This window comes from Planctomycetaceae bacterium (assembly GCA_039680605.1).
In the GTDB taxonomy this organism is placed as follows: Bacteria; Planctomycetota; Phycisphaerae; order SM23-33; family SM23-33; genus JAJFUU01.
In genome coordinates this window covers 57672-115342 of the sequence record JBDKTA010000044.1, presented here as the reverse complement: position 1 = coordinate 115342, position 57671 = coordinate 57672, and the positions used below count along the sequence as shown (strand labels likewise).

Sequence of the window (57671 nt, the reverse complement as noted above, 5' to 3'; positions counted from 1 at the left end):
TCTTCCATTCTTTCTCCGCGGCCTCTGCGATCTCTGCGGTGAACCCTTGCCGGAATTCTATGGAGATCTTGCGATGAGTGTCTTGTGGATCCTGGTGCTGTCGGGGGCGGCGCTGCTGTTGGCGGGGCGCTTTTACTCGCGGTTCCTGGCGCGGATGGTGGGCGAGAACCCCGCCCGCCCCACGCCGGCCACCCTGCACGCCGACGGACTGGATTTCGTGCCGACGCCCACGCCGGTGGTGTTCGCTCATCACTTCGCCTCCATCGCCGGGGCCGGACCGATCATCGGACCGGTGCTGGCCATCGTCTACGGCTGGGTGCCGGCGCTGGCGTGGGTGCTGGTGGGCGGCATCTTTTTCGGGGCGGTGCATGACTACCTGGCGACGTATATGTCCACGCGCACGCACGGGGAGTCGATGGCCGGAATCGCGCGGCGGATGCTCGGCGCGGGGCCGTTCGTGGCCTTCGTGCTGTGCCTGATCGTCATGCTCTCGCTGGTGACGGCGATTTTCCTGAACCTGTCGGCGTCGGCCTTGACCAGCACGGTGGAGATGGCGCGGTTGGGGATCACCGAGACATCGCTGTTTCGCCAGGTCGTCGGCGCTCAGGGTCAGCCGGCGATCGTGATCGGCGGGATCGCCTCGACCAGCGTCATTCTGATCACGGCGTTTGGTCCGCTGGTGGGCTGGTTGTACATCAAGCGCAAGGTCCGGGTGTGGAAGTGCAGCCTGCTGGCCATCGGCGTTTGCGCCGTCTCGATCATGGCGGGGCTGTACTACCCCGTGAGTTTGTCGCCGCAGGTTTGGCAACTGATGCTGGCGGCATACGTGCTGATCGCCGCCGGCGTGCCGGTGTGGATCTTCCTGCAAAGCCGCGACTTCATCAACGTGCATATTCTCTACGTGGGCATGGTCGTCCTGGTGGCGGTGCTGGCGGTAGCGGCGGTGGGCGGGCTGCATCTGCCCGCCGGCGGCGAGGTCTTCTCCGCCGGCCACGCCCGCATGGCGGCGCCCGTCGAGATGACCCGCGAAGTGCCCCCACTTTCGATCAGCCAGGGCGAGGCCCTCTCGGGTCTGCCGATGTGGCCGATGCTCTTCATCACCATTGCCTGCGGCGCCGTCAGCGGGTTCCACAGTCTCTGCGCCGGCGGAACCACCTGCAAACAACTCACCAGCGAAACCGCCAGCCGCCAGATCGGCTACTACGCGATGCTGCTGGAGAGCTTCCTGGCCGTGTGCGTCATCGCCGTGTGCATCATCGGCATGGACATGAAGCCCTACATCGCCGACGTGTATCCCAAGGCCGGCGCGAGCAATCCCGTCGTCGTCTTCGCCATGGCCGTGGGCACCACCGCCCACATGGCCCTGGGCATTCCCATCGTCGCCGGGGCGCTGGCGGGCATGGTGCTGCTGGAGGGGTTCCTGGTCACCACGCTGGATACAGCCGTGCGCCTCATGCGGTATCTCATCGAGGAAATCTGGCGGGCGATGTTCGGCCACTACGACGTGTTCGCCCTTCCGGTAGGCGCCGGCGAGCGGCAGGACTGGCCGGAAGGCGAATCCGGACCCAGCGGCGCGGGCGGAATTCCCGCCACGCCCCAGGCGACCGGTTCGATGCCCGCGCGGGCGCCCAGGATTGCCGCCGGCGCCCTGCGGGGCTTCTTCCTGATCCTGCGGCATTACTGGGTCAACTCGGCGCTGGCGGTGGGTCTCATGCTGCTGTTCGCCATGACCGGCGGCGCCAACGCCCTCTGGAGCATCTTCGGCACGGCCAACCAACTGCTGGCGGCAATGGTCCTGTCGATGGCCGCCCTGTGGCTACTGCAGCGAAAACGCCGGACTTGGTACGCCATTGTTCCGGCGGTGCTCATGCTGATCACCTCCGCAGCGGCCTTGATCCTGCTCCTGATCCGATACTTCAAGTCCCCTTGGCAGACCTTCGCGATCGGCTCGTTCAAGCTGTCGGTGCCCGGCAATCTCACCCTGATCATCGCCAACATCGTACTGATGATCCTGGCGCTGTACTTGTTTGCCGCCGGCGCCGCCGCGGCGGTGCGGTTCATCAGCGCCAACGCCCCGCCCCAGCCCGCAAAGGAACCCGCCAGCGCGTGAAGACGGCATCGGCAAAGATCCTGACGTTTACGGCATCCAGCCTTCGAAGATGATGTTGTCGCAGTAGGCGGCCGCGGCGGACTTGTCGGCGTTGGCACGGACCGTCCAGGCCAGGACGGGCAGGCCGGCGGCCCTCTTCTGGTTCACCGCCCAGGCCGGAAGGGCGCGGGCGTCGTAGGCGATGAACGACGGGCGGCTCTGCCCGCTCAGCAGCAGGTGTCGCAAAGCGGTCTTCTGATACCAGGGCAGGTCCAGTTCAGCGGTGTCGGGGGAGTTGAAGTCCGTGGCCAGTTGCCCCCGGGCGATATTGGGACGGTGCTTGGCGAACCACTTCAGCGAATAGGGATTGAACGACTGCACCGCCACCGGCCCGGAATACTTGTCCAGCGCGGCAGCCAGGGCCTTCTCCAGCCGGCGGTCGGTGCGGCTGCGGGTTTTGATCTCGATCAGGATCGGCACGCGGCCGTTGACGAGGGCCAAGACCTCCTCCAGCAGCGGCACGTGCTGGTCGGTCCCGCCCAGACGCAGGGCGACGATTTCAGCCGACGTGCAAACAGCCACGTCGCGCGGGTCGCCGGTCATGCGTTTGAGGGTGAAGTCATGGAAGACCGCCAGCCGCCCGTCGGTCAGCAGATGCACGTCCGTTTCGATGGGGTATCCCGCATCGACGGCGCGCTGAAATGCGGCGAGCGAATTCTCCGGCGCCCCGGCGGCGGCGTTGTGCAGCCCGCGATGGGCGATCGGCCGCTGAGTGATCCACGCCGGCAGGTCCTTCATCGGCGACGCCTGGCGCATCCAGATCGTCAAACCGCCCCAGGCCGCCGCGGCAAGAACCACCAGAATGCAGAACGATCGGATCAGTCGCTTGAGGCGAGAACGCTTTGCTGGTGCGATATCGGGATCAGCTTTCATGGGGAGCAATAGTAGCGGCGGAGGCACTGAACGAGAAGAGAAAGACGCTAAGCCGCAAGGGCAAAGCAGAACTCAGTGCCAAGCATCGTTAGTCTTTGAGTTCGACGTTCCAGTACGCCGCGTCGAGGAACTGTTTCCAGGAGGCGTATTTCATGCTCGTCAGGCGCAGGGTCACGGCGGGGGAGCGTTTGGGGCGGATGGGCTCGGTAATGAGTTTCATTCCGGCCTCGTCGGGCAGGCGGCCGCCCTTGCGGCTGTTGCACGCGACGCAGCAGCAGACGATGTTGGTCCAGGAGGCCCCGCCGCCGCGGCTTCGCGGGACGATGTGGTCCAGGCTCAGTTCGGTGGTGGGGAACTTCTTGCCGCAGTACTGGCAGCGGTTGCGGTCGCGGGCGTAGATGTTGCGGCGCGTGAACTTGACGGGGATCTTGGGCAGGCGATCGTAGAACAGCAGCCGCACGATGCGCGGCACGGCGATCTCGAACTTCACGCAGCGCACCCAGTCGTAGTGCTCGCGCTGGTACTTGGCGCGGTGCTCGCTGACGGCGCGCCAGGAATCGAAGTCGTAGGAGAGGTACTGGCTGTCCTCGACGGAGACGATCTCGGCGATGTTCTTGAACAACATCGTGATCGCCCGCCGGGCCGAGACGACATGAACGGCTGCATAGTGCCTGTTCAGCACCAGCACATTACTGTCCAACGCACTGTATGTGCCAGCGTCCATGTAGAAGAATATACCCCTCTCGCGCGGGGAGTGCAATGAGAGTTGTGCCGGCGCAGGGGGGAGGGAAACAACCGACGACGAGGACGAGGACGAAGCGATGTGCCAGGAGGCGTTACGTTAGCGGGCGAGCTCTTGTCAGGCCGTAGCCTTGGCGAAGGCTGATGCTCGACGCGGTTGTTTCCTCGATGCCAACGCGCGGAGCAAGCTCCGCCGCTAACATCGAGGCGGGACGCGTCTGTCGTCCTCGTCGTCGTCCTCGTCCTCGTCGTCGGTTTCTTCCCCATGCGGAGAAGAACCCGGTCAGCCCAATTTCGCCTCAATGAGTTTGAGCCCGCCGCGGATTCGCCCGAACGTTACGGCCGCCTTGCCGGCATGGATAACGATCTTTCCGTCGTCGGTTTCGGCCATGCTGACCTTGCCGGCGATCTTGTGGCGCGAGAACACGCTGGCGATGTGGAGGCGCGAGACGCCGCCGGCCGAGGCGCACAGCGTCGTATGCCGCCCGCCGTGGAAGGCGCCCCGCGTGCTGATATCCATCTCGACGGGAACACTGGCGGCGATGGCGAAATGAACAGCCGCCTTGGCGCCGATGATAGCGCCGGACTGCTCGACCAGGTCCAGTTCGCCCAGCGTGTGCCAGAACAGCTCGACCGGCTCGGGCACGGCGTTGTCGACCTCGTCGAGCACGATGAGCTTCTGGCCGGCGCCCTTGGCGTCGAGCAGCATGACGATCTGACGCAGGAAGCGCACGTTGTCGCCGCAGGCGCCCTGGGCGTCGCAGGAGACCCAGCGGCTGGCGGCGTCGGACGACCAGGCGGCGATGCTGCCCTGGCTGTCCATCTGGTGGTCGCGGCGTCCGACCGTCAGGGTGTTGTGCGCGCGGGCCTGCACGTGGTAGAGGCTGGCTCGCTGCGTTCCGAAATGCTCTGCCGTGAAGGACGGACTGCCCGGATCGATCAGCAGCAACTCGCCGTCGACCTGCAATTGCAGGCTGTTGATATCGTGGTGGGCATGATTGGCCGACAGGTCGCCGCTGCGCATGGCGGCGTAGAACGACGGGCGCGGCCAATGGTCCGCCATCGCCGCCAGGCCCGCCTCGGTGAAGGCCTTGACCGGTTCCATCGGCACGGTTTCGGGCGTGGGCGCACCGGCCGGTCGCATCAGCATCGCGAAGGCGCCGGTGGAATACCCGCTGGCCGAGACGTCATGCGGAGAGCTGTAGGTGTCGAGCCACCACAGCAGCGGCTGGCACTGGTGGTGCTTGACCAGCAGGTACAGCGCGCCGTACAGGGGCATCGACCAGGCGTCGCCAAAACTGACGGGGTGGGCGTTGGGCGAGAAATAGACCGGAAACTCGCCGGTAGTGGTCATGCCCCGCGCATGGAGGATGCGCTGGTCGTCTTTGAGGCGCGCCGTCGCCTCGCCCAGCAGCAGCACGTACCGCATGGCGTAGCCCCAGAAGTCCGGGCCTTCGTCCCAGCCGCCCTGGCTGCCCAGGGCGTCGAAGAAATGCTTGAGCCCGCTCATGGCCAGCTCGCGCACGGGCGCGCCCAGCGGGTCGTCGTCTTCGACAGCCATCGCCGCCAAGGCCATCCCGCCGTTGATGACGGCGTTCCAGTTATGATAGCTCGTGTGCCACCAGGCATCCTGGGCCACAGCGCCGCGATAGGGTCCCAGGGCGTTGTTCGAGACGGCCTCGAGCACCCGGCGCCGGTCGGCGTCGCGCATGTCTTCCCAGAGCCAGTCCAGGCCGATCACGGCCGCCACCGCCGCTTCGGCGGTACACAGATCGGCGCCCGTCTCGTTATGACAGGGGTCGATCCAATTTCCCCACGAGGCGAGGTTCTTGAGCTCCTCGATAGCGCGGTTGCGGAACGCGGTGTTGGGGTCGATATGGTGCGCCACGGCCAGGTCGAGGATGCGCCCCTGGGTGGCCCGTGCGGCCAGGACGGCCGAGCACCACTGCCCGCCGCGCCAACTGGCTTGCCACTGCATCTGCGTAATGGGGGCGGTCTCGAGGATCAGCCCGCATCGCTTGTGCAGGCGCTGGTAGATCTGGTCGAAAGGCCGCTGCGAAATTTTTTCGCGCAGGGCGGTCAGTTCGTCACGCGTTGCCAGCAAACCTCGTCGCATAATATCCTCGTACTCGTCGTCGTCGTTCGTCCTCGTCGTCGGTCGTTTTCCCGGCACCAAAAACCGAGGACGACGACGAGGACGAGGACGATCTCGCAAGCCAACTCGTCTTCTTCGCTCAGGATAGCCCGCCGGGCGAAAAAGGCAAAGGCTTTTGCCCCGCGCGCCGCTGTGGTATCGTGGTGCGCCCCGCTATGGTCCGCAGCGGCGGTATAATGGGTAGCAGCGATACAGTGCAGCCGTCTGAAGCGGTGGACCCGACTTTTGCCCACAACCGAGAACATCCCGCAGGATATTCAGCTTCTCCAGCGCTATCTCGATGGCGACCAGGAGGCCTTCGCTGCACTGATCGACCTCTACCGCAACGAATTGTATAACTTCCTGGCCCGCTTCACCGGCGATCCGGCGCTGGCGGAAGATATCTTTCAGGAAACCTTCCTGCAACTGCACCTCTCGGCCGCCCTCTTCGACCAGTCCAAGCGGCTCAAACCGTGGCTGTTCACGATCGCCGCCAACAAGGCCCGTGACGCCCTTCGCAGCCGCTCGCGTCGGCGGGCGGTCTCGCTCGACGTGGCGGTCGATTCCAGCGCCGAAAGCATTTCGTACGGGCACCTGATTCCTTCAGACGTTCCCGCGCCGGAAGAAAGTCTTTCGAACCTGGAGGTGCAGGAGGCCGTACAGAATATCGTCGATGAGATGCCGGAGCATCTGCGCGTGGTGCTGTTGATGAGTTATTTCCACGGGATGCCCTACAAAGAAATCGCGGAAATACTGGATGCACCGCTTGGCACAATCAAATCGAGGATACATGCGGCAGTGTCGCTTTTTGCACAAAAATGGAGGGCCTCTGCAAAGAGGTGAGTGACATGGCGATAGGACAAGAAGACCAGGCGCTGTTGATCGACTTTCTCCTGGGCCAGTGCGATCCGCCATCGAGCGACGAAGTCAAACGCCGCCTCGACGCCGAAACCGATTTCAGAAACCTCCACGACAGCATCGCCAACGCCTTCTCGGCCGCCAAACATCTTCCCCCCGCCGATCCGCCGGCGGACCTGGTCGCCAAGACCCTTCACCGCATCCGCCAGTATCAGCACACCAACGAACTGCTCGCCCGCGAGCAGATCGGTCGCGTCATTCGCCGCCCGACGTTCTCCGTGAAGGAACTCTCCGCCGTCGCGGCTGTCCTGTTGGCGCTCGTCGGCGTCTATGCGATGTGGCGCCACGAGGCGCACCAGAACCAGCTCAAGGTGCTCTGCGCCGTTCAGATGGGACAGATCGGAACGGCGATGACCGCCTATGCCAACGAGAACGGCAATCGTCTTCCGACGGCCCGCGCCGCGGCGGGGCAATGGCTCGATGGGTCCTCTCCGCCGGCGGCGAGCAACTCCAGCGCGCTGTTCCGGCTGGTGTCGCTGGGGTACGCCACGCAGCGGGCGTTTCGCTGCCCCGCCGCCCAAAGCCCGGACGCGCCGGCGGGCGATTACGACCCACGAGGCTTGACCGATTTTCCCAGTCCGCGGGATGTAACGTATTCGTACCAGCACAGCCTGGCCCCGCAGGGGCTGTCGGTTCAGCAGAGCGACAAGGTGGTCAGGTCAATGGCAATCCTGGCCGACCGAACGCCGGTCTTCTCCGGCGGACGCTTCGTCCGCAGCACGGTGACGAATCAGCGGGCGGCCAGGCTCGTCAGCCCCAACCACAGCGAGGCCGGCCAGAACGTCCTTTATATGGACAAGCACGTGGCCTGGACCAAGGGCCCGCTGGTGGGCGTCAACGGCGACAACATCTTCCTCGCCGGCGACCTCACCGATTACCGCGGCGACGAAAAACCCGTCAACGAAACCGACAGCTTCCTCCTGCCGGATTTCTGCACCTCGGCGCAGCGCTAGATGCTTCCACAAGCGATGAGCGTTGTCCCTGTCGCTCGCCGGCAACGGAGTCGATAGCGGCGGGGCTTGCCCCGCGCGTTCTTTCCCCGCTTTTGGATTTGAACTCTTCCGTTACGCGCCGGCGCCGCTAGAATGCCCTCAATGGCCGCCAGGAAGAACAGTCTGCCCGGTTTTGACTTCAGCAAAGCCAAAGGTCCTCGCTCCACGCCGGTCGTCGGCGGCGACGAGGCGGCCGCCCAACCCCCGGCGCCGTGGCCGGTCTCGCTGCTGGTGCGCCACATCAAAGAATCGCTCAGCGAATGTTTTCCCGCGGCCGTCAGCGTCCTCGGCGAGATCAGCAACTTCAAGCGTCACAGCAGCGGGCACCTGTACTTCCGCCTCAAAGACGCCAACGCCGCCATCGACGCGGTGATGTTCCGCACGTCCGCGGCGCGGCTGAAGTTCGAGCCCGCCGACGGGCTCGAGGTCGTCGCCCAGGGGCGCATCGACGTCTACGATCAGCGCGGGCAGCTCCAGATCTGCATCGACCGCCTCAGCCCCAAGGGCGCGGGCGAACTGGAACTGGCCTTCCAGCAACTTCGCCAAAAACTCCAGGCTGAAGGTCTCTTCGACCCCGAAGCCAAAAAGCCCCTGCCGCTGTACCCGCGGGCGATCGGTCTGATCACCAGCCCCACCGGGGCGGCCGTACGCGACATCGCCCGCACGCTGGCGCGACGCTGGCCGGCGGCCACCGTGTACCTCCTGCCGGTCATGGTGCAAGGCGCCGAAGCGGCCGGCCAGATCGCCCAGGCGGTGGCGCTGCTGGACGCGGCGGCCGATCGCCTCGGCATCGACACGCTGATCGTCGCCCGCGGCGGGGGCAGCCTGGAGGATCTCTGGGCGTTCAACGAAGAGGGCGTCGCCCGCGCCATCTTCGCCGCGCGCACGCCGGTCGTCTGCGGCGTCGGGCATGAAGTCGACGTAACCATCGCCGACCTGGTAGCCGACGTTCGAGCCCCGACGCCGACAGCGGCGGCCGAACTGGCCGTCCCCGACGGCGCCGCGGTCCGGCGCGGGCTGGGCACGCTGTCGGCGCGGATAACGCGCCGGGCGGCGGAAACGCTGCGATCGGCGCGGGCGGAGCTGACGGGGCTGCTTCGCAGCAGCGTCTTTCGCGACCCGCAGGGGCCCGTGCGCACGCACATGCGGCGCGTGGACGAACTGTCGCATTGCCTGGCGTCAGGTCTGGCCGGGCGGCTGGCGCGGGCGCGGCGGGCGCTGGAGGCCCCGGCGGCGGGCCTGGGCGCCCTGCACCCGGTGCGGTTGGTCGAGCGCGCCCGAGCGGCGGTCAATTCGCTTCAGGCGTCGCTGCGATGGAATCTCGGCGCTCGTGCCAAGAGCGGCAGCGAAGCGCTGCTGCGGCTCGAGGGCCGGCTGACCGGGGCGATCCCCCGCCACCGTTTGGCGCTGGCGAGCCAACGCGTCGAGGCCGCCTCGCGACAGCTCGAAGCCATGAGCTACCGCAGCGTGCTGGCCCGCGGGTTCTCCGTCACGCGCGACTCGCAGGGACGCATCGTCCGCAGCGCCGTCGCCGTGACCGCCGGCGACATCTTGAACACGCAGGTCTGCGACGGCGCCATCGCCAGCCGCGTGGTCGGCCGCGGCGAAAGCCAACCGCCTCCGACGCCGGCGGCAACGCGCCGCGGCAGAAAACCTTCCCGCGACGCCGGTCCGGGATTGTTCGACGAACCGACGCAACCTCCCACAGAGGAACACTCATGAGCACGCAAAGCGACGCACCGCAGAACGAAACCGCCAGACTGTCCTTCGAACAGGCCCTGGCCCAGCTCGAAGGCATCGTCGAAAAAATCGAGTCCGGACAGGTACCCCTCGAACAGGCCATCGAAATGTACGCCCAGGGCACGCGGCTGGTGCAGCAGTGCCGCGTCATCCTCGATGCGGCCGAAAAGAAAATCCAACTGCTGTCCAAGAACGCCGACGGGTCGCTGACAGCCACCGGCGAGTTGGAGGATGAGACGCAGGTGTAGACCAGTGGCATAAGCCTTCGGGGACAGGGCCGGGGAGTTCGGGATTGAGGGATTAGAAACGGATTAAGAGGATTTAGAGATGGCGACACGCGCAGTGGTGCGCCATGGGGCGGAACGGGAGCGAGGACGGGACAGGGAGTGCGGCCACAGGATCACCACCGACCACGCCATAATTTTTTTGTGTTTTTGTTTGGCGTACCATAGAAAGTTCACTATGGTGAACTTTCTCGATCGAGGGACTGATTGAAAATATTCTGCTTCAACAAAAGGAAGGCCTATGAACGACAAGTATCGAACAGGAGGATTCACGCTGGTGGAGTTGCTGGTCGTGGTGGCGATCATCTCGGTGTTGGTTTCGATCCTGGTTCCGGTGGTAGGCAATTCACTTCAGGATGCCCGGCGTGTCGTTTGTGCCACCAATATCAAAGAGATCGGCCGAGCCATGAATGCCTACACTCGGGCGAACAATGACAGCTATCCCACGGTGCGGTCCAAGACCAACCCGCAGGTGCGATGGATCACTCTGCTGGGGCCCTATATCGGCGGGTCGGTGGTCGATCCGAACATCGAAAGCCTTCCTTCCAACGGAAACATGATTATCAGCAATGGGTTTCGCTGCCCGAATATTGCGGCTTCAAAGTATCAGCTCCCGCCAGGCAAGAACCGCGGCGACTACGCCCGCACCGGCTCGTACGGATACAACTGGATGACGTTTGGCCCCTTCGCCCCGCAGGCGACGGGACTGCGGCGATATGGTCCCGTGGTGCGCAGCCAGATCGCCAAGCCCGCCCAGACCATCCTCGTCGGCGACTCCTTCGGCGACAACGCCATGACCGGCCAGCCACACGCCTACACCCTCGACCCGCCGGTGGCGCTGCAAGGGCGCTGGGGCGACTCGGGCTCAGGGCTGCAGTGCCCGGCCGACCCGCGCCACGGGTCCAAATTCAACGTCGTCTTCGCCGACGGCAACGTGCGGTCGCTGACAATGACGGAGGCCGGATACGACAGCGAAGACCCTACGGCTGTGGGCGGGACGGGTGACCCCTCGTTGTGGAACGGTTTCTATGACTCGTCGATCACGCTGTTCACAGATTGAAGGCGGTATTTTAAGGAAAGGGATCCTTGTGTCGTTTGTTTCACAGAATCGTGGCCTGATTTTTGCGGCGGTATTGCTGGCGGTGGCGGTGACGATCGTGGTATGCACGATGGGCGGCCGCTCCGGCGGCGTGCTGACGGGCGCAGCGTTTCAGGAGGAACTGTCCGAGCACGTGGCGCGGGCCATGTCAGATTTTTGCTCGCCGCCGAAGCGCATTTCGATTGTGGCTTTCGTCGAGGACCCCCACGGCGTTTATGCCCGCCGCGAGCGGCGGCTGACCGCGCTGCTGAAAGAGGCCGGACACGAGGTGTCCGTCTTCAACCCCTTCATCCAAGGCGTAGCCATTGACGATCATTACACGCCGGCCCTGGAGCAGGCGATCGCGGCGCATTCGCCCCAGGTGGTGGTGGTCTCGTCGCCGGGGAGTTTTACGCACGTGCAGATGACCGCACCCTTGCGGCGTTTTTTTGACGCCGGCGGGCGCGCGGTCTTCGTCGGCAACGCCGATCACGCCGCCTCGCCCGCGCTGGAACTGATCCGCCGCGGCAGCGCCATTGCCCTCGCCCGCCGCGCCGCTCTCGCCGCCGCAGCGCCCAGCACAGGCCACAGCGTCAGCGACCACTACACGATTCTAACGGCCGACAATATCGCAGCCTTGATCCCCGCGCCGCTGCGTTGACCAACGCGAGTGGACGGGGAGCTGCTTTTTGGCCTTGTCATTGGGGCTCGCTCTGCCAATAATGGGGGCTGCGAGTATGAGGAGCATCCGATGAGTCTGCTGTCCCGGGCAGGAATCCTGAAAAAGCCGCAGTCGCTCTCCGAGTCGATCGGATACACGCTGTTGTCGATGGTGGAGGTGGCCGTCTTCTTCGGGGTGCTGTCGGTGGTGTACTTCGTAGCCATATCGAGCCTCTATGTCGTCATGCGCAATCGCGGCGCCCTCGATGAAGGCAACGAGCAGGCCCTCAAGTACGCCGGCGCCAAGGAGGAATACTCCGGGGTCGACGTCTTCGAGCAGGAACCGCGCTCGGCGAAGGAGATGGTCGCCGCCGCCAGGCGACTGCTGACGGCGGCGCAAACCCTCGCCGTTCCTGTCGAGGTTCACAAAGACTCCGCCACGCGCCCCGCGACGGCGCCGGCGGCAGCAATGCTGCAGGCGGAGAAACTCGACGCCGAGGCGCGCAAGGTCGCCGAACTGGCCGCGGTGCTGATGCGCAACATCGCCTCGAACTACAACACCGCCCCGACCGTCTCGCCACAGTTCAAGCAGGCCACCGAGGCCGCCGCCGCCGAAGCTCTCAAAGCCCAGGAACTGGCGCTGCAGATCCACAAACGCGTCGCGCCTACTTCGCCGTACGTGGTGAAGATCCAGCCGCTGGAACTGCAGGACGCTGCCCAGCGCAAGGAACTGGCCAATTTCTTCAGCACCGAGAAAGCGCCGCGGTTTTTCGAGTGGTCGCTGTTCACCGAAGTGCCGGTGTGGCTCTGGTTCGTCCAGGGCGCCGTCTACCTGCTGCTGGTGACGATCTATTGGGCCCCGGCCGGCGAAGGCATCAATGAGATCGAACTGCGAGCGCTGGTGCTGACGATGCTGGCGGCGCTGGTGGCCGCCGGAGTGGCCAACTTCGCCCTGGTCCGCGGATTGGCCAAGACATTTTGGAACATCATCACGGGCTGATGGACCTGCCATGCCCCTGCCGATGTATAATGTGCCCAGGAGGTACGGGTCAATGACGAGATACGCAACATTACTGCTTCTGGCGGCCGTCATAACGATGGCCGGCTGCAGACGAAACGACTCTGTTCCGCCTCGCGCCGAGAAACATGACGCGACCAAGGACACTCCTGTCAGCACCGTCAGCGACTTTGTCGATCCGGCGTTGGCGGCGGACCAGGCGGAACTGGCTGCCGAGATCAACCGGCGCAAGACCGTTCCGGCCATTGGGGAGGCATTGCCTCCCAGCACGACAACCGCCCCGGCGACGACGCAACCGGCCACTGCTCCCACCACTGACGCCGCGGCGGCGACGACACAGCCGACGCCGCTGCCCGACGCGACACCGCCGCCGGCACCGGCCCCGGCGACGCCGGAGCCCGCAGCGCCGGGCGGCGCGACCGGCGGGGCCGACCCCGCGGGCGCGGCGCCGGCCCCGAAGACCGGTAGCGGCGAGTTCGATCTTCCCGGCGAGGCGTCCCCGCCGGCGCAGCAGTAGGCACAAGACCGCCAATAGCGCCAGACGGGCGGGGCACTCGAGGGACCGGGGCGAAAAGTCCGGTCAGTGGTTGTAGCGGCACGTGACATTACAGATGGATTCCCTTCCACACGCACATAGTTTCAACGAGATTCGCCTCTGCCTGATGGTTCGCCTCTGCAGCGCCTGCGGCAAGGGGCCTTTTGAAATTCAAGGCGAGCCGGTGGCCCCCTCGCAGAGCGGACCTGTCCGTGTCGAGGCCCGGTGCAAAGCCTGCAACGCCTGCCATGACTTCGATTTCATCTGCGACCCGCTGCCCCACGACGAACAGGGCCAGTGTCTGACCATCAACCCCAAGCCCCAGCCCAGCCGCATCGTCGACCTGGGCCAATGGCTCAGCCTCAGCGATCTGATGATGATCGAGTCGCGCAAGGCCGCCTCGCCCGCCGAGGCGCGCCTGGCCGCCTGCCAGGCCGCCCTCTGTCTGCAGGAAGCCCTCAAGTTCTACGCCCCGCACGAGCAACTGCCCCCGCCCGGGGCGTTCTTCCACTCCGACGTCCCCTACCACGCCGCCCCCGAGCAGTTCGCCCAAGACCACCTGCGGGACCTGCTGGCCAGACTCCCCAGCCCCGGTCCGTCGATGCCCCCGCCCGCGTCCGCCTCGCCGCCGCGGCGGGCCTGGTGGCAATTTTGGAAACCCAAACCAACTGTCTGATGAGGTCCGATATGCTTGCCCCCGCCGTCGCCGAATACTTGATAACCCATCGCTCGCGGCACCTCGACGAGCTGATGGATCTGCTTCGCTTCCCCTCGATCGCCAACGTCAGCGGCGACGCCGACGCCTGCACGCCCTGCGCCCAATGGCTCGCGCAGCGGCTCATCGCCGCCGGATGCTCCGCACGCGTTGTGCCCACCACCGGCAAGCCCAACGTGCTGGCCCACGCACCGGCCGCCGCCGGGCCCGACGCGCCGCGCGTGCTCATCTACGGTCATTACGACGTCCAACCGGCCGACCCGCTCGACCAGTGGACCAGCCCCCCCTTCGAGCCCGCCGTCCGCGGCGGCGCCGTCTATGCCCGCGGCGCCAATGACAACAAGGGACAGCTCTTCACGCACGTGATGGCCATCGAGGCCTGGCAGCGGACGCTGGGCCTGCCCGTCAACGTCACGCTGCTGCTGGAGGGCGAAGAGGAAATCGGTTCGCCCGACCTGGAGCCGTTCATTCTCGAACATAAAGACGAGCTGTCCGCCGACGCCGCCGTCATCAGCGACTCGTCCTTCTTCGCCGATGGCATCCCGAGCATCACTTACGCCCTGCGAGGGCTGGTCTACGCCGAGTTGACCCTCACCGGACCCAATCGCGACATCCACAGCGGCGAGTACGGCGGCGCGGCTGCCAATCCCGTCAACGCCTTGACGGCCATGATCGCCTCGCTGCACGACGCGAGCGGCCGCGTGACGCTCAAGGGCTTCTACGACGACGTGCTGCCGCTGACCGATGCCGAGCGCCGGGCGTGGGAGACCCTGCCTTTCGATGAATCGGCGATGGCGACGTTCCTGGGCGTGCGCGACGGGCGCCTGGGCGGCGGAGAGAAGAACCTGCCCGCCCTGCAGCGCCTCTGGGCCAGGCCCACGCTCGACTGCAACGGCATCGTCGGCGGATACACGGGAAAGGGTTCCAAGACGATCATCCCGGCCCGCGCCTCGGCCAAGTTCTCGATGCGACTGGTCGCCAACCAGAACCCCTGGAAGATCGAACAGGCGCTGGCCGAGTTCGTGGCCGCCAACACCCCGCCGGGCCTGGCGAGCGACCTGGTGTTCCACGCCTCCTCGCGGCCGGTGATGCTGGCGACGCAGAGCCCGTCGATGACGGCAGCGCAGGCGGCTGTCAGCGAGGCCTTCGGCAAGAGCCCGGTGCTGATCCGGTGCGGGGCGTCGGTACCGGTGACGGAGCTGATCCAGCGCGTCCTGGGGCTCGACGCGGTCCTGATGGGCTTTGGTCTGCCCGAGGACAACCTCCACAGTCCCAACGAGCACTTCAAGCTCGACCAGCTCTACCGCGGATCCATCGCCTCGGCCGCCCTGCTGGAGCACCTGGGCAACCGTTGACAGAGGAGATGCCACATGCTTCATGACCCCAGCCACGTCACGCCGGCCCCGACCACCGAACCGATCGAACTGCCGCCCGCCGACCGCGCGGTCCTTCGCGAGCTGGCCGAGCGGGTCGCCCAGGTCGCCGCGATGAGCGTCCACCGTGACACGGCAGCGCTCTGGACGCGCCTAAACGACCTGGACTCGCTGCGCCCGATGGTCTGGGTGAATGAGATTCCCTGGCACGAGATGGACGTCGACGGCGAACTGGCCCTGCGCACGAGCCACCCCTGGGCGCGCGAGCAGGAAACCCAGATGCGCCAGACGCTCTACCAGTGGAAGCACATGCCCGCCGACATGGTCGTCAGCGACTTCCTCGAATGCCCGCTAGCCCTGCACTCCAGCGACTTCGGGATCATCGAAGAGGTCGATATCGCCACCACCGACGCCGCCAGCGGCATCTACAGCCGCCGGTTCCACCGCCAGATATCCGGGCCGGAGGACATCGAGAAGATCCGCATGCCCACCGTCACCCACAACGAAGCGGCCAGCCGCATCGCCCTGGAGACGATGCGCGACCTTTACGAGGACATCATGCCCGTGCGCCAGGTCGGGCAGACCCACATCTGGTTCACCCCGTGGGACTACCTCATCCGCTGGTGGGGCGTCGAGGAGGCGATGGTCGACCTGGTCAACCGACCGGAGATGGTCCATGCCGCCGTCGACCGCATGGTCGACGCCTGGATGGTCGAGCTCGACCAATTCGTCGCACTCAACGCCCTGAGCCTGGACAACCGCAACATCCGCGTGGGCTCAGGCGGATACGGGTACGTCAGCGGCCTGCCCGGCGGCGACTACGACCCCGCCCGCGTGCGGCCTCACAATATGTGGGGCTGCTCGAACGCCCAGATCTTCGCGCAAGTCTCGCCCGAGATGCACTGGCAGTTCGCCCTCGAACACGACCTGCGATGGCTCAGCCGCTGGGGCCTGACGTACTACGGCTGCTGTGAACCGCTGCACCTGAAGATGGGCCTGCTCCAGCGCGTGCCCAACCTGCGGAAGGTCTCGATGAGCCCGTGGGTAGACCTGACCAAGGCCGTCGAGGCCGTCGGCGACCGCTACATCTTCAGCTTCAAACCCAACCCCGCCTTGCTGGCCGAAGACCACTGGCGCCCCGAGGCAGCGCGGGCTCACATCCGCCAAGTGCTGGACCTGGCGGGCGGACGCTGCCATATCGAACTGATCTTCAAAGACATCTCCACCGTCCGCTACCAGCCCCAGCGCCTGTGGGAATGGACCGCCATCGCCCAAGAAGAAGCCGCCCGCTGCGCCGGCTGACCGCGAAAACTGCACGAATCGCAGAGCCCGCAAAGGCCGCAGAGAAACCTGCATGCGCCTATGGGACTATTGGTGCAGGTTTGTCATTCGGAGCGTTAGCCGGGGCGGGGGAATTGGGATGACTGGCCACGTTCGGGCGCGTCGCTGCCCGCAAGGGACCGGGCGGCACGCCCTGGGCTTCGGGCAAGCCCTGTCTTCCTGAATCGGTTTCTGCCCCGCCCGCATGGTCGCCGCAGCCGGCAAAGATGGACGCCGCCAGCAGTGCCAGGACCGTCGCAAGATTCCGCAATGTCCCCGCCATGCGAGTCTCCTATGAGCGGCTGGCGCCTGAGGGGTTGATCCCGTCGCGCCGCAATTCGTCGCCCGTCGCCGGCTGAGCGATCTCTGCGGGCGGATGATCGTACCATCCCGGATCGGCGTTGCGTGCCAGGTCTTCATCGCTGATCTGGGCGCGAACTTTGAAGAGGCTGGTCATGCCGCCGAAGGTGATCGGCCCAAACGGCCCGTCCTCGTTCTTCATCGGGATGGAGTTGGGCGGGATCGGGTGCATGGGGCGCCCGGTACGATCATTCATCCCGCCAGTGGCCATGGTCATGTAGTTGGGCAGAAGCTGCTGAATCTCTTTATCCGTCTCGCCGGGGGCCACTCCGACCAGGTTGGTAAAGAGGTGGTTCATCTGATTCATGGTGTGGTGGGTCATGTGGCAGTGGAAAATCCAGTCGCCGGGATTCAACGCCAGCAGCTCCCATTCCTGCGTGCGCCCCACCGGAATCAGCGCCGTCACCTGCATGACCTGCTGGGCCGGGGGCACACGAAAGCCGTTGTGGGCGGTTATGGCGAACTCGTAGCCGTGAAGGTGGATCGGGTGGTGGTCGATGGGCGAGAGATTACCGAATCGCAGGCGCACCCGCTGGCCCAGTCGGGCGACCAGCGGCTCGGTCGCTGGAAAAACAACCCCGTTCATCGTGAAAAGATTGAAGTCCATGCTGAAGGGGTTGATGCGATGGGCCCCCACTTCCACGCGCCACTCCTGGAGCAGGATGACAAAATCCCGGTCCACCGGCAGGCCGATCTCCTCGACGGTATGCAACTGACGCCGCGGGTGCATCACGACCATCCCCGTCAGACCCATGCCTTCCTGCGTCATGGTGTCATGATGGCTGTGGTACATGAACGTGCCGTGCTGGCGGATGGTGAACTCGATCTTGAATGTCTCGCCGGGCAGGGCCGGCGGGTTAGTCAGCCCGCTGACGCCGTCCAAACCGTTGGGCAGCAGGAATCCGTGTGGGTGCAGGCTGGTCGGAGCGGGGAGATGATTGGTCAGATAGATCCGGACCCGATCGCCCTCGACGACCTCAATGGTCGGTCCATTGACGCGTCCGTTATAGCCCCAGGTGAACGCCTCGATCCCCGGAGCGAACTGGTGGCGGATCTCCTGGGCAACCAAGTGGAAGACCTTGACCCCGTCGACGATCTTAAAAGGCAGCGAAACGTTATTGGGCGTGATGACCGGCAGATAGTCTTGCCCCGGCAGCCCCGGCGGCAGGGGGCGGGCTGGATCGATCCGCTCGGTCCGCGTCAGTTGCCGCTCGAGCGATTCGCCCTCCAGCACCTTGGCCCGCCATGCGTCGTTGCGGGTATCGTGAAGATACCGGTCATACTTCGTCCTTTGCGTCTGGGCGGTGGTCGCCGGTGAAGTCGCCGTGGTCGCCGGCGCAGTGGGCAGTTGCCCATGGGCATTGTCGACTCCCGCCAGCGCCGCCCCGGCCAGCACGCCGGCGCCGGCCTTGAGCACGCTTCGACGCGTCTTGGGGGCTGCGCTGGGATCAGACGAAGGATTCGTTTGTCGCGACGCTGGCATAAGCATCACCCTTAAGGATTCCGCGATTCCTGTCGCCCCACGCCCGGCCCGGGTGCATCAGGAAGCATTCCTGCCGCAGGCATCGCCATGAGGTGGCTGGAAACACCCGGCGGCAGCGAGCCGTCAAGCACCTGCTCGAGATCCGTCCTCGCCAGCCAATACTCCGCCAGCGCCAGCACGTATTGCTGACCGGCCTGAATCTGCTGCACCTTGGCCGATAGAAGCTGGAACGGCGTGATCTGCATCGCGTTGTATTGCAGCTGTGATTCGGCCACCAAAGCCGCGTGCAATGGCATGATCACGTCGCGCACGTACAAAACGCGGGAGCGGCTGGCTTGGAAGCCAGCTTCGGCCGAGCGGGCAATCGCCCGGATCTCCGTCGCCAGTGCCGCATACTGCTCCACACGCTGACGCAGACGCGAGCTCTCCTGTGTAACCTGGCCTTGACCGCAATCGAACAACGGGATAGGGGAACTGACAGCCGGACCTGCCCCCCATTTGCCTTCGGGGTTGCGCTCAGCCGTGCCCCCCGCGTCCAGGAAGGGAAAGATCGCCAGTGTCGTGTCGAGTTTGAGGCGTCCAGATTGTGCCTGCACCAGTCGCCAGGCGATCGCCAGGTTGAGACTCTCTTCCATCGCCCGCCGCTCGACTTGGATGAACCGCTCTGAAGATGGTCCTGTTACCCTCCATAGCTGCTCCACCGGGACGTCTTCCTGTTTGACCTCGCCGGGACCCAGTATTCCTGCCCTCGCACCGGCAATCTGCTTGTATGTCGGGGGCCCCGCCAACCGCTGGGCCAGCGTCTGAACCTGACCCGTCGCTGTGGCCGTGGGTGCTGTGGTCGTCATTTTGCCCTTTGGCGGAAACTGGCCAAGGTCTATAGCCGCCACGCCCTGAGAATCTTCGTGCGGCCGCAATCCCAGATGCCCCGGCGGTTCCGGAAGGCGCGTGGGCGTTTCCCATTGGGTCTGCGGACCCCAAAGCCCCATCAGCGAGTTGAGTTGCTCACGATTGGCCGCCACGGTCGCTACCGCATGATTTAATGCGACTTTGGCTTCCTCATACAGAGCCCGCTCTCGGAAGACGTCGAGCTGGCGAGTATTGCCCGCCTCGCGCAGACGCTCCATCAGCATGTAGGATCCCTTTGTGGCCTGGACAACGTGCTGGAGCATCTCGACCATCTGCTTGCTGGCCTGATACCTGAAAAAGGCGCGTTTGATGTCGGCCACCAGGTGGATGGTCTGTTCGATAGCGTTAAGCTTGGAGGCCTCAAAACGGTTGCCTTCCAGCTCACGGCGCATTGGGATCGTGATGATGCTGATGACGTTCTGCGTCAGCACGCCTTCAAAGGCCACCCCTTTGCTGAAGAACCGCCAGTCGCCGGAGAAGACGGGGTTTTCCGGCAGGCCCGCCTGAATCAGGGCTCCGCGACGGACGCCGAGCTCTTCAAACGTCGCCTGCAGGCGGCGGTTGTTGACCAGGGCGATCTGGACGGCCTTGTCGAGGGTCAGTTCGTCGCTGAGCAGTTCGGCGACCATGCGATTGACGAGTTCGTCTTCCGCTATACCGCGCGTCCAGGACGGGCCATATCCGCTGCGCCGCTGCGACTGGCTGCGCACCTGGGCGAATCCCGTCTCCGGCGGTGTGCAACTGCTCAGGCAGCATAGCAGGACCGCCAGCAGGGCCGACAGCCCAACGGCGATGCGATAGGTTCTTCCGTCCGGTGAAGACATCATGGCGCCCCTCCCATGTGGCGGTGATGCTGCGCCGGGGATGGGCGCGTCGCCGGCATAGAGGCAGCCCCGCGCGGCAGGCGGCGCGTCCGGTAGGCTTCGTCCATAGTCGGAAGGATGGCGTCGGGCTCGACTGCAGACGTCGCCACCGGAGACATGCCCGTCGGCGCAATCGTCAACGACTCAGGCGGCACGGGAGGCTGTCCGGTCGGGGACTGCGAAATCCCGGGATCATTGGCCTTAAGGGAGTCGGCAATGATGGCCTGCGAACATCCCGTCCCCAGCATCGCCAGGAAAAGCAATGCTCCGGCAAGTCCTGCCCTGGCCCCCATCTGGCCTCCCTACGTTAACAGCTAAGCGTACTGCGACCACATTGAACACACTGATTCTATGGATCAGGCCAGCGTTTCCCAACTGAGCCCGCGTCTTTTCTTGGGCCCCGTCAGGCATTCTGGATGTTGCTCACGCTTATACGCTGACAAATGCCCGGTCACGTCGCCTCGGCTTGGCGAAGTCTTTGACGGTATCCCATCGGAGAGATCTGGAAGTGCCGTTTGAAGGCGTTGCTGAAGGCAAACTGCGACTGGTAGCCGACCAGCGAGGCCAGCATCGCGATGGAGGACTCGGTAACCTGAAGCAACTGGGCGGCGCGGCGCATGCGCAGCTTGGCCAGATACGCCACGGGGCTGTCGTTGTACTCGCTGCGGCAGAGGCGCGTGAGGTGCTGCTCGGACAGATCCACCAGCCCCGCCATGCGCTCCAGCGTCCACTGCCCGCCGATATCCTGCTCGATCGTCTCCCACAAGTCCGCCAGGCGACCCGGCAGAGGCTGCTGGCGCATCAACCGCACGGCTTGAGCATGCAGAAGGTCGACGAGGCATTCGACCACGTCGGCCGGGGCCTGGGCAGACCACTCGCGCAGCAGACCGCTGGCGGCGTGATCGAGTCCCCAGACGTCCACCGGGTGAAGAACGCTCTGGGGGCCGATCCAAGTCTCGACGGCAGCAGACGAATACAGAACCGCCACGAACGTCGCCTTCCTGGACCGCACCTGCACGCCGCCGGCGCAGCCGGCCGGGCACAGGAACAAGTCGCCCGTCCGGGCGCTGCGCCACTCGCCGTTGACCCAGAACTCGCACCGCCCGCCGATGACGGCCGCGAACTGCGGCACCTGGTGGCATCGCGAGAACGATCTCGAATGCGTCGTCCACGTCGAGATGCCCACCATGTGAATGTGATGGGCGGACAACTGGGGCAATTCCTGGCAGGTGACGAAGCGGTCGTTCGAGCCCGGCGCACTGAAGTGGCCATCCTGCGGTATCGGGGTCTCGGGATTAGCTGATGAGGTCATGGCAACTCCGGATGTTGAAAACTGAATATACCATGAGTGGCCGGCAGAATGCTATTGTGCCTTAATTTCCCCTCACGCCAGAAGAATCCCGGTCGTACAGCGGGAAAGGCATGTTCGGTGCGAGCATAGGACCACACACAACTCACAACTGCTGTTTCTGACCCTTGCCCCAGGCGCGGGGCGTCATGCCGGTCCGGGCCTCGATGCTGCGGCGCATTTGCTTTTCTGTGGCGTATCCGCTGGCGATTGCCACCTCGGAAACGTTCATCGTCGATGAGGCCAGAAGTTCCATCGCCCGCTCGACTCGCTTGCCTCGCAGCAGCGAACCGGCGGTGCAGTGAAGATGCTTGTGGCAAAGGATGTTGAGCCCGGTGACAGACAGCCCCGCCTCGGCCGCCAGTTGGGGCAGGCCCAGGCGCGGGTTGGTGAACCCGCTCCAGATCAGCCTCAAGGCTCTGGCGAGGCGCTCGTCCGACGTGGCGAGAATGTCGCTGCTGGCGCGGACGACGACCGGCTCAGGGGCGACCTTGATCGGCTCGACGGGCGGCGCCTGCCCCTGCATCAGGCGATCGAGCAGGGCAGCGGCTTCTCCGGTCTGCCTGCGCTGATTGAGCGGCACGGCGGTGATAGGGACGGTAGCGTTCTCGCAGAGGGTCGGTTCGTCCATGCAGCTCGCCACGGCCACCTGTGAAGGAACGATGAAGCCCGCTTCCTGGCAGGCCTCAATGCCCTCCAGGGCGATCCAACCACTGTCAAAGATGACGCCGGCGGGTTTGGGCAGCGCCGCGATCTCCTGCGCCAGCCAAAGGCGAAAGCGTGCGGCGTCCCATCCAAACTGCGCCGCCCCTCGCGCGGGGAAATCCATGCGCGTGTACGCCGCCCCTGCCGCCTGGGCCGCCTCTCGAACGCCGGACTCCTGCTCGTTTAGAATCCAAACCGAACCCAGCCAGCAATACGCCAGGTTGCGAAACCCCCGCTCGATCAGGTGCCGCGCCGCCAGAACCCCGGTTTGGCGGTGGTCGCAAAGTACGCGGGGAACTTTCAACGCAGGTTGCGTCATCGACGTCTCGACCACCGGCACGGGGCTGTCGGCCCAACCGGGCATGGGCTTGTCGCCGGGACCAAATGGCAACGAACTGATAATACCCGCGCAATCCCATCGGCGAGCGTAGTCGGAGGCTCTCTGGTGGGCGTTGTCCCAGTTGGTGGCCGTCAGTACCCACCCGGCCGAATGCCCATATTCGTAAGCTGCATCCCGAGCCCCGTCCGGGATTCCCAACAAGAGTACGCGTGTGGCTTTTTGTGTCGCTGAGCTCATGGCAAGATTGTTACCGCCGAAGCGGTCTGGGTCAAGAACCATTTGTCGAAAATGTCCGATCTAGCATCCTATCATCACTAGCTTTCCCATGATCCCTGTCGTAAAAATGTCTTACATGTTTTTCGTAAATGTCCGTATACAAAATGGAGACTCATGGTATGCTCGTTCTGCCTTGACGCGCCGGGCTGGGCAGCAGTCGATCTGGCGGCTGCCCCCCGACAGGAGGCGCGTCAGAAGGACCGGTACGCGGGCTCGTGCCGGCAAGGTCCAATGTACTCCGGTCGCCGAGCCGGCAACGATAAGCCTTCTGGCCCATCCGCGGCTTGGCAGGACGCGCGGCTGAACCACAAACGACTTGGCGGCGTCCGAGACGCGTTCGCGGATGCCTGCTTGCAGATAACGGCATTTATTGTAAAGGAGCAGCAAAATGCGCAAGTACACTCTGGTGTTGGCCCGTAACAGTAACTCAAGAAAAGGATGGTGCAAGATGACAAGTTTCAAGACGATTCTGGCAGTGGTCGCTGTTGTCCTGTTCTGCGGGCTGCTGACCGCCCCGGTCGGCGCTGCCGTTATCACGCTGGATTTCAACGGCATACCCGCGGGAACGGCCGTGGGCGAGTACTACAACGGCGTCGGCGGGCCGGACTACGATATTTCTTTCGTCGTCGGCAACGGCAGCCGGCCTGGAACCGTCCGAGACGGCGGCGTTCGCCAGTTCATCGCCAATATGCCCAACGGGTTCGACACGGAGATCACCCTGGATTTCGTGTCTGTTCCGGTCGGGTCTGCCATCACTATTTACAGCGATGTCGACATGGGAGGAACCGTGCTGTTTACCCAGGGCTGGGGCATGGGCTCCGGCACTGCTGTCGCTACGTTCTCCGGGACCGGCAAATCCATCCAGGTCTCCCACTGGAGCGGCGAACCCGTCTTCGACAACCTGCACTTCAGCAATATCAATATGGCCAACATCCCCGAGCCGGCGACGATGAGCCTGCTGGCCATCGGCGGCCTGGCGGCGTTGATTCGCAGGAAGAAACAGTAATCCGTTATCAGTAAACTGTAATCAGTGGCAATTGAGCAGCGGGCGGCTACCCAGTGAGGCAGCCGCCCGCTGTTCTTTTTGTTGCCCCGGCCCCTGAATCGGGTACATTGATTTCCCCTCACCGATTACGGATTACTGATTACCGATTACCGATTACTGGTTACTGCTCTATGTCCATAAAACGTGCATTGGCCGCGATCGCCGGCGAAAAGGTCGACCGTGTCGCGCAGTTCGAGTTCCTCACGCACGAGGCGTTCTTTCGCAGCGCCACGGGCATTGACCCGCGGACCAAGCCCACGGAAAGCTACCTGGCGTACCTGGAGAAGTTCGACATCGACGCGACGCTCTTTGCGGCTTTCGGCGCGACGGACCTGACTGACGGGCAAGTGGCGGCCGCGGGCGACCACCACGTCCGCACGGCGTGGGGCATGCGCGAGACGCAGTGGATGACCAACCCGATCTACAAGACGCGCCAGGAGATTCTGGACTTCGACCCCCGCAGGCACGACGACATCAGCCTCGCCCAGCGCATCGACGGATGGTGCCGGAACTATCGCGACACGCAGGCGCTGCTGGGCGAGCGGTCGCTGCTGGTGCCGGGTCACTTCATGCTCGTCCTGCATTACATGCCGTACTACTGCGACTGGACGCTCTTCATGGAGATGGTCGCTACGGAGCCTGAATCTCTTAGGCCGATGCTGGACCGCTGCACCGACTACTCCGTCGACACCTTGACCGCCATGGCGGCTACCGACGCGCCGATGCTGATGGCGCACGAAGATCTCTGCAGCGCTCGCGGGCCGATCTTCAGCCCGGCGTTCCTGCGGCGCGAAGTCTTTCCGCGATACCAGCGCATTTACGAACCGGCGATCAAGGCAGGCAAGAAAGTGCTGGCCACCAGCGACGGGCTGATCGAGCCGATCGCGAAGGACTTCATTGCCGCCGGCGCGACGGGCCTGTTCATGGAGGCCATGAACGACCCGGACACGATCATTGACGCGGTGGGCCCGCGCGGCCAGATCGTCGGCGGCGCCAGCACGACCACTCTCACCACCGGCACGCCCGAGACCATCGCCGCCGAAGTGGCCGCCACGCTAAAGAAAGCCAAGCGCCTCCCGGGCTTCTTCATCTGCCTCGGCGGCGAGGCCCCACAGAACGTCCCGGTCGAAAACCTGCAGGCCTACTTCGACGCCTGCCGGCTGCATCGGTAAAGATGGGAACCGGGAGCAGGGAACCGGGAACCGGGACTGGGAGCCGGAAGGGTGCCACGCACAACTCCGTTGTGCGTGTCCCCGATGCCGCCCGCGCCGGGTGCCGTGGCGCGCAGGGCCGAAGGCCCGAAGAGCCACGATGGCCTGAGGACAAGAGTATATTGCTTGATTACTTGCCGCATTCGGCTGCTCGACGTAGACTTCAGACGTGCTGAATGAACTTTCAGATGATGGAGACGGCGACATTATCGGCGGGCGTTTACCAAGCAACGGGCGATGGCAGCGGCTCGTTCAGTGTGAACTTCTGGGTCAAGCCCAAACCGGCCATGGATCGAGCTTGACGACCCTCATCGGGAACCAGACCAGCGCAGGCTATACAAGCACGAACTGGCAGATATCCGCTGCTCTTCTGAGATCGGCTAGGGTTTGATCTTCGACGGGTCGTAGCTGTACACGTCGAGGGTCTTGAGCGTGGCCGCTCCACCGGCGGCAGAGGCCTGCACCTTCGCCAGGTCCTTGAGCGGGCGGGCGAACTGGTACATGCCGTTGACCTGCATCTGCATCACGCCGCCGACCACGATCGCTCGAACCCGCACCGACTTCTCCCATTGGCGCAAAGGCATCGGCACGCGGATGCCGTCGCAGGTGAGCCACTTACCGTCCCACGTCAGCTCGAGCGCCCTGTCGCCCTGCAGCTTCAGGGTCAGGGTCTTGGCGTCCGCCGGAACAATCTCGGCTTCGACCATCGCGCCGGCCGTGCCCTTGGGCACGTCTACACCGGCTGGAACGTCCAGGGACTTGTCCGCGAGTTTGGCGATGGGCTGGCGGACCTTTTCAATCTGCGGCATGATCTTGTAGGCCAGATCAAACAGCGGACAGAAGCCGATATGCTGGCCTTTCTGGGCCATGTCCTGCCAGTTGCCCCATTTGCACCCGGCGCAGCGGTAGACAAACTCGACATTGCCGCCATCGACGTGTACCAGCCCGCAGGCCCCGGCGCCCCACAGGGCGATCTGCGTGGTGTTGATGATCTTGCCGCCGGCCTGTTCCCAGGAGGCGTAGTCGTGGCTGTGCCCGCCGAAGACATAGACCGCCGCGAACTTCTGCGGCTGCAGCGCCTGGGGCGGAATGTTGGGGAAATGCACAAAGGCGAAGACTTGCGTTCCGGCCTTGACGGCGTCGAGGTCGGCCTTGAGGAACGCCAGGGCGATATCCGGGATGCCGCACTCGATCTTGCCGCCCTCGGGCCTCACCCAGTCGATGCCCACGAAGTGCGCCCCGCGATAGTCGAACGACCATCGCACCGGGCCCAGGTGTTTGGTGTACGCCCCGCCGCCGAAGATCGGATCGTCTTTGGACCACTCGGTCTGATGCACACCGACGTAGTCATGGTTGCCCGGCACATAGAAGATCGGCACCGGCAGCGTGCGGCCGTGCGCGACGATGTCACTGAACATTTTTTCGGCGCTGTCGGGGCCGGCGTATCCCAGATCGCCCGTTTCCACGACGAAGGAGAGGGTCTGACCCATCTGCGGGAAATGCTTTCCCCAGTTCTCGACCACCGCCCCGCTGCTGTGATCGTCGGTGATATGCGCGAAGATGAAGGGTCCGGTCTCTTTGTCCTCGCGCAGGGCAAAATTCACAGCCGCCGCATCTTTGATCTGGTCCAGCCGCGCCCACCACGTCCCCACCGGCCAGTGCCCGCTGGGCCAGCTCACCGAAACTACCTGCGAGGCCTTGCGGGGAAACATCTCGTCGTCGCTGACGGCGATCGTGTAGGACCCGTCGGGACCTGTGGTGACGAACTTGACGCTGTCGGTGACGCGCACGCCGGCCAGCCCTTTCTCGCCGGCGTCAAGCTTTCCGTTGGCGTTGGCGTCGAGAAAGACTTTGCCGCTGACGGTTTTCGGCGCAGCCGCGGAGCACACAGAGGCTATCAGCAATATGCCCGCAGCAAGAAGAGCGAATGAAAGCGTTGGCTTCGTGGACAAGAGATTTCTCCTTCATAACATAGACCACACGCTCCTGATGCATCCCGCAGGGACGCCAGGATTTAGCCGGAGGCATGAGCCTCCGGAGCCTCTTCGAGGCTCATGTAGCCATCCATTCATCCATATCACCAGCTATAGCTTCCGCGCCTCGAAGGTCTTCTCGTCGATGATCTTGCCTTGCAGATCGTAGACCTTCATCGTACACGTGTTGTCTTTGAGATCAAAGACGCAGTAGTGCAGCGAGCCGGCGACGAAGAGTTTGGAGTACGGGTTGCCCGCAGAAGCGCGGCCGCTCTTTTTGTACAGCGGCGCTCCGGCCCCGCCGGCGACGATGCACGGGACGCCCTTATCGGCGGGGGGTTCGGAGCGTTCGTAGTCGTGGTCGTGGCCGGCCACCATCGCCTGCACCTTGTATTTGGCCAGCAGCGGCATGATGACCTTCTGGCAGGCGTACATGGTTTCTTCGCCGCGCCCGTGCGGGCCCGACGACCACGCCGGGTAGTGCGTCAGGAAGAAGACGAACTTTTCCTTCGACGCCTCCAGCACGCCCTCGAGCCACTTGATATTCTTTGATCCGGCATTCCAGTCCTCCGCGCCATCGATGCCGATGAACAGCACGCCGCCGATGGTCTGCGACCAGTTCATCGCCCGCCCGTCGCCGCCGGGGCTGTAGATCATCTCGGCGTAGATCGGGGCGTGGTCCTCATGATTGCCGATCACCGAGTACAGGGGCACCGTCGCAAAGAGCTCTTTCGCCGGGGCGAAGAACTCGCTGTCCCAAAGCTCATCGAGCGGACCGCTGCTGACCGTGTCGCCGGTGAAGAAGAACGCTTCCGGGGCGGCCTTGAGCGAGGCCGTCGCCACGTTCCTCCATCCGCCGGGATTCGAGCGGCTGTCGCCGGCGATCACGAAACGAAAGCCCTTGGGGTTGTGTCCCGGCACGATCACGTCGAAAGGCCCTTCGCTCTTCGAGGCCGTCCCGACGCGGGCCGTCAGCGTGTACGAGAACTTCTTGGCCCCCGGCGGGATCGCCACCTTGAGCCGGTGAATGTAGCCTCGCTCGCTGACGACCGAAGAGATGTCGGTCTTTACCGTCACTTCCGCCGGCACGTTCGTGCGGCAGGTGACAGTGAAGTAGTCGGCCCCGACATGCCCCAGCACCGGACCGGACTGGATGGCCACGGCCGCCGGGGGCAGCAGTTCCAGCCGAGGGGCCACCGCGACCGCGGCCGCCACATCGAGCGTATTGGTGTACTTGCCCGTGGCGACCAGGACGTTCTTGCCCTTGACGAGGTACTTTCTGCAGTCCAGCGGGATCGACTGGTAGAGCATGCCATCCAGCGGACCGGCGACGGCCTTGCCGTTGATCGTATAGCTCGGCGCCGCCCCGAGGTTGGGGTCGGCCGCCAGGAACATCCCGCCGCAGGCGTCGAGATCGTCGACGACGAATTCCGCCTGTGCGGCCACCGACACCACGGCCAGGGGCTTGATCTCCTGCCTGGCGAGGGTGAAGGTTTTGCCTTCGTCAGCCGAGTACGTCCAGGCGGCGTTGGTCAGGGGGAGTTTGATCTGCGGATCGTCGCCCATCGCGGGCGCACAGGTCAGCAGCAGGCAGGCGACCAGAAGCTTGGACATCATGCGATGCTCCATTTCAGTGGTGACTAACGGATGATACTGATTCCGCCGCGGCGGCGGAAACATTCTTTGGGGCGCGGGCATTTTCTGAAGGCCCCGGCACTGAGATGCCGGGGCATTTACACCGCCCAGGACGGGACTGCGCGCGATCAGCCTTGACATGGGCGAGCGCTTTCCTTACTTATAAAGATCTACACTCCCCCCGCGGGAGGCGGGCAGAAGCTCATACCACGCCGCCAAGAACAGCGTTCCTCCGGGGAGCGTACAAAGAACACGACTCGTTGAGGACAGTCCATGATTGACGTTAAGAACCTCACCAAGTGGTACGGACCGGTGCTGGCGGTCGACAACATCTCCTTCCACATCGACAAGGGCGCCGTTGTCGGCTTCCTGGGCCCCAACGGCGCGGGCAAGAGCACCACGCTCAAGATCCTCACCTGCTATTTGCCCGCCACCAGCGGCAAGGTCACGGTCGCCGGGCATGACGTGCTCTCGCAGTCGCTGGAGGTGCGGCGCCAGGTGGGTTACATGCCCGAGTCGGTCCCGCTGTACGGCGAAATGCGCGTGCGCGACTACCTGATGTTCCGCGCGGCGCTGCGCGACATTCCCTCGGCCAAGCGCAAGGCTGCGGTCGAGCGCGTCGCCGAGCGGTGCTGGCTGAGCCAGCCTGAAGACATGATGCGGCGCCGCCTGGACGAACTGTCTCGCGGATACAAGCAGCGCGTGGGCCTGGCCGAGGTGCTGCTGCACAACCCGCCGGTGCTGGTGCTCGACGAGCCGACCATCGGCCTGGACCCCGCCCAGGTGCGGTCGATGCGCGAGCTGGTCAAGGAACTCGCCGGAGAGCACACCGTCATCCTCTCCAGCCACATCCTGGCCGAGGTCGAGCAGATCTGCAACCACCTGATCATCATCGCCGGCGGGCGGCTGGCCGCCAGCGGAACCCCCGCCCAGCTCCGCCAGAGAGTCACCGGTCCCTCCAGGGTCATCGCCGAACTGCGCGGCGCCGAAGGGGCGGACCTGGCCAAGGCCGTCAAGGCCCTCAAGGGCGTGCGCGAGGTCGAACATTCCGCCCACGGAAACTGGACGCGCCTGGTGATCGCCGGCGACCCCGACGCCGACCTGCGCGCCGACGTGGCGGCGATGGCCGCCGAGGCCGGTTACGCCCTGCGCGAGCTGCGACGCGAGGTTGGGTCGGTGGAAGATTACTTCGTCCAGATCACCTATCAGCAGAACATGCAGGCCGGCAACCGCGTTGCCACCGGTGCCTGACCCGAAGGAGCGATGAAGCGATGCTCAAGACCCTGGTGTTAGCCCGGCGGGAACTGGCGGCGTACTTCTTCTCGCCCGTGGCGTACGTGATCGGGGCGCTGTTCCTGTCCGGAAGCGCCGCGGTCTTCTTCTTCGGACTGAGCCCGCTGGGCATCCCCATCTTTGAGCCCGTGCTGGCCTCGGGGGCGACCGCCTCGCTGCGACCTCTCTTTGAAGCGATGGCCGCGATCATGGTCTTCGCCGCCCCGCTGCTGACGATGCGTCTGATGAGCGAGGAGTTCCGCAGCGGAACCATCGAGACGCTCATGACCGCCCCGGTCACCGACGCGCAGGTCGTGCTGGGCAAGTTCCTGGGCGTGATGGGCTTTTACGCCGCCCTGCTGGCCGGCACCACCGTGCTGCTGGCGGTGATGGCGGTCTACTCGCAGCCCGATCTGGGCGTGGCCGCCAGCGGATACATCGGCATGCTGCTGCTGGGGGCGGCGTTCCTGGCGGTGGGCCTGTTCGCCTCGACGCTGACGGAGTACCAGATCGTGGCCGTCATCGTCGGCGTGGCGATGCTGTCGGCCTTCGCCCTTCTGACGCAGTTCCTGATGACGCACCTGGGCGAGCCCTGGAATCTGCTGGCCGCCCGCCTCAGCGCGCTGGACTACTTCCGCTCATTCGCCCGCGGCACGCTCGACACGCGGGGGCTGGCGTTCTTCCTGACCACCGCGGCGCTGTTCCTGTTTTTGAGCATCAAAACACTGGAGTCCCGACGATGGCGATAACGCATCCCTCCCATGCCCCCACCAGCCTGATGGACCGCTCCGCCTCGCACCTGGCGGCGATGGCGTCGATGGCTGTTTCGCTGCTGGCCATCGCGGCCATCGTGACGGGCATGATCCTCTCCGCCAAGCTCAACGCCGCCCTCACCACGTACATGCTCGTCTGGCTGCTGCTGCTGGCGCTAGTGCTGGCGGGCGGCCTGCAGATGTTCAGGGGCCAGATCTGGGGGCTGTGGTTGAGCCTGATCTTCTACCTGGTAGTCTCCGGCGGAGCGATGGTGGCCCTGGTCGGGGCGATGCTCTCGGCCGACAAGGCCGGCCCATCTCCGGCGTGGTGGACGGACCTGGTCAAGGACACCGCCCTGCCCGGCGATGTCATCATGCTGCTGATTCCCCTGCTGGGCGCCGCGGCCATCATGAGCGTGATGATGGTGCGGGCGGCGGCGGCCGCCACGCGCTTGCGCTACGCCGCGATGGTCAGCGTGACGATCGCCGCGGCGGTCGCGGTGACGTTCGTGATCAACCTCATCGCCCAGAGCGACTACGCCCGCTGGAACATGGAAAGCACCGGCGCCGACGTCTCGGACCGTACCGCGCAGATTCTCGCGTCGCTGGACAAGCCCGTGACGCTGACGTGTGCGTATGCGGCGACGGACAAGGCCGGCGCCGAGCTGTCGCGCCAGTACGGCCCGCGCACGCTCGAGCTGCTGAGGGACATGGCCGACCGCTGCGATAAGATCAAGGTCGTCGACGCCACCAGCGACGTCGTCAGGGCCCGCGTGATCGCCCGCCTCAGCGCCGAGGAGTCCAGAAAGTTCGAGGCTCACGCCAGGTTCCTCAAGAGCTTCGACGCCCAGGGCAAGTCCATCTGCGACCAGCTCCTCCAGAACCGCCAGCAGTGGGAAAAGGCCTCCGGCGCCGCCTTCCTGAACCTCTGGAGCCTCACGCCCCGCGTCGCCGTCGTCCTCAACAACCAGTCCCAGCAGCTCTCGCAGACCCATCGACAGGTGCAGGCCGATCTGAAAGGCTCGGGCCTGCCCGATTACGCCAAGCTGACCGAAGAGGCCAAGACCTCCCTTGAGCAAGCCCACCAGGCCCTCGAAGAACTCTCCGTCCTGATGGTCCACCTCGAACAACTGCCCACCATGCTAACCAAGAACACCAAGGGAACCCTCGAAGCGGCCGACGAGGCGCTGACCGCCACCATGGCGATGGCTCGGGCCATCGGAACGCCCGAAAAGCCCGTCCCCGAGAACCCTTCAGCGGTCCTGGGCCAGTTCATCACCGCCGCACGTCAAGCGTCCGCCAAGACCGCCGCGGTCACCGCCGCCATCGGCCGCGCCGGTGGCGAAGAAAACAGCCGCATCATCAATAGCTGCATGGCAATGCAGGACGAGGTCGAGGAATCTCCGGACCGCCCCGACAAGGTCCGCGCAATGCTGGCGGTGATCTATCGCCAGCGGGCCGAGTTGATCAACGCCATGGTGACCGAGGCCGAGGATAACATCGCCGCCGCCAACACGCAGTTCCAGACGCAGACCGTCACGCGCATGCGCACGCGGGTGGTGTGGATGGCCCGCTCACTGCAGCAGTCGCGACAGAAGCTCGAACAGGCTCTGGCCACGCTCTCGAGCCCCGACAAGCTGTCCCAGAGTTTCTTCCGCCAGGCGCGCGAGGACACGCTCTTTGCCCCCGCCCACAAGACCCTCAAGGCACTGGTCGAGCAGGTCAACGCGCTGCCCAAGGTCGAGTCGACGTCGCTGGCGGCGGATCTGCGCAAAGACAACATCATCATCGTCGAGGTCGACGGCAAGAACAAGGTCATCGACTTCGACCAGGTCTGGCCGCCTCGCACCGCGGGGCCCGCCCTGCCCGGCAAGGACGAAACGCCGCGGGCATTCAACGGCGACACCGCCATCGCCTCGGCGATTCTGGCCAGGAGCGTCACGCCTTTCGCGACCGTGTGGCTGACGTACTGTGAGATCCCCTCGCCCCAGCGGAATCCTGAGGGATTCCCGCCGCTGTCACCAGAGCAGTTCAGCGCCTTGACGCAGCGGCTCGAGGAGAGCAACTTCGTCGTCAAGCGATGGAACCTGGCCCAGCCCAAACCGGCGCTGGCGGCAGGAGACCCGCCGGCGCAGGTGCTGCTGATTCTGCCGCCGCCGTCGGGGCCGGCCGATCCGCGGGATCCCAACAGCCGCTTTGGCGCGGTGCATGTCGATCGGCTCAAGAAGGCGATCGACTCGGGCATCGGGGCGGTCTTCATGGGCATGTTCCTGCAGCCGCGCCAGACGATGTACGGCGTGCCGCCGATGAGCCCGGCGTACATGCTCAACGATTACCTGCGCGATGACTGGGGCATCGAGGTCAAGAGCGAGTTCCTGGTGATACCCGCCGCGACCGATCCCAGCGACCCCCAGCGGTTCAGGATCAACCTCCAACGCATCAACTACACGCCGCTCAACGAGTACAGCAATCACCCCATCGGTAAGCCGCTCCAGGGGCAGCGAACGCTCTGGCAGGCCATTTGCCCTCTCGATCAGGTCTCGACGAAGATTCCGAATGTCACGGTCACGCCGCTGCTGGCGGTTCCGGCCAGGAACGACACCTGGGCCACCGCGCGACTGCCCGAACTGCTCGATCGTTTCCGCAGCACCAACGACAGCCAGATCTGGCCCGACTACCAGAAGGGCGATCTTCCTACACCCTTCCCCGTTGCCCTGGCGGCCTCGCGGGATAGCGCAGCCAACTCCCAGTCCAAGCCCTCGGCGACCACGCAAAGCGCCGCGGGCGCCGGTTCCGGGCGCATCGTCGTGCTGGGGCTGACGCTGGGGCTCATCGACGGTTATCTCGACCAGGATGTGGGATTCATAGACGCCAAGGGCCTGGCCGACCGTCAGCCCGCCCCGTGGACCAACGCCGACCTGGTCATCAACAGCGTCTACTGGCTGATCGGGCAGACGAACTACATCGCCACCGGACCGGCCAACGCCGATGTCGTCGTCATCAACGACCAGTCGCGCCGCCTCCTGGCGGTGCTGCTGATCGGCGTGCTGCCGCTGCTGGTGGTGGTAGCCGGCGTGACGATCATGACGCTGCGCCGCTGAAGGGATTTCAAGAAAGCTGTTTCTGCTCCAGAAAGACCAGACGATGAAACCCAAAACCGCTATCGCTCTGACGCTGATCCTCGTGCTGTGCCTGGGATACATCCTGGTGCGCCATTCGACCCTGCTGAACGTCGCCGACGACGCCCCGGCCGACGAGCGGCTCCTGAGCCCGGGGACGAGCAAGATCGTCGCCGTCCGGATCACCGACGCCGCCGGAGCCTCCATCGACTTCTCCCGGCGCGGCAACGAGTGGCACGTCGAGCGGCCTTACCAGGCCAAGGCCCAGTCCTGGCGCGTCAACCGCATGATCGACGAGATCCAGTCGCTTAAAGCCACCACCGCCGCCGGAATCGACAACGACCTGTCGGGGCTGGACAAGCCACTGTGGATCCTCACCTTCACGGATGAGGCGGGCAAGAACCACGTCATCGAGGTCGGGCGCCAAACCCCGATCATGGGCGTCAGCCAGACGCGGACCTACGTGCATGTCCCCGGGCATGACCCGGCATGGGTGGCGTACGATTTCGCACGGGACCTCGACCAGCCGGCAAGCGTCTACCGCGACAAGGTCTTCGTAGACCTGCCCACCACCGCCGTGACCCGCGTCAGCGTCAGGGGCAAGAACAGCTTTGAACTGTCCCGCCGGGGCGGCCGATGGCAGATCGTCGCCCCCGTCGTGGCCGAGGCCAGCGACGAGGGCGTCGACGACCTGCTGCGCCGGGCCTGCCGCATCGAAGCCGACGACGTGGTCGCCAGCGGCGAGTCGGACCTGGCCTTGTACGGTCTGGCGGCGGGGCAGGAGTCGCTGCTGGTGACGCTGTGGCAGAAGGGCGCTGCAACGCAGCCGGCCTCGACGCGCGCCTCGGCGCCGGCCCAGACGCCGCTGACCATCGCCCTGGGCGCGAAGAGCACAGACCAAATCTACGCCCGCCGCACCGACTCGCCCAGCGTGTTCCTGGTGCCCGCCTCGCTGATGGACGCCCTCCAGCCGCCGCTGATGGCGCTGCGGCAAAGGCAGGTGCTCGACTTCGACGCCGACGCCGTCAACGAGATCGTGATCGAAGCCCAAGGCAAGAGCGCCACGCTCGTCTCGACGACGGGACGCTGGGCCATGACCGCCCCGTACGCGACGGCTGCCAATGAGGCTCAGATTGCTTCGCTGCTGGCGGGCTTGGCGGGGCTGCGGGCAGAGGACTTCAGCGACAGTCTCACCGCGGGCCTGACAACCCCGCGGGCGGTGATTTCGCTGGCCTTGAAGGGCTCCAAGCATCGCCTGACCTTGCGCATCGGCGGCAAGAGCCCCTCGGGCGAGATGACCTACGTTCAGGCCGGCGAGACGGCGCCGGTGGCGGTGGTGCCCACGCGGACGATCGACCCCCTGGCGCTGGAACCGGCTGCCTATCGCGACAACGTGCTGCTGAATATTCCTGCCTCAGAGCAGATCGTGCAGATCGACGTCAACCGCTCCGGCAGCGTCTTCTCCGTCCGCAAAGACGACGCGGGCTGGAAGATGCTCGCCCCGATCTCCGCGGCGGCCGACGACGGAAACATAGACAAGCTCGCCCGCCGCGTGCGAAAGCTGGCGGCATCGAAGATCATCTTCCTGGGAAACGAGCCGCCCGAGAAGTTCATCAAGGCTCCTGAGAGCATCACGCTGACGCTGACGACCCGCGAGGCGCCCGCGGCCACCGGGCCGGCAACGGCCGCCTCCCAGCCGAAAAACCGGACCTATGCCCTTCAGGTCGTGCGGCAGGAGGGCAAGATCTACGCCATCCACACCGGCGCGACGCCCGCCGCCGTCGGTGAGATGCCCGCGACGTTCTTCGATGAACTCTCGACCGAACTGCGCAGCCGCTCGGTCTGGAATATCCAGTCCCAGACCGTCGGCGAAATTCGCTTTATCGCCGGCGACGAGACGCTGGCGGTGCGAAAAGACGGCCAGGCCTGGACGTATCCCAAGGATCCCTACGTCAAGCTCGACACCGGCGAGATCAGCGCCTTCCTGGCCCAGGCGGGCAAGCTGCAGGCCGACGCCTTCGTCGACTACAAGACCCGCGATTTGCCCAAGTACCGCCTGGACAACCCCTGGTTCTGCGTTGAACTGGTGCAGACCGACGGCAAGATCCGACGCGTCATGGTCTCCCACATCGGCCAGAACAACCGCGACAATCGCTACGCGGTCGTCGAAGGGCTCGACGGCATCTTCACGATCTCATCAAAGACCGCCGCGAGCCTGATCAAGAAGCTCGGCGACCTCAAAGCCAAACCGTAGCAGCACGGGCGTCTCGCCCGTGAGTAGCATGGGCGTCTCGCCCATGTCTTGCTGTGTGGCAAGGGCGTCTCGCCCATGCTCTTGCTGTGTGGCATGGGCGTCTCGCCCATGCTCTTGCTGTGTGGCATGGGCGTCTCGCCCATGCTCCCCGAATTCTTGCATCTCAGGAAGACGCACAACCCTGAAATAGTGCCCCCGCGCCGTTCGTTTGATATGATACCGGGTTGTCGCACAAAGGGACGCATGGCTATGAAAACATTGGCATCTCTGATCGTTCTGGCTCTGGCGAGCGCCGCATTGGCAGCCGAGGGCGCACGCTCGGAAGAAATGAAAGATCTCGCCCAGCAGGCCCAGTCCCTGGCGCAGAAATGGCTGGACGGGCCTGCGACCCGGCAGTCCCTGGATAACTGGATCAAGCAGCGCCCCGCCAGTTCCAGGCTTGAACTGCTCATGAAGGACCTGTGGTACGACGGCGAGTCGGTCGGCATCCTGGAGACGCTTCTTCGCCAGCGCCAAGCCACCCCCGCCGATCTCTACGCCGCCAACTGCCTCCTGCGACCGCTGCTCAACGCCAAGACCGATGTCGTCCGCAAGGCCATGCCCGCGGTGCAGGCCCTCCACCAGCGCCTGGGCAAGTACGAGCCCATGCCCCAGTACACCCCCCCTCAACTCGACAAGCTCAAAGACAATCCCCAGGACAAAACCCAGGACCCCGCCAAGCTGCGCCAGGCCCGCATCGAGAAACTTAAGAAGGATCTCGCCGCCAAATTCCACAACGAGCAGGCCGCCGTCCTGGCCCGCACCCTCGGGCGACTGATGGTCTATGCCGACCAGGCCGAGACCGACAAGCAACTCATCGAGATGATCATCACGGCCGAGAGCGACAGGCTGTGGGACTACACCGTCATGCTCGAAGCCGTCCGCAGCGAGTCGGCCACCATGAAGAAGGAGCGCTCGGACCGATTCTATCAGGCGTTCTACACGCTTTGGAAAGAAGTGCTCCAACGCCAGGACCGAGTGCGGAAGTACGCCGACCCGGCGGCCGCCAAGATCACAGCCGAGGGCGCGCCGGAAGAGGTGACGCACCAGGACAACGCCGGCGAGCGGCTGCTCAAGGTGCTCAACCAGCTCGCGGTGACGGCGCGGCAACCGGCGCTGCAGAACCCGCGCCCGCGCAAATCCCAGAAGCAGCCCGACGCGCGACGGCAACGCTGAACCCATGCAGAGCGACCAACATCCCACGCGACTGATCTGCTGCCTGACCTCGCCCACCGCGCGCCAGATGCGCCAGGACATGGAAACCGCCGCCGCGCGCGGGGCCGACACTGTCGAGTGCCGCCTCGATTACCTCGACCGCCTGCCCGACGACGCACAGCTTGAACGCCTGTTGAAAGAACCCCCCGCCGCCGTTATCGTCACCTGCCGCCCCACGCGCGAGGGCGGACGCTACGACGGCGACGAATACGCCCGCCTCCGCGTGCTCTGCCGTGCCGCCAACCTCGGCGCCACCGTCGATATCGAACGAGACGTGCCCGTCGCTGAAGCCCTGGCCGTCGCCAACGCAGCCCGGCAGTCGCAGATCATCCGCAGCCATCACGACTTCAACGCCGTGCCCGACAATCTCGACCAGCTCGTCGCGGAGATGGAGCAGTCGGCCGGCACCGTCACCAAGATCGTCTTCACGCCCTCGCGAGCGGAAGACGGCTTTCGCCCGCTGGACCTGCTGCGGTCACGGTCGCGCGACATGATCGCCCTGGCGATGGGCGAGGCGGGCATTGTCAGCCGCATCCTGGGGCGGAAGTTCGGCGCGTACGGAACCTTCACCACGTTGAATGACACCGCCTCGACCGCGCCGGGGCAGGTCAACATCGACCTCATGCGGAACCTGTACCGCTGGCAGAGCATTAACGAACGCACTGCCGTCTACGGCGTTGTCGGCTGTCCCATCGCCCATTCACTGAGCCCGGCGATCCACAACGCGGCGTTCGAAGCGGCCGCCGTCAACGCCGTGTACGTGCCCATGCTGGTGCAGAGCGGCGCGGACAATTTCAACCGCTTCATGGACGCGTTGCTGGAGCGCCCCTGGCTGGACTGGCGCGGGCTCAGCGTGACGATCCCGCACAAGGAAGCCGCCCTGGCGTACGTCGGGCCGGCCAACTGCGAACCGCTGGCGGCGATGATCGGCGCGGTCAACACGATCACCATTGGACCGGGTGGAACCCTCAGCGGGCGCAACACGGATTATGCAGCCGCCATCGACGCGCTGTGCAACGCCATGTCACTTCGTCGCGAGGAACTGCTCGACCGTCCGGTCGCCGTGCTCGGCGCCGGCGGCGCCGCGCGGGCGGTCGTGGCGGCGCTGGTGCATTACGGGGCGCAGGTCACCGTCTACAATCGCACGCTCTCCCGCGCCAAGGCGCTGGCGGAGGAGTTCTTCTGCACGGCGAAGGACTGGAGCCGCGTCGCGTCGCTGGAGGCGCAGGTCGTGATCAACTGCACGTCGATCGGAATGCATCCGGGCGTGGACGACTCACCGCTGGCGCAGGTTCCGCCGGGCGTCGAAGTCATCTTCGACACGATCTACAACCCCATCGAGACCAAGCTGCTGAAGACTGCCCGCGCCGCCGGGTGCAGGACCGTCAGCGGCGTGGACATGTTCGTCAACCAGGCGGTCGCGCAATTCGAAACCTGGACAGGGATTCAAGCCCCCCGAGAGATCATGCGCAGCGTGGTATTGAAGAAGCTGCAAAGCTAGTCTCTGCAAGTGTGCGCGTTTTTGGACTGGTCACTTCAGTGACTCAGCGTTCCGATGATCTCGCGGATGGACGAGCAGTTGTGCCGGCGGAGATAATCGGCGATCCCGTTCTTGATCTCCACGATGCAGGCGGGGTTGACGAACAGGGCGGTTCCCACCGCAAGAGCGGTCGCTCCGGCGAGCAGGAACTCGACGGCGTCGCGGGCGTACTGGATCCCGCCCATCCCGATGATCGGAATGCCCGCCGCCTTGGCGACTTTGGTGTAGACCTCATGCACCATTCGCACGGCGATGGGGCGGATCGCCGGACCGGACAGACCGCCGGTGCGGTTGCCCAGGATCGCCCGGCGCTTCTCGATGTCGATCGCCATGGCGGTGAAGGTGTTGATCATGCTCAGGGCGTCGGCGCCGGCCTCGACGGCGGCGCGGGCGGTGGCGCTGATGTCGGTGACGTTGGGCGAGAGCTTGACGATCAGGATGTTCTTGCGGCAGACCTTGCGCAGCGCGGAGGTCACCTTCTGCACCTGCGCCGGGTCGGTTCCGAACTGGATCCCGCCTTCCTTGACGTTGGGGCAGGAGATGTTCAGTTCCACCCCGCGCACCACCGCGACGCCTTCCAGCGCCTCGGCGACGGCGATGTAATCTTCGACCGTCGTACCGGCGACATTGACGAAGACCGGCAGCTTGAGCTTCTCCAGCAGCGGGACTTTTTCGCTGATAAACGCCTGCAGCCCCACGTTGGCCAGCCCGATGGCATTGAGCGTCCCGGCTCGCGTCTCGACGACGCGGGGGTAGTCATTGCCCTGCCGCGGCGCCACGGTGATGCTCTTGGTGACGAAGGCGCCCAGCTCGCCCAGGTCCAGAAAGTCCGCGTACTCGTCGGCGTAGCCGCACGTGCCGCTGGCGGTCATCAGCGGGTTCTGCAAGGCGACACCCGCGATTTCAACAGACAGGTCAGGCTTGTTGGCGATATCCGTCATGCACGCCGATGATACCCTAATCCGCGAGCAAAAGAAAAGCGTCGACTAACGTGCGTCGCATGTGGAGTGCGGCGGCCTCAGCCGCCGCTTTCGATGCTTCTGGCGGACGCTGCCGCACTCCACATGCGGCGCGCCGAGCTCTTACTTGATGTTGTACGTCTGCCCGCGCAGGGTCACCAGCAGTTCCTCGTCGGCGCGCTGGGATGCCATCAGGCGGTTTTGCTCGACCGTGTTGCCGTGGATGAGCTTGAAGTACTCGTCGCTGTAGCGGTGGATGGTCTGGATCTTGTCGCGGTCCTTTTCCATGTCCACCTTGGCGGCGCTGTCAGCCACCCACACGTTGCCGCGGCGGTAGAGCGTCTGGTTGTCGACGCTGCGGACGCTGTCGGCCTTTTCCTTCTTGTCGGCCTCATACGCCCGCACGGTGGTGTTGCCGTAGACGCTGGCGTTGCCGGCGCTCTTCCCGGCGCCGCTGGCGGAATACTCCGGCGCCTCGGCCGCCGGGGCGGGAGCGTCGGCCGAATTGAGGCTCTGCCGGGCCTTGGCGGCCACCTGGGCGTGGGCGCCCGAGACATCCTTATACCGTTCGAGCGACTCGTTCGCGCTGGCGCGGACGCTTGGGGCGTCATGCAGGGCGGTCCGTTCGTCGGCCAGGAAGCTCGTGTAGGGCGTGATGATGCCATACTTGAGGCTCAGCTTGACCAGCTCGTCGATGACTTCCTGGTTCTTGCCATGAAGCTGGATCTGGTCGAGCAGGTATCCCACGCGTCGGACGGCCCAGAGTTTTTCCACGAAGCCGTACCGCAGATCCGGTCCGGGCGCACAGACGCTGACGGGATATTCGAACGTCTTGCTCTTGCCCAGGTAGTTGCCCCGCACCACCAGTTGGGTCTGGAAGGTTCCGCCGGCGCCGGCGGGGAGATCCTTGACCGAGTCAGCGTCGTAGCGCCCCACCAGCACGATCTGGTCGCCTTCGAACAGGTCGCCGAGCTTGCGCGGGTACAGGTCGCGCACCTTGAGCTTGCCGAACTCGGCCGACAGGTCCGTCATCACCGGGTTCTTGATCTTGTTGTACAGCGAACTGATCTTGGGCTCCATCGGCTCTTGAGGCTTGCAGTAGTCGCTGCGCCCGTCGTTCTGGCCGACGAGCTTGTCCAGCAGCCGCACGTTCACGTCGTACCCCACGCCCATGGCGAAGACGCGGGCGCTGACATCCTTGTTGGCCGCGGCGATCTCCTTGAGGATCTTGCCCTCGTCGGTCTCGCCGACGGTGGGCAGACCGTCGGTCATGAAGATCACGTACTTGGGGCGCGACGACGGCGAGCCCTTGATCGCCTTGAGGCTGAGCATCATCGCCTCGTGGATGTTGGTGCCCCCGCCGGCGTCGATGCGGTCCAGCGTCTCCAGCGCCCGCTCCACGTGCGCCTTGTCGGCGGCTACCAGTTCGTTGCCGAAGAACGCCTCGACCGAGTCGCTGTAGACCACGACGTTGAACTGGTCTTCCTTATTGAGGCTGTTGAGGACCTGTGCGGCGGCGGCCTTGGCCTGCTTGATCTTCTCGCCGTTCATGGAGCCGCTGCGATCAAGGGCCAGCACGATGTCCTTGGGCATGACATTCGTCTGGCTGTCGCGCGGGTTGGGGCTGACGAGCATGAGAAAGTAGCCGTCCTCTTTGGGCTGCGGCTGCGAGGTCAGCAGCGTGGCGGCCACCTTTTCGTCGGCGGCCTTGTAAAAGACCTGGAAGTCGGTCGCCGGGAGGGCGTCTTTGACTTCGAAGGTCGCCACGACGTGGCGCGGGTCGTTGCGTTTGACGTTGAGGTCGTGCGTGGGCGAGTAGACCGACGTGATGTCGCTCCTGGACTCGATGTCGACGCTGACCTTTACGCTGGAGATTTTCTTGGCCGAGAACTTCTCGGTATTGAGCGGGTACCACACCTCCACCAGGTCGCGGTCCTTGTGGCAGACGTTCTTGTAGTTGACCAGCACGCGGCAGGGTTTGCCCGGCTGGAGCGGAAAGGCGCTGGTCTTGTACAGGCCGAAGCCCACGTACTCCAGCAGGGCGGGGTCTTTCTTGGTGCGCACGATGTCTTCGTAGATGCGCCGGGCCTCGTCGGCCTTATACAGCTTGGCGGCGTACTCCTTGCCGTCGACCATGAGCGTCATCGAGTCGATGGCCGCGTCGGGCGGCACGGGGAAGACGTATTCCACCTCGAGCACGCCCGGGCCGGTGTTTTCGAAGGCCTGGTCGATGCTGACCATGGCGACCTGGTCGCGCACCTTGATGTCCACGTGGTGATACTTGACGGACCAGCTCCCTCGGATCTGGATGTGCGGACGGATCGGGATAATCATGCCGTCCGCCAGCGCCGCCGTTGATACCGCCATCGCCACCACTGCCGCCGCTACCGCTCTGAGATGAGTGTTCATGACTGGTCTCCACGCTGTTTTGTGGCATGGGCGTCTCGCCCATGCTCCCGTGTGGCATGGGCGTCTCGCCCATGCTCCTGCTTCTGTATGCCACAGAACTCTGACGCCCCGGCTGGCCGGCGGTTCCAACTTTGCGTAAAATTCAGGCGCTATGGCATCGCCCCTGTGTCAGTGTATAATCCGCCCGGTCGGGATTCTCCATCGTCGATGAGGGATTTCTTGGAATGAAAGTGTTCATGCTAGGCTGGGAGTTTCCCCCGCACATCACCGGCGGACTGGGAACCGCGTGCTTCGGACTGACCAAGGGTCTCGATGCCGTGGGCGTCGAGGTGGTCTTCGTGCTGCCCCAGTCGGTGCCCGGCGGCGAAACGTCCCACGTGCGGCTCAAGAGCCCCGCCGACATCATCGATGTCACCGCCGCCGCGGAAGAACGCACCTTCCGCGTCAAGGAACTGCCCAACGTCGAATTTCACCAGGTCGACGCCGTCCTCCAGCCGTACGCCCGCCCCGGAGCCACGGAACGAATCCCCGAGTTGCTCAGCGAGTTCGACATCCAGAGCCTGCACGAGTGCTTTCCGCAATCGGCCCAGGTCCACGCCGACGCGCCCCAGCCTCACGGTCCGCAGGACCTGCCCAAAGGCACCTTCGCCGCAGGCCCCGGCGCCCATTACGGCGGCGACCTGATCAGCCAGGTACACCGCTACGCGCGGCTGGCGCTGGAACTGGCCCGCACCGAGCAGTTCGACGTGATCCACGCCCACGACTGGATGACCTATCCGGCCGCCCTCGCCGTGGCGGCGGCCTCGCGAAAACCCCTGGTCGTACACGTGCATTCGACCGAGTTCGACCGCGCCGGCGAGAACGTCAACCAGCAGGTCTACGACATCGAGCGCATGGGCATGCATGCGGCCGCCGCGGTCGTGTGCGTCAGCCACCTGACCGAGAATATCGCCGTGTCTCGCTACGGCGTCGAGCGCGAGAAGTGCCACGTGGTCTATAACGCCGTCGAGTTCCCCGCCGAGGCCGACAGCGACGAGATCTACCGCCCCATCACGCGCAATGAAAAGATCGTGCTCTTCCTGGGCCGCCTGACCATGCAGAAGGGCCCGGAGTATTTCCTGCGCGCGGCCAAGAAGGTCGTCGAGCGGTACAAGAACGTTCGGTTCGTGATGGCCGGCAGCGGCGACATGATTGCCCAATGCGTGCGCGAGGTCGCCCAGCTCAAGCTCGGGCGCTATGTCGCTTTCACCGGGTTCCTGCGCGGCGCCGACGTCGCCCGCGTGTTCCAGCTCGCCGACCTGTACGTCATGCCCAGCGTGTCCGAACCGTTCGGGATCGCCCCGCTCGAGGCCCTGAGCCACAATGTTCCGGTCATCATCTCGCGCCAAAGCGGCGTGGCCGAAGTGCTCACGCACGCCCTGAAGGTCGACTTCTGGGACACCGACGAGATGGCCAACAAGATCCTGGCCGTGCTCAAGCACGCCCCCCTCCAGCGCGCCCTGCGACAGCACGGGCACATCGAGCTGCGCAAACTCTCCTGGAAAGACTCTGCCGCGAAACTCAAGGACCTCTACACGGGCCTGGTCGGGGCGACGCGGTAAAGCAGATCGGCAACCAGGGATCGCAACCGCTTTCAACAGCCGCGCCGGACCTCGCTGCGCCCGCGCCGCAAATTGCACCAGAGACCTTGTGGCGCATCGCGGCGCGCGCCGCACTTTGAACCGCATTTCTCAAAGCTTTTTCGCGCCTGATTTCCATGCCCCAGTTTTATAAGTCTTTATTTGTAAGCCTCTTATATGCTTCGCTTTAACGGAGTCGATCCTTTGGCACGGTCGTTGTTATTACATCGTTGCCGACGATTGGCGCCGGCGAAGCTGATTTAGAAAGGATCACCTTCATGAGTAACACGACAGTCAACAACGAGATCGTCCTCTTCCACGCCAGCCAGAGCCTGGTACTCCAGGTGGCTCAGTGGATCCGCCGGCACAGCCAGCACTCGTTGAGGCTCGTTTCGGCCAAGACGCCAGTGGCCATCGAGATGGCCTTGAGCAATGCCGCTGTCGTGATTACCGACGCCACAAGCGATGGGGACCTGGCGCTGGACGTTCTGGAGATCGCCAACGAACGCCTCGGGCGTCAGCACGCGGCTGTGTACACCGAAAAACGTCGCGACGACCTGGAGATCCAGGTCCGCCTTCGCGGGTCGCTGCTGCTGGCCGGACCGATGAGCCCGGCGGAATGGGAAGGCTTTTTTGAGCCGCTTCTGGGAGCGGCCACGCGAGCCGCCGCGAAAGAGTCTATGGCATCGGCAGGAGGTAATTAACCCCCCTACGATGCATTAGGAAAATGACTGAGCTGCAAACGCTGAAACGTAACTGGCTGCAAAGAAAGAAATTGAGAATTAGAGTCCACTGCGGACTTAACCGAATAAGACCTTTAGCCGGAGAACTGCAATGAAGACCACGACGACAAAACTGATTCTGGGCCTGATCCTGACCTCTGCTCTGATTGGCGCCGCCTCGACCGCCCGTGCCGAGATCATCGGCGGGATCGACTTCCCGCAGGGCGCTCTGTCCTTCGCTGATGCGGTGGTGTCGTACGCGCCGTTCAGCGATGGCCCGTCTATCCCCGATCCGCGTTGGATGGTTCCCGCCGACGCCCTGGGCACGCCGAACTACACCCCCCCGGCCCCTCAAGCCACCACGCACAACGAAGGCCAGTTCGTCTCGCTGGGCAATGGCGGTTTCCTGACGCTGCAGTTCATCAACAACAGGCTCACCGGCAGCGGCAACGCTGGGCACGACCTCTACATCTTTGAAGTCGGTCCTGAAGTTGAGAAGACCCACATCTGGATCAGCCAGAACAACATCGATTGGCTCTACGTGGGCTTCGTCGCCGGTGCCACCGGTGGCATCGATATCGACCCGGTGCTGACGGCCGAAAGCCTGCCCTACACGACCCAGTTTGCCTACGTGCGGCTGCAGGATGACGCGGCCCAGTATCCCGACACCGACCGCTACGGTTTCTACGCCGGTGCGGACATCGACGCGGTGGGCGCGATTTCCTCGACGATTCCCGAGCCTGCCACGCTGGTGCTGATGGGCGTGGCTGGAACGATCCTGGTCGTCCGCCGTCGCCAGGCCCGCAAGAACACCCTGTAACCCTGCAACGACACAGGAACGCTTAACCCCTAACGCTGAGAATGACCATGAACACGCGAACACACAACATGACGAACGGCCAACTGGCGGCTGCGGTGTTCGCGGGAACCTCCTCTCCGGCCAGCAACGAATCGGAGAGGAACATCGAAGTCGCCAAGACAGTTTGTGAAGCGGCATTTCGACCCTCAAGGTCCACCCTGGGAGCTACTGCCATGACTCGTCAGACGAACAACGCCATGCGTGCCTGCGGCCTGCTGATCGCCGCCGCGGCGGTCGCCATCCTCTCTTCAACGGCCCGGGCGGAGATTATCGGCGGCGTGGACTTTCCCGCCGGCGCCCTTTCGTTTGCCGATGCGGTCGTGAGCTACACCCCGGCGGTTGACACGCCCGACCCGGTGACGCTGGTGGGCCAGTCGCCCGACGCTCGTTGGCGCAACGCCGACGACGCTCTGGGCGCGCCCAACTACACGTCGCCGCCTTCCGGTGCGGCCACGCACAACCTCGGGCAGTTCGTCTCGCTGGGCAACGGCGGCACCCTGGTGGTCAAGTTCGTCGACAACGCCCTGACCGGCAGCGGCACCGCCAGTGCCGACCTGTACGTGTTCGAAGTGGGTCCGGTGGTCGAGGCCTCCTTCGTCTGGATCAGCACCAACAACGTCGACTGGCTGTACGCAGGTCGCATCGCCGGAAGCACCCGCGGGATCGACATCGATCCGGTCCTGGCGGCCGCTTCGCTTGCGACCACGACGATGTTCCAGTACGTGGCGATCCAGGACGACCGCTTTGATTATCCCGCGGCTGGCATGTACGGCTTCTACGCCGGGGCCGACATCGACGCCATCGGCGCCATCTCGTCGGTTCCGGTAGTTCCGGTGCCCGAGCCGGCGACGCTGGCCCTGTTGACGCTGGGCGGGGCGCTGGTGCTGTTCAACCGCCGCAACCGCAAGATTCGTTCGAGCAAGTAACCTTCACCGCAGGAACCGCAATGGTCAGCAGATCACAACAATTCGAAGAGATCATCCTGGTGTGCCCCTCGGCGTCGCTGGTGCGGCAACTGGGCGACTGGGCCCGCAATGACGAGCACTATGCCCTGTGCCTGTACCCCGGCAGCACGACCGACGGATTCCTTAAGGCTGTCGCCTCGGGCAATCGCACGATCATCGACGCGACCGAGACCGCCGACGACGCAATGGACGCCTTGACGATCGCCTTGCAGACGGAGCACCGGCCGATGGTCTACGTCGAGACGGGCGATCTGGCTCAGAAGATGGCGCCCCGCGGGGCGGCCGTGCTCCAGGGGCCCCTGAACGCAGGGCAATGGACGCGAGTGATCGAGGGGGATGAGGCGCGATAAAACATTGAGTCCGGCGATGATGATGCCGGTTCACATTCGAGTCCGGAGGAAAAAGCTTTGGAGCCGACCCTCGCCGCCGCGGTCGATTGCGGAGGCGACGGACGGGAGGTGTGCGGAGGTTGTTGTGGTGCAAGCTTGCCAACGGAGGGCGCGGCGGAGTGCCGAGGAACACTTCGCCGCGCCTGGCAGGCTCTTTTAACAGTGACGAGTTCACACAATGAATTGCCCTTTCGTTTAGTGCCTCCGCCGCGGCTTTTCCCCTTTGACCCGACGCTTTTCATTGACAGGCGAGGCGGTTGCCGCCAGAATGCCCCCTGAGGTGCCGGCCGGTTTTTGGGGTCGGTTCGTTTGAAGCAATCTGGAGCTCGCCGATGCCTACGCCAACGCCGATGGTCCCGCGAGGGACCTTGCCGATTCCGAAGTTGGATTGCATCGATTTTTCGCAACACTTCACCCCCGCGTATCTTGGTAACGGCCTGATCGGTCTGCGTCCGCAGGCCAATCCGCTCCGCCCCGCCGCGGCGCTGGTGACCGGGCAGGTTCCCGGCAGCGGCGAAGGCTCGGCCGAGGCAGCTTATCCCTTCGGCACGGACATCATCGCCGCGGGGACCAGCCTGCTGGACAACCCCCAGCGCGTGACGGTCATCAAGCAGAGCCTGGACATGGCCACCGGCGAGTTGACCACGCACATGAAGTTCGCCGCCGAGGGGCTGACGCTGGACGTCCAGGTGCTGCAGTTTCTTTCCCGCAGCGCCCCCAGCGTGGCCTGCCAGGAGATTCGCCTGACCGCCTTGGCCCAGGCGCAGATCGAGATCATCCCCCGTGTGGGCTCGCCCACGACTTTCGGCTTGGCGCTGGCCCAGCCGCAGCAGCGCAGCCTGCGCATCGAAAGCGGGCAGACGGGCGTCGTCCACACGCTGGCGGCCGTTGTGCCCGCCGCTTATCACCCCCAGCCGCAAGCGCACGCCCAGCGGATGGCGGCATGGGCGGGGGCGGTTGGTTTTAACGAGCTGTCGCGCCTCAACCGTCAGGCCTGGCTGGATCTGTGGCAGTCCCGCATCCGCCTCAGCGGCGATACGCAGGCCCAGCGGGCGCTGGACGCGGCCTTCTTCTACGTGCATTCCAGTTGCCACGCCTCGGCCCTGTGCGGCGTCAGCCCGATGGGCTTGAGTTCTGCCTGGCCCTACGGCGGGCGCGTGCTGGACGACATGGACTACTGGCTGCTGCCCGCCGTGGCGCCGGCGGCGCCCGATGCCGCCCAGGCCATGCTGCGGTTCCGACTGGCGTCGATTCCCTCAGCGCGGGCGGCGGGGCTTTTGCTGGGTCTGCAGGGGGCGATGTTTCCGCTGCAGGCGGCGGCCGGGGGCGAAGAAGGCTGCCCGCCCGCCGACTCCGCCGCCGGCGATCATCGCGCGACGCCGCGGGTGGCACTGGCGTTCTGGGAGTATTTCCTCGCCACCGGCGACGAAGACTTCCTCCGCCGCGCGGTCTGGCCGGTGCTGTCGGACTACGCGCGATGGATCGAAAGCCGCGGCCGCTTCACCGCCGAAGGCTTCGAGATCGTCAACGCCGACGCAACGCGAAACACCGCCGAGATGAACGTTCTCTGCCGCATGGCGCTGACCGCCGCCAGCCAGTGCGCCGCGACGATCGGCTACGACCCGCCGGGGGCATGGGCGCAACTTGCCGGGGCGATCGTGGTTCCTGTCGACGGCGCCACGGGCGCCATCGCCGGCGGCGATTCGCTGGCGCCACTGCTGTTGCACGATCCGGTAGAATACGGCGCCCTCGACGGCGAACTGCTGCGGCGGTCCCTGGAACGCCAGGCGCAACAAACCGCTGCCGCGACGGACGGACCGGCCGTTGCCGCCCGCGCCGCTGCCGCCGCCATCGCCGGCGATCGCGCCAAGGCCGCCGAACTGTTCCACCGCCTCTGCCAGGAAACGTGGGCAGCCCCCTACGGTCTCTGCGCGGGTCTTGCCGGACATCCTCACGACGAGCACCTCACCACGCACGCGGCGATGCTGATGGCCGCTATGTATGCCTTCACCGGGCTGCGCATCAGCGCCGGCGATTGGGCGCGATATCCCGCCAGGCTTCCGCAAGGGTGGGAGAAGATCGAGATCGGCCGACTGTGGCTCCGCGGCGCGCCGGTGCAGATGACGGCCGTCAACGGTCAGCGGGCTCGTCTGTCACATCATTGATTGGCGCGGGCGGCTCTTGTTGGAGTTGGGCAAAAAGCGGTTCGTCGGTGTGGGGCGGCTGGTGGTCGGCCCGGTCCTGGCTCTCAAGAAAGGCATCGAGATCATCCACCGTCACCGGCGGGGCTGAGGCATCGGGGTCGCCAGGCGCTGCGGCGGCGGGAGGTTCGTCGGCCGGCACAGCCTGGTCCAGAGGCGCCGCCGGCTCGACGGCGACCTCCGCGTCGTCTCGAATCTCGGCCATCCCCTCTTGCGGCGTCATGTGGCGTCTGGCCGAGACGGAGATGACCAGCCCGCCCATCACGGCGAGGATCAGCAATTGCGTGCCGCCGTACGAGACGAAAGGCAAGCCGATGCCCGTCGGGGGAAGAACGTTGAGGTTGACCGCCGCGTGCATGAGGGCCTGAAGGATGATGGCGAATCCCAGTGCCGCGGCCAGCACGCTGCCGAAGCGGTTGTTGGCCTTGACGGCGATGCTGCGGACATACCATGCCCACGCCGCCAGCAAGACAAAGAGCAGCAGCGAACCCATGAAGCCCCACTCTTCGCAGAAGATGGCGAAGATGTAGTCGGTGGTGCGCTCGGGCAGGTACCCGAGTTTCTGCACGCTGTTGCCGGGCCCTTTGCCGAACCACCCGCCGGAGGTGATGGCCAGCAGCGATTCTCGCACCTGATGCGAGGAGGGATTATCCTTGGACCAGGGATCCAGCCAGGCGGCGATGCGGGCCATCTTGGTCGCCAGGTGCGTGACGTAATACCAGAAGCCCACCGCCGCCGGGGGCAGCAGCGCGGCGAGGTAATACCACGGCACGCCCGCCAGCAGCAGCGTCATCAGCGCCGCGGCGCCGATGATTATGGCGGTGCCCATATCCTGCGTGATAACCAGACCCATCGCCACGCCGATCAGAACCGCCGCCCCCAGCAGCCACCGGCCTTGGCGGCATCGCTGGGGCCGCATCGTGAACAGCGCCGCCAGCAAGATCACCAGGGCATACTTGATCAACTCGGAGGGCTGGAACTGCAGGTTGTACTGCGGCGGCCCCAGGCGCACCCAGCGATAGTACGTGCCCATCTGCTTGCCCAGTCCGGGCACGAAGACCAGCAGCCCGGCGACCATCGTGATGCAGAAGATCACGATGGCAAGCCTGGGCATGGCGTTGCTGCCGCGGGCAAGGCGCCGATAATCAAAATGGCATACCGCCAGCAACACCAGCAGGGCCGCGCCGGCAAAGATCGTGTGCCGCACGTCAACTCGCGCGTACCAGGCGCCGGGTTCATTCACCGACGCCAGAGCGCTTTGTACGAGCACCACCCCCAGCGCCAGCAGCGCCAGCGTCACCAGCGCCAAGCCTCGTCCCAACGCGTTCTGCGCCAGGGTCAGCGGTTTGTCATCGGGCATCCCTGCCATCGCTATGCCTCGTCACTCGATCTTGAGCTTGAGCGTCGCCAGCGCCAGGGCCGCAAAAATCACCCCCAGCATCCAGAAGCGGACGACGACTTTGCTTTCGGCCCAGCCGCCCAGGTGAAAATGATGATGCAGCGGCGCGCAGCGGAAGACCCGGCGCCCCTCGCGCCCGCCGGGACCCTTGGTCATCTTGAAAACCGATATCTGGATCATCACGCTCAGCGCCTCGGTCACGAACACGCCGCCGGCGATGAACAGCAGCAGCTCCTGGCGCGTGACGACGGCGATATACCCGAGCATCCCCCCCAGCGGCAGCGACCCAGTGTCGCCCATGAACACGTGGGCCGGCGGCGAGTTCCACCACAGGAATCCCAGGCACGCCCCCAGCATCGAGGCGCACAGGATCGCCATCTCCACCACCGACCGGTCGATCAGCGGCAGGCGGAACAACTCGGTGAAGCGGACCGAACTGACCAGAAACGAGATCAGCAGAAAGACCACCGCCACAATGCCCAAACAACCGGCCGCCAGACCGTCCATGCCGTCGGTGAGATTCACGGCGTTGGACGTGCCGACCATCGTCAGGGTGGTGATGATGATGTGGGCGGTCAGTCCGATGGCGATGGGATCGGCCAGGAAGGGGAAGTAGAAGAATTGCGCCGGCTCGACCGCGCGGTAGTAGTGCCGCATGAAGATCGAGACCAGCAGGGCCAGGCCGATCTGAAAGACGAGCTTCTCCCAGCTTCGCAGCCCGTCGCGGGTGGGGGTTCCGGGGGCGTGGCGGAGCTTGAGCCAGTCGTCGATGCCGCCCAGGACGCCCAGCCAGATCAGCACCAGCAGCCCCATCCGGACGAACATGTTGCCAAAGACGTTGGCGAAGATGAGGATCGAGACGAGCATCGAAGCGACGATCAGGGCCCCGCCCATCGTGGGGGTGTTGGATTTGTGCCTCGTCAGTTCGTTGAGGTTGGCGTGGTCGAACTCCGGGCGGTCGCCCACCTTGTAGCGCACCAGCAGGCGGATGACGCGCGGCGCCAGCAGCACCACCAGCAGGAAACTCAAGACCCCCGCCCCCGCCAGACGCAGCAGGAGGGCTTCGTTCTTGGGCGATAGGAAGAGCCAGTAGATCACTTGGCGCCGTCCTTCGCCCGCCCCTTGCGGGCGCGCAGCGTGTCCGGGGCGCCCGCCAGGGCCGCGGCAATGGGCTCGATCAACCGCTCCATCTGCGCGCCGCGCGAGCCTTTGATCAGGATCGTGTCGCCCCGCTGCAGCAGGGCGCCGAGGTGATCGGCGAGGTGCTCGGGGCTTTTGAAGGCTTCGGCGGCCAAACCCGCCTCCGCCGCCGCCGCGGCCATCCGGGCGCCCAGCGGACCGGCGCCGATGAGCAGGTCGATCTTCAACTGGGCCAGCTTGCGTCCGACGTCTTCATGGAACGACTGGGACTTTCCGCCCAGTTCGAGCATGTCGCCGGCGATCATCACGCGGCGGCGCCCGGCGCTGTCGGCCAGCACGTCCGCCGCCGCCAGCATGCTGGCGGGGTTGGCGTTGTAGGCGTCGTTGATCAGCGTCGAGTGGCCCAGGTCCACGAACTGCAGGCGCATCTCCATGCCCTGGTAGTCGGCCAGGGCCTTGGCGGCCTCGCCCTGGGCGAACCCGAAGCGCTGCGCCACGGCGATGGCAGCCAGGGCATTCAAGGCGTTGTGCCTGCCGCAGACGCACAGGGTCACCTTGAGGCGGTTGTTGATGACGAACTCCTGCCCCGTGCCGCAGGGGGTGTAATTCGTCAGTCGCAGCGACGCCCCCGCCGAGGCGCCGAAGCGGATCACGTTGCACTTGTAGTTGGACAGCGCGCGGTCGAGTTCTTTGCTGTCGGCATTGACGATCGCCAGGCCGCGGGCGGCCAGGTGCGTCAGCAGCGCCGCCTTCTCCACCGCCACGTGCGTGACGCTGCCCAGGCCTTCGAGGTGGCTGGGGCTGACGGAGGTGATGACGGCCACGTTGGGCTGGCCGATCTGCGAGAGGCGGGCGATTTCGCCGTGGCTGCTGGTGCCCATCTCGCTGACGACGAAGTCGTCTTTGGGCTCGACGGCCAGCAGCGTCAGCGGCACGCCGATGTGGTTGTTGTGGTTCTTGAGCCCACACGAACCGGTCAGTCGCTTGGAGAGAATGTGGTGGATCATCCGCCGGACGGTGCTCTTGCCGTTGGAACCGGTGACAGCCACCACCGCCGCCGAAACGTGGCGGCGGTAGAAAGCGGCCAGATCGCCCAAAGCGGTCGTGGTGTCATCGACCGCCAGGACGCCCACGCCAAAGCGCTGCAGGATCTTCGCCGAGGGGCGGTAGTCCTTTGAGATAATCGCCGCGGTGCATCCGGCGTCGGCCGCCGCTGCCAGGTGGGAATGGCCGTCGTGGTTCTTTCCGACGATGGCGATGAAGAGCTCGCCCGCGCGGGCGGTTCGGGAGTCGATGCTGACGCCGAGGATTTTCTCGGAGGCGCCGCGGGTCAACCATCGTCCGTGGACGGCGCGTTGAATTTCCTCGCCCAACAACGGTTTCATGGCGCCTTGTCCCTCTGGGCAAGAAGCTGGCGGGCCACCTCGACGTCGTCAAAGTGAACTCTCCGCTTGCCGATAATCTGCTCGCACTCGTGCCCCTTGCCGGCGATGAGCACCACATCGCCCTTGCCGGCCCGCGAGATCGCCAGGGCGATCGCCGATCGCCGGTCGCTCTCGACCTCGACCTTCTCGGCGGCGTCGGGACCAAAGCCCGTCATGATCTCGTCGATGATCGCGGCGGGCTCTTCGCCGCGGGGGTTGTCGGAGGTGACCACCACGCGGTCGGCCATGCTCTGGGCCACCGCCGCCATCCGGGGTCGCTTGGTGCGGTCGCGATCGCCGCCGCAACCGAACACGACGATAATGCGCCCGCTGGTGATCGGGCGCAGTGCCCCCAGCACGTTGGCCAGCGCGTCATCGGTATGAGCGTAATCCACAAACACCTCAAAGGGCGCATCTGCCGGCACCCGTTCCAGCCGCCCGCGCACCAGCGACACCTGCTGGAGCCCCTGGGCGATGGTGTCCATCTCCACGCCCAGGCTCCGCGCCGCGGCGGCGGCCGCCACGCTGTTGGAAACGTTGTGGCGACCGATCAGCGGCGTGCGGATCCGCACCGACTGGCCGGCTTCAATCAGATCAAACTCCCCGCCGGTCTCATCGAGCCGCAGAATCTTGGCGTAGAGGTCGGCGGCTGAACTCAAACCATACCACATTACCCGCCCCGGTGCCGCATCCGCAAGAGCGTCGGCCGAGGGGTCGTCGCGATTGAGCACTGCCGTGGCGGTCGCGTCGAGCTGCTCGAAGAGCCTGCGCTTGGCGGCGGCGTAGGCCTCCATCGTTCCGTGGTAGTCCAGATGGTCGCCGGTGAGGTTGGTGAACACGCCGGTGCGGAAGGCGATTCCGGCCGCCCGATCCTGCGCCAGGGCGTGCGACGAGACCTCCATGACCAGGTACTGGCAGCCGCATCGGACCATCTCGTCGCAGGCCTGGGCGAGCATGAGCGGGCTGGGCGTGGTGGTCGGGGCGGGGATAAACCGCAGCCCCGTGCTGTAGCCGATCGTTCCCAAGCGCCCCACCCGCTGACCGCCGGCCTGCAGGATGCCCTCGAGCAGGCACGTGACGGTGGTCTTGCCGTTGGTTCCGGTGACGCCGACGGCGGTGAGCTTGCGCGCGGGCCAGGCCAGAAACGCCTGCGCCAGATGCCCCAGCGCCAGGTGGCTTTCGCCGACGATGGCATGGGGCATGCCGGCGGGCACGGCGGCGGGGTCCTGGCAGACGATGGCGGCGCATCCGGCGGCGACGGCGGCGGCGATGAACTTGTGCCCGTCGGCGGCAGTGCCCCGCACGGCGATGAAACACGAACCGCCGTGGCACTGGCGGGAGTCGTCGGTAAGATCGGCGACCTCGACGTCGCGCCCATGGCGCGTGTGCGGGATCCGGGACGATTTCAGAAGCTCAGAAAAACGCATAGCCGTCGGTCCAGTTATCGAGCTACTAATACGGCGGCCGGCGCGTCGGGGGGCACATTCAAATAGGCCAGGGTCTGTTCAAGCACCTGCCTGACATAGGGCGCGGCCACCTTGCCCCCATAATACCCTTTTGCCGGGTCGGGCCAATAGACCGAAATCAGGCACACGACCCGCGGGCGATCGGCCGGGGCGCCGGCGATATAGCTGGCGACGTACGCCCCCTCCTGATACCCCGTCCGTCCGGGGATCTGAGCGGTTCCCGTTTTGCCGAAGCTGGTCCACCCGTCGAGGGGATATTCCTTGGCCGTGCCCGCCTCGACGACGCCGCGCATGGCCTGGACGGTGGCGGCCGCGGTGGCCGGGGAAATCACGCGCCGCACCACCTTGGGTCTGCCGCGGTGAATCACCGTTCCGTCGGGACGGGCGATGTAATCGACAAGCTGCGGTTCCAGCAGCAGCCCGCCGTTGGACAAGGCGCTGAAGGCCATCGCAAGCTGCAGCGGGGTCGTCGAAATTTCCTGCCCGAACGGCACGCGGCGGGTGCTGTAGCCATCCCATTTGCGCAACGGACGGACGATTCCGCCGCTCTCGCCGGGCAGCGGAATGCCCGTGCGGTCGGCCAGACCGAAGGCCGTGGCCCACTCGAAGAGGCGGCGGTTGCCCATCATCTCGCCGATCTTGGCCATCCCGATGTTGCTGGAGTGCTTGATGATGTCCGACACGCTGAGCATTTGATAGCTCTGCCCGTGATCGGTGATGGTTCCCCCCCGCGGGGCGCGGTAGTGGCCGTCCTCGCAGTTGATCAGGGTCTGGTAATTCACCAGGCCCTGCTCGACTGCCGCGGCGGCGAAGAGCGGCTTGATGGCGCTGCCCATCTCGACGGGCATGCTGATGCAGCGATTGATCCGGCTGTCATCCGAGGCATTCTGGTAGGACGACGGATCGAACGTCGGCACCGACGCCATCGCCAGCACCTGCCCGGTCCAGGGATCGACGATCAGGCCGCTGCCCCACTTGGCGCCGTAGGTCTCGACCGCCTCGGCCAACGCTTTTTCCATGATCGCCTGCATCGACAGGTCGATGCTCAGGAACACGTTGTACCCGTCGCGCGGCGGGCTGCTCCTGGAGGCGTCGAGCCAGATCGCCCGGCGCCGCGCGTCGGTCTGCATGACCTTTTCGCCGTCGGTGGGCTGGAGGCTTTGGCGAAAGAACAGTTCAGCCCCGCCGCCGGGCTCGCCGTTGGGGCGGCGGAACCCCAGCACCGCCGCCGCCAGCGACCCGTTGGGGTACTCCCGCTGCCAGTGATAGTCGATCCCGACCGAAGGCATCTTGAGCCGCTGGACATTCTGAATCTGCTGCTCGTCGGCGGCCTTGATGACACGCACATAGCCCGAATCGCGGCGGCGAAGAATCTTGTCTTGAACGGCCGGAACGAAATACATGCGGTCCTGGGCGGACAGGCCGACGGCTTTGCCGATGCCGATGGCGACTTCGTCAGACTGGCTTTCGTCGATCATGCGGGCGTCGACGTACACGCCGCCGACGAGATGGCTCGAGGCCACCGTGGCGTACCGCGTGCGCTGGCGGGCCAGAATGGTCCCCGGACGCCCGGGCAACGGCACGGTCATGGTCTGCTGCACGCGGATGCGGGCCTCGGCGTTTTCCTTGCCGCTGTGAACCAGCGTCGCCTGGGCGCAGGCCAGTCCCACCAGCGCGACCACCACGGCTGCAAAGGCCGCTTCCAGCCGCCAGCGCCCCGGGACTGCAGGTTTCATGGTTGCCTCCGCGTTACCACGAGTTGCCCCCCGTCGCCGGCGGACGGGCCGCGATGTTTCGCCGCGATGCCGTGGTGTCGATCAGCCCCAGGCCCATCTTCTGAGCCCGCTGCCATAGGGCCTGCTGCTGCGTCAGACCGGCCAGTTGGGCCTGCTGGCTGCCCAGGCGCCGCGCCAGCACCGCCTGGCGAGCCTCGAGCTGGCGGATCTGGTGGTGCGTGCGAATCTCGGCGCGGCGTATCTGCACCAGCGCCACGGTCAGCCCAACCATCACGATGATCAAAATGGCAATTCGCACTGCAGGTCCTTTAGCGGGCTGGGGGGATGACGATCTTCATCCCGGCCGGATAGCGGCTGAGCGTTTCCAGCCCGGGATTGGCATTGATAATCCGCTGCACAGCGGCGCCACTGTCGTCGTTGTAGTACGTCCAAGCGATCTTCTGGAGCGTCTCGTTGCCGTTGAAAATGTAGACCCACCCCGCCGGAGGAGCGCTGGTCTCGCGGGTGATGGCGGCCACCGGTGCCTGTGAAGCCGCCACGTGCGCCACCGGCGCCGGCGCCAGCCGATCGGTCGCCTCTTGGGCGCGGGCGGGCGCGGCGCCGGGAAGAGCAGGAATCACCAGCGTCTGGCCGGGTTTGAGCGAAGTTTCGCCGGCCAGCAGGCTGCGGTTGGCATCAAGGATGCGGCGGTATTCGTTGCCGTGCGCCCGCCCGTAGACTTTGCGGGCGATCCCGATCAGCGTGTCACTGGGCACGACGGTGTACTGGCGGTTGAGCGGGCGAGGCGCTTCGGCCACGGGCCGCGGAGGTTGGGGATTGGTTTGTTGCTGCACCACCGCCGCTCTGCGCTGGGAGGAGGAGGGACGCTCGGCGGAATGTCCGACCGCCCGGCGCGGCGCCGGCCTCTCCGAGACCCGCAGTTCTTCGATGGGATAGGCGTGGCTGTAATCCGTCCCCGTCACCGCCGCCGAGGGCGCCGCGGCGGGACCGGCCGGATCCAGCCCGGTCAACTCGGCCAGCACCAGTCCGAAAACCACGACGAATCCCAGGCTCACCAGCAGTCCGATGCGAGTTTCCCTGCCCATGTCCGGCTCCTTCCGGCAGCGGCACGTCCTTGAGCCGCTACGTCATTTCCAGGCACCGCAGCTTGGCCGAGCGGCTCCGCGGATTGCGGGCAATCTCGTCCTCGTCTGCCGTCCTGGGTTTTTTCGTTATCAGAGCGGCCCGGCCCGCCCGGGCCAGGTCCGCAAATGCGTGTTTGACACGCCGGTCCTCTAGTGAGTGAAAACTGATGATGCACGCCCGCCCGCCGGTCTTGACCAGATCGGGCAGAGCCTTCAACAGGGCGTCGAGATTTTCCATCTCGCCGTTAACGGCGATTCGCAACGCCTGGAAGGTCCGGGTGGCCGGATGTACGCCCCGCCGCGTCGCCTTGGCCGCTCCCGGATACGCCCGCAAAACGATCGCTGCCAGTTCGCCGGTGGTGGTGATGGGCTTGCTCTGCCGCGCCAGCA

General features: G+C 65.2%; 46 protein-coding genes (1 of these 46 only partly in view). 27 read left to right on the top strand and 19 right to left on the bottom strand.

Features of this window, described 5'->3' with window-relative positions:
* The first annotated feature begins 73 nt into the window (after positions 1–73).
* Complete coding sequence (locus ABFD92_13365; protein ID MEN6505528.1) at positions 74–2110, top strand: carbon starvation CstA family protein; 2037 nt, start codon at positions 74–76, stop codon at positions 2108–2110.
* Positions 2111–2137: 27 nt separating this feature from the next.
* On the opposite strand, the gene ABFD92_13360 is transcribed toward ABFD92_13365, so the two are convergent.
* The 3 genes from ABFD92_13360 to ABFD92_13350 form a co-directional block, all read right to left on the bottom strand.
* Complete coding sequence (locus ABFD92_13360; GenBank protein ID MEN6505527.1) at positions 2138–3022, bottom strand: glycerophosphodiester phosphodiesterase family protein; 885 nt, start codon at positions 3020–3022, stop codon at positions 2138–2140.
* 88 nt (positions 3023–3110) lie between these two features.
* Entirely contained in the window at positions 3111–3746 is a 636-nt protein-coding gene (locus ABFD92_13355; protein ID MEN6505526.1) for an HNH endonuclease, read from the bottom strand.
* Positions 3747–4046: 300 nt separating this feature from the next.
* Entirely contained in the window at positions 4047–5879 is a 1833-nt protein-coding gene (locus ABFD92_13350) for a heparinase II/III family protein (protein ID MEN6505525.1), read from the bottom strand.
* Positions 5880–6143: 264 nt separating this feature from the next.
* Between ABFD92_13350 and ABFD92_13345 the strand changes: the two genes are divergently transcribed.
* The 11 genes from ABFD92_13345 to ABFD92_13295 all read left to right on the top strand — a co-directional run bounded on the left by ABFD92_13345 (position 6144) and on the right by ABFD92_13295 (position 16512).
* On the top strand, positions 6144–6740 hold the full coding sequence (locus tag ABFD92_13345; protein MEN6505524.1) for a sigma-70 family RNA polymerase sigma factor: 597 nt from the start codon (positions 6144–6146) through the stop codon (positions 6738–6740).
* Positions 6741–6745: 5 nt separating this feature from the next.
* Entirely contained in the window at positions 6746–7768 is a 1023-nt protein-coding gene (locus tag ABFD92_13340; protein ID MEN6505523.1) for a hypothetical protein, read from the top strand.
* A 141-nt stretch (positions 7769–7909) separates the two neighbouring features.
* Positions 7910–9529: an exodeoxyribonuclease VII large subunit gene (gene xseA, locus ABFD92_13335; GenBank protein MEN6505522.1), complete on the top strand. Its 1620-nt coding sequence runs from the start codon at positions 7910–7912 to the stop codon at positions 9527–9529.
* On the top strand, positions 9526–9795 hold the full coding sequence (xseB, locus tag ABFD92_13330; GenBank protein ID MEN6505521.1) for an exodeoxyribonuclease VII small subunit: 270 nt from the start codon (positions 9526–9528) through the stop codon (positions 9793–9795). Before xseA ends, xseB begins: the two co-directional genes overlap by 4 nt.
* A 277-nt stretch (positions 9796–10072) precedes the next feature.
* Positions 10073–10891 (top strand): prepilin-type N-terminal cleavage/methylation domain-containing protein, encoded by an 819-nt coding sequence (locus tag ABFD92_13325; protein ID MEN6505520.1) that lies wholly within the window; start codon positions 10073–10075, stop codon positions 10889–10891.
* Entirely contained in the window at positions 10860–11570 is a 711-nt protein-coding gene (locus ABFD92_13320; GenBank protein ID MEN6505519.1) for a hypothetical protein, read from the top strand. The genes ABFD92_13325 and ABFD92_13320 overlap by 32 nt, the downstream gene beginning before the upstream one ends.
* 90 nt (positions 11571–11660) lie before the next feature.
* On the top strand, positions 11661–12569 hold the full coding sequence (locus ABFD92_13315) for a hypothetical protein (protein MEN6505518.1): 909 nt from the start codon (positions 11661–11663) through the stop codon (positions 12567–12569).
* A gap of 52 nt (positions 12570–12621) precedes the next feature.
* Complete coding sequence (locus ABFD92_13310) at positions 12622–13104, top strand: hypothetical protein (GenBank protein ID MEN6505517.1); 483 nt, start codon at positions 12622–12624, stop codon at positions 13102–13104.
* Positions 13105–13198: 94 nt separating this feature from the next.
* Complete coding sequence (locus tag ABFD92_13305; protein MEN6505516.1) at positions 13199–13798, top strand: hypothetical protein; 600 nt, start codon at positions 13199–13201, stop codon at positions 13796–13798.
* A gap of 11 nt (positions 13799–13809) precedes the next feature.
* Positions 13810–15192 carry a dipeptidase gene (locus ABFD92_13300; protein MEN6505515.1) on the top strand — a complete coding sequence of 461 codons (1383 nt, stop codon included), beginning with the start codon at positions 13810–13812 and terminating at the stop codon, positions 15190–15192.
* A gap of 15 nt (positions 15193–15207) precedes the next feature.
* Positions 15208–16512 (top strand): hypothetical protein, encoded by a 1305-nt coding sequence (locus tag ABFD92_13295; GenBank protein MEN6505514.1) that lies wholly within the window; start codon positions 15208–15210, stop codon positions 16510–16512.
* Between the two features lie 310 nt (positions 16513–16822).
* Here the strand turns inward: ABFD92_13295 and ABFD92_13290 are convergent, their stop codons facing one another.
* From ABFD92_13290 to ABFD92_13275, 4 genes are all read right to left on the bottom strand, one after another.
* Positions 16823–18373 (bottom strand): copper oxidase, encoded by a 1551-nt coding sequence (locus ABFD92_13290; protein ID MEN6505513.1) that lies wholly within the window; start codon positions 18371–18373, stop codon positions 16823–16825.
* Between the two features lie 11 nt (positions 18374–18384).
* Positions 18385–20109, bottom strand: coding sequence for a TolC family protein (locus ABFD92_13285; protein MEN6505512.1), 1725 nt, complete (start codon positions 20107–20109; stop codon positions 18385–18387).
* Positions 20110–20596: 487 nt separating this feature from the next.
* Positions 20597–21457: an AraC family transcriptional regulator gene (locus ABFD92_13280; protein MEN6505511.1), complete on the bottom strand. Its 861-nt coding sequence runs from the start codon at positions 21455–21457 to the stop codon at positions 20597–20599.
* Positions 21458–21599: 142 nt separating this feature from the next.
* Positions 21600–22562 carry a substrate-binding domain-containing protein gene (locus tag ABFD92_13275; protein ID MEN6505510.1) on the bottom strand — a complete coding sequence of 321 codons (963 nt, stop codon included), beginning with the start codon at positions 22560–22562 and terminating at the stop codon, positions 21600–21602.
* A gap of 700 nt (positions 22563–23262) precedes the next feature.
* Here ABFD92_13275 and ABFD92_13270 point away from each other — a divergent pair.
* From ABFD92_13270 to ABFD92_13260, 3 genes are all read left to right on the top strand, one after another.
* Positions 23263–23820 carry a PEP-CTERM sorting domain-containing protein gene (locus ABFD92_13270; GenBank protein ID MEN6505509.1) on the top strand — a complete coding sequence of 186 codons (558 nt, stop codon included), beginning with the start codon at positions 23263–23265 and terminating at the stop codon, positions 23818–23820.
* 170 nt (positions 23821–23990) lie between these two features.
* Entirely contained in the window at positions 23991–25031 is a 1041-nt protein-coding gene (locus tag ABFD92_13265) for a uroporphyrinogen decarboxylase family protein (protein ID MEN6505508.1), read from the top strand.
* A gap of 215 nt (positions 25032–25246) precedes the next feature.
* Positions 25247–25372: a hypothetical protein gene (locus ABFD92_13260; protein ID MEN6505507.1), complete on the top strand. Its 126-nt coding sequence runs from the start codon at positions 25247–25249 to the stop codon at positions 25370–25372.
* 78 nt (positions 25373–25450) lie between these two features.
* On the opposite strand, the gene ABFD92_13255 is transcribed toward ABFD92_13260, so the two are convergent.
* Both ABFD92_13255 and ABFD92_13250 read right to left on the bottom strand, forming a co-directional pair.
* Positions 25451–27022, bottom strand: coding sequence for a metallophosphoesterase (locus ABFD92_13255; protein MEN6505506.1), 1572 nt, complete (start codon positions 27020–27022; stop codon positions 25451–25453).
* 132 nt (positions 27023–27154) lie between these two features.
* Positions 27155–28660: a metallophosphoesterase gene (locus ABFD92_13250; protein MEN6505505.1), complete on the bottom strand. Its 1506-nt coding sequence runs from the start codon at positions 28658–28660 to the stop codon at positions 27155–27157.
* 291 nt (positions 28661–28951) lie between these two features.
* On the opposite strand from ABFD92_13250, the gene ABFD92_13245 reads away from it, so the two are divergent.
* The 6 genes from ABFD92_13245 to aroE all read left to right on the top strand — a co-directional run bounded on the left by ABFD92_13245 (position 28952) and on the right by aroE (position 38830).
* Positions 28952–29929: an ATP-binding cassette domain-containing protein gene (locus ABFD92_13245; protein ID MEN6505504.1), complete on the top strand. Its 978-nt coding sequence runs from the start codon at positions 28952–28954 to the stop codon at positions 29927–29929.
* A gap of 20 nt (positions 29930–29949) precedes the next feature.
* The gene (locus ABFD92_13240; protein ID MEN6505503.1) at positions 29950–30699 is read left to right on the top strand and encodes an ABC transporter permease; all 750 of its coding nucleotides are present in this window, start codon (positions 29950–29952) and stop codon (positions 30697–30699) included.
* Entirely contained in the window at positions 30690–33803 is a 3114-nt protein-coding gene (locus ABFD92_13235; protein ID MEN6505502.1) for a hypothetical protein, read from the top strand. The genes ABFD92_13240 and ABFD92_13235 overlap by 10 nt, the downstream gene beginning before the upstream one ends.
* 43 nt (positions 33804–33846) lie before the next feature.
* Positions 33847–36075, top strand: a complete 2229-nt coding sequence (locus tag ABFD92_13230) for a DUF4340 domain-containing protein (protein MEN6505501.1) — start codon at positions 33847–33849, stop codon at positions 36073–36075.
* Positions 36076–36324: 249 nt separating this feature from the next.
* Positions 36325–37290 (top strand): hypothetical protein, encoded by a 966-nt coding sequence (locus ABFD92_13225; GenBank protein MEN6505500.1) that lies wholly within the window; start codon positions 36325–36327, stop codon positions 37288–37290.
* Positions 37291–37294: 4 nt separating this feature from the next.
* Positions 37295–38830, top strand: coding sequence for a shikimate dehydrogenase (gene aroE, locus ABFD92_13220; GenBank protein ID MEN6505499.1), 1536 nt, complete (start codon positions 37295–37297; stop codon positions 38828–38830).
* Positions 38831–38865: 35 nt separating this feature from the next.
* Here aroE and ABFD92_13215 read toward each other — a convergent pair whose 3' ends face one another.
* On the bottom strand, positions 38866–39810 hold the full coding sequence (locus ABFD92_13215; protein ID MEN6505498.1) for a dihydroorotate dehydrogenase: 945 nt from the start codon (positions 39808–39810) through the stop codon (positions 38866–38868).
* 141 nt (positions 39811–39951) lie between these two features.
* Positions 39952–42237, bottom strand: coding sequence for a VIT domain-containing protein (locus ABFD92_13210; protein MEN6505497.1), 2286 nt, complete (start codon positions 42235–42237; stop codon positions 39952–39954).
* 224 nt (positions 42238–42461) lie between these two features.
* On the opposite strand from ABFD92_13210, the gene ABFD92_13205 reads away from it, so the two are divergent.
* From ABFD92_13205 to ABFD92_13180, 6 genes are all read left to right on the top strand, one after another.
* On the top strand, positions 42462–43838 hold the full coding sequence (locus tag ABFD92_13205) for a glycosyltransferase (protein MEN6505496.1): 1377 nt from the start codon (positions 42462–42464) through the stop codon (positions 43836–43838).
* 296 nt (positions 43839–44134) lie between these two features.
* Complete coding sequence (locus ABFD92_13200) at positions 44135–44560, top strand: hypothetical protein (protein MEN6505495.1); 426 nt, start codon at positions 44135–44137, stop codon at positions 44558–44560.
* A gap of 130 nt (positions 44561–44690) precedes the next feature.
* Positions 44691–45398: a PEP-CTERM sorting domain-containing protein gene (locus tag ABFD92_13195; GenBank protein MEN6505494.1), complete on the top strand. Its 708-nt coding sequence runs from the start codon at positions 44691–44693 to the stop codon at positions 45396–45398.
* Positions 45399–45610: 212 nt separating this feature from the next.
* Positions 45611–46363 carry a PEP-CTERM sorting domain-containing protein gene (locus ABFD92_13190; GenBank protein ID MEN6505493.1) on the top strand — a complete coding sequence of 251 codons (753 nt, stop codon included), beginning with the start codon at positions 45611–45613 and terminating at the stop codon, positions 46361–46363.
* A 20-nt stretch (positions 46364–46383) separates the two neighbouring features.
* Entirely contained in the window at positions 46384–46752 is a 369-nt protein-coding gene (locus ABFD92_13185) for a hypothetical protein (GenBank protein ID MEN6505492.1), read from the top strand.
* A gap of 371 nt (positions 46753–47123) precedes the next feature.
* Positions 47124–48956, top strand: coding sequence for a hypothetical protein (locus ABFD92_13180; protein ID MEN6505491.1), 1833 nt, complete (start codon positions 47124–47126; stop codon positions 48954–48956).
* Here ABFD92_13180 and ABFD92_13175 read toward each other — a convergent pair.
* The 8 genes in view from ABFD92_13175 to rsmH are tightly spaced (at most 37 nt apart) and all read right to left on the bottom strand, a layout consistent with a single transcriptional unit that may run on beyond the window.
* Positions 48922–50352 (bottom strand): FtsW/RodA/SpoVE family cell cycle protein, encoded by a 1431-nt coding sequence (locus tag ABFD92_13175; GenBank protein MEN6505490.1) that lies wholly within the window; start codon positions 50350–50352, stop codon positions 48922–48924. The genes ABFD92_13180 and ABFD92_13175 overlap by 35 nt on opposite strands.
* A 21-nt stretch (positions 50353–50373) precedes the next feature.
* Complete coding sequence (gene mraY, locus ABFD92_13170) at positions 50374–51489, bottom strand: phospho-N-acetylmuramoyl-pentapeptide-transferase (protein ID MEN6505489.1); 1116 nt, start codon at positions 51487–51489, stop codon at positions 50374–50376.
* A complete protein-coding gene (gene murF, locus ABFD92_13165) occupies positions 51486–52916 on the bottom strand; it encodes a UDP-N-acetylmuramoyl-tripeptide--D-alanyl-D-alanine ligase (protein MEN6505488.1) in 1431 nt (476 codons plus the stop codon). Before murF ends, mraY begins: the two co-directional genes overlap by 4 nt.
* Entirely contained in the window at positions 52913–54382 is a 1470-nt protein-coding gene (locus ABFD92_13160) for a UDP-N-acetylmuramoyl-L-alanyl-D-glutamate--2,6-diaminopimelate ligase (protein ID MEN6505487.1), read from the bottom strand. The genes murF and ABFD92_13160 overlap by 4 nt, the downstream gene beginning before the upstream one ends.
* Before the next feature lie 14 nt (positions 54383–54396).
* On the bottom strand, positions 54397–56157 hold the full coding sequence (locus tag ABFD92_13155; protein ID MEN6505486.1) for a penicillin-binding protein 2: 1761 nt from the start codon (positions 56155–56157) through the stop codon (positions 54397–54399).
* A gap of 13 nt (positions 56158–56170) precedes the next feature.
* A complete protein-coding gene (locus ABFD92_13150; GenBank protein MEN6505485.1) occupies positions 56171–56455 on the bottom strand; it encodes a hypothetical protein in 285 nt (94 codons plus the stop codon).
* Between the two features lie 10 nt (positions 56456–56465).
* Positions 56466–57242 carry a LysM peptidoglycan-binding domain-containing protein gene (locus ABFD92_13145; protein MEN6505484.1) on the bottom strand — a complete coding sequence of 259 codons (777 nt, stop codon included), beginning with the start codon at positions 57240–57242 and terminating at the stop codon, positions 56466–56468.
* 37 nt (positions 57243–57279) lie between these two features.
* A protein-coding gene (gene rsmH / locus ABFD92_13140; protein ID MEN6505483.1) for a 16S rRNA (cytosine(1402)-N(4))-methyltransferase RsmH crosses the window boundary here: on the bottom strand, positions 57280–57671 show its final stretch. 514 nt of this gene lie beyond the right edge of the window; the window shows 392 of its 906 coding nt (coding positions 515–906); its start codon lies off the right edge, out of view; its stop codon occupies positions 57280–57282.

What these genes read in the sequence shown, in the direction of transcription:
- ABFD92_13365 (MEN6505528.1), top strand. Translation starts at nt 74, where the DNA reads ATGAGTGTCTTGTGGATCCTGGTGCTGTCGGGGGCGGCGCTGCTGTTG.
- ABFD92_13360 (MEN6505527.1), bottom strand. Translation starts at nt 3,022, where the DNA reads ATGAAAGCTGATCCCGATATCGCACCAGCAAAGCGTTCTCGCCTCAAG.
- ABFD92_13355 (MEN6505526.1), bottom strand. Translation starts at nt 3,746, where the DNA reads ATGGACGCTGGCACATACAGTGCGTTGGACAGTAATGTGCTGGTGCTG.
- ABFD92_13350 (MEN6505525.1), bottom strand. Translation starts at nt 5,879, where the DNA reads ATGCGACGAGGTTTGCTGGCAACGCGTGACGAACTGACCGCCCTGCGC.
- ABFD92_13340 (MEN6505523.1), top strand. Translation starts at nt 6,746, where the DNA reads ATGGCGATAGGACAAGAAGACCAGGCGCTGTTGATCGACTTTCTCCTG.
- xseA (MEN6505522.1), top strand. Translation starts at nt 7,910, where the DNA reads ATGGCCGCCAGGAAGAACAGTCTGCCCGGTTTTGACTTCAGCAAAGCC.
- xseB (MEN6505521.1), top strand. Translation starts at nt 9,526, where the DNA reads ATGAGCACGCAAAGCGACGCACCGCAGAACGAAACCGCCAGACTGTCC.
- ABFD92_13325 (MEN6505520.1), top strand. Translation starts at nt 10,073, where the DNA reads ATGAACGACAAGTATCGAACAGGAGGATTCACGCTGGTGGAGTTGCTG.
- ABFD92_13320 (MEN6505519.1), top strand. Translation starts at nt 10,860, where the DNA reads ATGACTCGTCGATCACGCTGTTCACAGATTGAAGGCGGTATTTTAAGG.
- ABFD92_13315 (MEN6505518.1), top strand. Translation starts at nt 11,661, where the DNA reads ATGAGTCTGCTGTCCCGGGCAGGAATCCTGAAAAAGCCGCAGTCGCTC.
- ABFD92_13310 (MEN6505517.1), top strand. Translation starts at nt 12,622, where the DNA reads ATGACGAGATACGCAACATTACTGCTTCTGGCGGCCGTCATAACGATG.
- ABFD92_13305 (MEN6505516.1), top strand. Translation starts at nt 13,199, where the DNA reads ATGGATTCCCTTCCACACGCACATAGTTTCAACGAGATTCGCCTCTGC.
- ABFD92_13300 (MEN6505515.1), top strand. Translation starts at nt 13,810, where the DNA reads ATGCTTGCCCCCGCCGTCGCCGAATACTTGATAACCCATCGCTCGCGG.
- ABFD92_13295 (MEN6505514.1), top strand. Translation starts at nt 15,208, where the DNA reads ATGCTTCATGACCCCAGCCACGTCACGCCGGCCCCGACCACCGAACCG.
- ABFD92_13290 (MEN6505513.1), bottom strand. Translation starts at nt 18,373, where the DNA reads ATGCCAGCGTCGCGACAAACGAATCCTTCGTCTGATCCCAGCGCAGCC.
- ABFD92_13285 (MEN6505512.1), bottom strand. Translation starts at nt 20,109, where the DNA reads ATGATGTCTTCACCGGACGGAAGAACCTATCGCATCGCCGTTGGGCTG.
- ABFD92_13280 (MEN6505511.1), bottom strand. Translation starts at nt 21,457, where the DNA reads ATGACCTCATCAGCTAATCCCGAGACCCCGATACCGCAGGATGGCCAC.
- ABFD92_13275 (MEN6505510.1), bottom strand. Translation starts at nt 22,562, where the DNA reads ATGCCCGGTTGGGCCGACAGCCCCGTGCCGGTGGTCGAGACGTCGATG.
- ABFD92_13270 (MEN6505509.1), top strand. Translation starts at nt 23,263, where the DNA reads ATGACAAGTTTCAAGACGATTCTGGCAGTGGTCGCTGTTGTCCTGTTC.
- ABFD92_13265 (MEN6505508.1), top strand. Translation starts at nt 23,991, where the DNA reads ATGTCCATAAAACGTGCATTGGCCGCGATCGCCGGCGAAAAGGTCGAC.
- ABFD92_13260 (MEN6505507.1), top strand. Translation starts at nt 25,247, where the DNA reads ATGAACTTTCAGATGATGGAGACGGCGACATTATCGGCGGGCGTTTAC.
- ABFD92_13250 (MEN6505505.1), bottom strand. Translation starts at nt 28,660, where the DNA reads ATGATGTCCAAGCTTCTGGTCGCCTGCCTGCTGCTGACCTGTGCGCCC.
- ABFD92_13245 (MEN6505504.1), top strand. Translation starts at nt 28,952, where the DNA reads ATGATTGACGTTAAGAACCTCACCAAGTGGTACGGACCGGTGCTGGCG.
- ABFD92_13240 (MEN6505503.1), top strand. Translation starts at nt 29,950, where the DNA reads ATGCTCAAGACCCTGGTGTTAGCCCGGCGGGAACTGGCGGCGTACTTC.
- ABFD92_13235 (MEN6505502.1), top strand. Translation starts at nt 30,690, where the DNA reads ATGGCGATAACGCATCCCTCCCATGCCCCCACCAGCCTGATGGACCGC.
- ABFD92_13230 (MEN6505501.1), top strand. Translation starts at nt 33,847, where the DNA reads ATGAAACCCAAAACCGCTATCGCTCTGACGCTGATCCTCGTGCTGTGC.
- ABFD92_13225 (MEN6505500.1), top strand. Translation starts at nt 36,325, where the DNA reads ATGAAAACATTGGCATCTCTGATCGTTCTGGCTCTGGCGAGCGCCGCA.
- aroE (MEN6505499.1), top strand. Translation starts at nt 37,295, where the DNA reads ATGCAGAGCGACCAACATCCCACGCGACTGATCTGCTGCCTGACCTCG.
- ABFD92_13215 (MEN6505498.1), bottom strand. Translation starts at nt 39,810, where the DNA reads ATGACGGATATCGCCAACAAGCCTGACCTGTCTGTTGAAATCGCGGGT.
- ABFD92_13210 (MEN6505497.1), bottom strand. Translation starts at nt 42,237, where the DNA reads ATGAACACTCATCTCAGAGCGGTAGCGGCGGCAGTGGTGGCGATGGCG.
- ABFD92_13205 (MEN6505496.1), top strand. Translation starts at nt 42,462, where the DNA reads ATGAAAGTGTTCATGCTAGGCTGGGAGTTTCCCCCGCACATCACCGGC.
- ABFD92_13200 (MEN6505495.1), top strand. Translation starts at nt 44,135, where the DNA reads ATGAGTAACACGACAGTCAACAACGAGATCGTCCTCTTCCACGCCAGC.
- ABFD92_13195 (MEN6505494.1), top strand. Translation starts at nt 44,691, where the DNA reads ATGAAGACCACGACGACAAAACTGATTCTGGGCCTGATCCTGACCTCT.
- ABFD92_13190 (MEN6505493.1), top strand. Translation starts at nt 45,611, where the DNA reads ATGACTCGTCAGACGAACAACGCCATGCGTGCCTGCGGCCTGCTGATC.
- ABFD92_13185 (MEN6505492.1), top strand. Translation starts at nt 46,384, where the DNA reads ATGGTCAGCAGATCACAACAATTCGAAGAGATCATCCTGGTGTGCCCC.
- ABFD92_13180 (MEN6505491.1), top strand. Translation starts at nt 47,124, where the DNA reads ATGCCTACGCCAACGCCGATGGTCCCGCGAGGGACCTTGCCGATTCCG.
- ABFD92_13175 (MEN6505490.1), bottom strand. Translation starts at nt 50,352, where the DNA reads ATGCCCGATGACAAACCGCTGACCCTGGCGCAGAACGCGTTGGGACGA.
- murF (MEN6505488.1), bottom strand. Translation starts at nt 52,916, where the DNA reads ATGAAACCGTTGTTGGGCGAGGAAATTCAACGCGCCGTCCACGGACGA.
- ABFD92_13160 (MEN6505487.1), bottom strand. Translation starts at nt 54,382, where the DNA reads ATGCGTTTTTCTGAGCTTCTGAAATCGTCCCGGATCCCGCACACGCGC.
- ABFD92_13155 (MEN6505486.1), bottom strand. Translation starts at nt 56,157, where the DNA reads ATGAAACCTGCAGTCCCGGGGCGCTGGCGGCTGGAAGCGGCCTTTGCA.
- ABFD92_13145 (MEN6505484.1), bottom strand. Translation starts at nt 57,242, where the DNA reads ATGGGCAGGGAAACTCGCATCGGACTGCTGGTGAGCCTGGGATTCGTC.